The 57,671-nt window shown below is 63.2% G+C and carries 50 protein-coding genes and 1 pseudogene (1 of these 51 running past the window's edge); 24 read left to right on the top strand and 27 right to left on the bottom strand.

Annotated elements, in window-relative coordinates:
• From BMW90_RS16800 to BMW90_RS16785, 4 genes are all read right to left on the bottom strand, one after another.
• On the bottom strand, positions 1-387 hold the beginning of the coding sequence (locus BMW90_RS16800; protein WP_074837574.1) for an ABC transporter substrate-binding protein. 1,503 nt of this gene lie to the left of the window's left edge; only the first 387 of its 1,890 coding nucleotides appear in the window; the start codon lies at positions 385-387; its stop codon lies beyond the left edge, outside the window.
• A 35-nt stretch (positions 388-422) separates the two neighbouring features.
• Entirely contained in the window at positions 423-1,208 is a 786-nt protein-coding gene (locus BMW90_RS16795; RefSeq protein ID WP_074837573.1) for a sugar phosphate isomerase/epimerase family protein, read from the bottom strand.
• Positions 1,205-2,227, bottom strand: coding sequence for a hydroxyacid dehydrogenase (locus BMW90_RS16790; RefSeq protein WP_083416092.1), 1,023 nt, complete (start codon positions 2,225-2,227; stop codon positions 1,205-1,207). The genes BMW90_RS16795 and BMW90_RS16790 overlap by 4 nt, the downstream gene beginning before the upstream one ends.
• Positions 2,228-2,359: 132 nt before the next feature.
• Positions 2,360-3,391 (bottom strand): LacI family DNA-binding transcriptional regulator, encoded by a 1,032-nt coding sequence (locus BMW90_RS16785; RefSeq protein ID WP_074837572.1) that lies wholly within the window; start codon positions 3,389-3,391, stop codon positions 2,360-2,362.
• Between the two features lie 197 nt (positions 3,392-3,588).
• Between BMW90_RS16785 and BMW90_RS16780 the strand changes: the two genes are divergently transcribed.
• From BMW90_RS16780 to BMW90_RS16750, 7 genes are all read left to right on the top strand, one after another.
• A complete protein-coding gene (locus BMW90_RS16780; RefSeq protein WP_074837571.1) occupies positions 3,589-4,569 on the top strand; it encodes a LacI family DNA-binding transcriptional regulator in 981 nt (326 codons plus the stop codon).
• Positions 4,570-4,680: 111 nt separating this feature from the next.
• Positions 4,681-5,649 (top strand): TAXI family TRAP transporter solute-binding subunit, encoded by a 969-nt coding sequence (locus BMW90_RS16775; RefSeq protein WP_074837570.1) that lies wholly within the window; start codon positions 4,681-4,683, stop codon positions 5,647-5,649.
• 81 nt (positions 5,650-5,730) lie between these two features.
• Positions 5,731-7,635 (top strand): TRAP transporter permease, encoded by a 1,905-nt coding sequence (locus tag BMW90_RS16770; protein WP_074837569.1) that lies wholly within the window; start codon positions 5,731-5,733, stop codon positions 7,633-7,635.
• A 188-nt stretch (positions 7,636-7,823) separates the two neighbouring features.
• Positions 7,824-9,155 (top strand): histidinol dehydrogenase, encoded by a 1,332-nt coding sequence (hisD, locus tag BMW90_RS16765; RefSeq protein WP_048534507.1) that lies wholly within the window; start codon positions 7,824-7,826, stop codon positions 9,153-9,155.
• A gap of 94 nt (positions 9,156-9,249) precedes the next feature.
• Positions 9,250-10,014, top strand: a complete 765-nt coding sequence (locus BMW90_RS16760; protein ID WP_074837568.1) for an SDR family NAD(P)-dependent oxidoreductase — start codon at positions 9,250-9,252, stop codon at positions 10,012-10,014.
• Positions 10,015-10,202: 188 nt separating this feature from the next.
• On the top strand, positions 10,203-11,768 hold the full coding sequence (locus BMW90_RS16755) for a S8 family peptidase (RefSeq protein ID WP_074837567.1): 1,566 nt from the start codon (positions 10,203-10,205) through the stop codon (positions 11,766-11,768).
• 14 nt (positions 11,769-11,782) lie between these two features.
• Positions 11,783-12,271 (top strand): S8 family serine peptidase, encoded by a 489-nt coding sequence (locus BMW90_RS16750; RefSeq protein ID WP_074837566.1) that lies wholly within the window; start codon positions 11,783-11,785, stop codon positions 12,269-12,271.
• Positions 12,272-12,393: 122 nt separating this feature from the next.
• Here BMW90_RS16750 and BMW90_RS16745 read toward each other — a convergent pair whose 3' ends face one another.
• The 6 genes from BMW90_RS16745 to BMW90_RS16720 all read right to left on the bottom strand — a co-directional run bounded on the left by BMW90_RS16745 (position 12,394) and on the right by BMW90_RS16720 (position 20,906).
• Complete coding sequence (locus BMW90_RS16745) at positions 12,394-14,445, bottom strand: alpha-amylase family protein (RefSeq protein ID WP_074837565.1); 2,052 nt, start codon at positions 14,443-14,445, stop codon at positions 12,394-12,396.
• A 28-nt stretch (positions 14,446-14,473) separates the two neighbouring features.
• On the bottom strand, positions 14,474-16,591 hold the full coding sequence (locus tag BMW90_RS16740; RefSeq protein ID WP_074837564.1) for a beta-galactosidase: 2,118 nt from the start codon (positions 16,589-16,591) through the stop codon (positions 14,474-14,476).
• Between the two features lie 11 nt (positions 16,592-16,602).
• Positions 16,603-17,727 carry an ABC transporter ATP-binding protein gene (locus tag BMW90_RS16735; RefSeq protein ID WP_074837563.1) on the bottom strand — a complete coding sequence of 375 codons (1,125 nt, stop codon included), beginning with the start codon at positions 17,725-17,727 and terminating at the stop codon, positions 16,603-16,605.
• Between the two features lie 3 nt (positions 17,728-17,730).
• Positions 17,731-18,624 (bottom strand): carbohydrate ABC transporter permease, encoded by an 894-nt coding sequence (locus BMW90_RS16730; protein ID WP_074837562.1) that lies wholly within the window; start codon positions 18,622-18,624, stop codon positions 17,731-17,733.
• The gene (locus BMW90_RS16725; RefSeq protein ID WP_083416089.1) at positions 18,621-19,556 is read right to left on the bottom strand and encodes a carbohydrate ABC transporter permease; all 936 of its coding nucleotides are present in this window, start codon (positions 19,554-19,556) and stop codon (positions 18,621-18,623) included. Before BMW90_RS16725 ends, BMW90_RS16730 begins: the two co-directional genes overlap by 4 nt.
• Before the next feature lie 90 nt (positions 19,557-19,646).
• Complete coding sequence (locus BMW90_RS16720; RefSeq protein ID WP_074837561.1) at positions 19,647-20,906, bottom strand: ABC transporter substrate-binding protein; 1,260 nt, start codon at positions 20,904-20,906, stop codon at positions 19,647-19,649.
• 381 nt (positions 20,907-21,287) lie between these two features.
• On the opposite strand from BMW90_RS16720, the gene BMW90_RS16715 reads away from it, so the two are divergent.
• The 5 genes and pseudogenes from BMW90_RS16715 to BMW90_RS16695 all read left to right on the top strand — a co-directional run.
• On the top strand, positions 21,288-23,882 hold the full coding sequence (locus BMW90_RS16715) for a hypothetical protein (RefSeq protein WP_074837560.1): 2,595 nt from the start codon (positions 21,288-21,290) through the stop codon (positions 23,880-23,882).
• Positions 23,879-25,045 (top strand): enolase C-terminal domain-like protein, encoded by a 1,167-nt coding sequence (locus tag BMW90_RS16710; protein ID WP_074837559.1) that lies wholly within the window; start codon positions 23,879-23,881, stop codon positions 25,043-25,045. Before BMW90_RS16715 ends, BMW90_RS16710 begins: the two co-directional genes overlap by 4 nt.
• 82 nt (positions 25,046-25,127) lie before the next feature.
• A complete protein-coding gene (locus tag BMW90_RS16705) occupies positions 25,128-25,925 on the top strand; it encodes a FadR/GntR family transcriptional regulator (RefSeq protein ID WP_048534526.1) in 798 nt (265 codons plus the stop codon).
• Positions 25,922-26,914 carry a D-2-hydroxyacid dehydrogenase gene (locus BMW90_RS16700; protein WP_074837558.1) on the top strand — a complete coding sequence of 331 codons (993 nt, stop codon included), beginning with the start codon at positions 25,922-25,924 and terminating at the stop codon, positions 26,912-26,914. Before BMW90_RS16705 ends, BMW90_RS16700 begins: the two co-directional genes overlap by 4 nt.
• Positions 26,915-27,120: 206 nt before the next feature.
• Positions 27,121-28,203: pseudogene (locus BMW90_RS16695) on the top strand (acyl-CoA dehydrogenase family protein); the annotation flags it as partial.
• 21 nt (positions 28,204-28,224) lie between these two features.
• On the opposite strand, the gene BMW90_RS16690 reads toward BMW90_RS16695, so the two are convergent.
• From BMW90_RS16690 to BMW90_RS16670, 5 genes are all read right to left on the bottom strand, one after another.
• The gene (locus BMW90_RS16690; RefSeq protein ID WP_074837557.1) at positions 28,225-29,790 is read right to left on the bottom strand and encodes an acyl-CoA dehydrogenase family protein; all 1,566 of its coding nucleotides are present in this window, start codon (positions 29,788-29,790) and stop codon (positions 28,225-28,227) included.
• Positions 29,791-29,881: 91 nt separating this feature from the next.
• Positions 29,882-30,754 (bottom strand): amidohydrolase family protein, encoded by an 873-nt coding sequence (locus BMW90_RS16685; protein WP_074837556.1) that lies wholly within the window; start codon positions 30,752-30,754, stop codon positions 29,882-29,884.
• Positions 30,755-30,773: 19 nt separating this feature from the next.
• Positions 30,774-31,244: a MarR family winged helix-turn-helix transcriptional regulator gene (locus BMW90_RS16680; RefSeq protein ID WP_074837555.1), complete on the bottom strand. Its 471-nt coding sequence runs from the start codon at positions 31,242-31,244 to the stop codon at positions 30,774-30,776.
• Between the two features lie 5 nt (positions 31,245-31,249).
• On the bottom strand, positions 31,250-32,014 hold the full coding sequence (locus tag BMW90_RS16675) for a crotonase/enoyl-CoA hydratase family protein (RefSeq protein ID WP_074837554.1): 765 nt from the start codon (positions 32,012-32,014) through the stop codon (positions 31,250-31,252).
• Positions 32,015-32,025: 11 nt separating this feature from the next.
• Entirely contained in the window at positions 32,026-32,790 is a 765-nt protein-coding gene (locus tag BMW90_RS16670) for an SDR family NAD(P)-dependent oxidoreductase (protein WP_074837553.1), read from the bottom strand.
• A gap of 152 nt (positions 32,791-32,942) precedes the next feature.
• On the opposite strand from BMW90_RS16670, the gene BMW90_RS16665 reads away from it, so the two are divergent.
• The 5 genes from BMW90_RS16665 to BMW90_RS26735 are packed head-to-tail and all read left to right on the top strand — an operon-like array spanning position 32,943 to position 37,877.
• Entirely contained in the window at positions 32,943-34,739 is a 1,797-nt protein-coding gene (locus tag BMW90_RS16665; protein ID WP_244526535.1) for a feruloyl-CoA synthase, read from the top strand.
• 28 nt (positions 34,740-34,767) lie between these two features.
• Positions 34,768-35,712: a Bug family tripartite tricarboxylate transporter substrate binding protein gene (locus BMW90_RS16660; RefSeq protein ID WP_074837552.1), complete on the top strand. Its 945-nt coding sequence runs from the start codon at positions 34,768-34,770 to the stop codon at positions 35,710-35,712.
• Positions 35,713-35,766: 54 nt separating this feature from the next.
• Complete coding sequence (locus BMW90_RS16655; protein ID WP_074837551.1) at positions 35,767-36,189, top strand: tripartite tricarboxylate transporter TctB family protein; 423 nt, start codon at positions 35,767-35,769, stop codon at positions 36,187-36,189.
• Positions 36,190-36,201: 12 nt separating this feature from the next.
• The gene (locus BMW90_RS16650; RefSeq protein WP_074837550.1) at positions 36,202-37,713 is read left to right on the top strand and encodes a tripartite tricarboxylate transporter permease; all 1,512 of its coding nucleotides are present in this window, start codon (positions 36,202-36,204) and stop codon (positions 37,711-37,713) included.
• Complete coding sequence (locus BMW90_RS26735) at positions 37,710-37,877, top strand: hypothetical protein (RefSeq protein ID WP_170850571.1); 168 nt, start codon at positions 37,710-37,712, stop codon at positions 37,875-37,877. Before BMW90_RS16650 ends, BMW90_RS26735 begins: the two co-directional genes overlap by 4 nt.
• Before the next feature lie 522 nt (positions 37,878-38,399).
• Here the strand turns inward: BMW90_RS26735 and BMW90_RS16640 are convergent.
• The 8 genes from BMW90_RS16640 to BMW90_RS16605 are packed head-to-tail and all read right to left on the bottom strand — an operon-like array spanning position 38,400 to position 45,418.
• On the bottom strand, positions 38,400-38,951 hold the full coding sequence (locus tag BMW90_RS16640; RefSeq protein ID WP_074837548.1) for a maleylpyruvate isomerase N-terminal domain-containing protein: 552 nt from the start codon (positions 38,949-38,951) through the stop codon (positions 38,400-38,402).
• Positions 38,948-40,021, bottom strand: a complete 1,074-nt coding sequence (locus tag BMW90_RS16635) for a cupin domain-containing protein (RefSeq protein ID WP_211568917.1) — start codon at positions 40,019-40,021, stop codon at positions 38,948-38,950. The genes BMW90_RS16640 and BMW90_RS16635 overlap by 4 nt, the downstream gene beginning before the upstream one ends.
• A 15-nt stretch (positions 40,022-40,036) precedes the next feature.
• On the bottom strand, positions 40,037-40,684 hold the full coding sequence (gene maiA, locus BMW90_RS16630; protein WP_074837547.1) for a maleylacetoacetate isomerase: 648 nt from the start codon (positions 40,682-40,684) through the stop codon (positions 40,037-40,039).
• Positions 40,681-41,376 carry a fumarylacetoacetate hydrolase family protein gene (locus tag BMW90_RS16625; protein ID WP_074837546.1) on the bottom strand — a complete coding sequence of 232 codons (696 nt, stop codon included), beginning with the start codon at positions 41,374-41,376 and terminating at the stop codon, positions 40,681-40,683. The genes maiA and BMW90_RS16625 overlap by 4 nt, the downstream gene beginning before the upstream one ends.
• Positions 41,377-41,401: 25 nt before the next feature.
• Positions 41,402-42,613, bottom strand: coding sequence for a 3-hydroxybenzoate 6-monooxygenase (locus tag BMW90_RS16620; RefSeq protein ID WP_074837545.1), 1,212 nt, complete (start codon positions 42,611-42,613; stop codon positions 41,402-41,404).
• A 38-nt stretch (positions 42,614-42,651) separates the two neighbouring features.
• Positions 42,652-43,911, bottom strand: a complete 1,260-nt coding sequence (locus tag BMW90_RS16615; RefSeq protein ID WP_074837544.1) for a TRAP transporter large permease — start codon at positions 43,909-43,911, stop codon at positions 42,652-42,654.
• Positions 43,908-44,393 (bottom strand): TRAP transporter small permease, encoded by a 486-nt coding sequence (locus BMW90_RS16610; protein WP_074837543.1) that lies wholly within the window; start codon positions 44,391-44,393, stop codon positions 43,908-43,910. Before BMW90_RS16610 ends, BMW90_RS16615 begins: the two co-directional genes overlap by 4 nt.
• Before the next feature lie 38 nt (positions 44,394-44,431).
• Positions 44,432-45,418, bottom strand: coding sequence for a TRAP transporter substrate-binding protein (locus BMW90_RS16605; RefSeq protein ID WP_074837542.1), 987 nt, complete (start codon positions 45,416-45,418; stop codon positions 44,432-44,434).
• Between the two features lie 143 nt (positions 45,419-45,561).
• Here BMW90_RS16605 and BMW90_RS16600 point away from each other — a divergent pair, with 143 nt between their 5' ends.
• The gene (locus tag BMW90_RS16600) at positions 45,562-46,032 is read left to right on the top strand and encodes a MarR family winged helix-turn-helix transcriptional regulator (RefSeq protein WP_306456253.1); all 471 of its coding nucleotides are present in this window, start codon (positions 45,562-45,564) and stop codon (positions 46,030-46,032) included.
• A gap of 295 nt (positions 46,033-46,327) precedes the next feature.
• Here BMW90_RS16600 and BMW90_RS16595 read toward each other — a convergent pair whose 3' ends face one another.
• Entirely contained in the window at positions 46,328-47,062 is a 735-nt protein-coding gene (locus tag BMW90_RS16595; RefSeq protein ID WP_053083403.1) for a ferric reductase-like transmembrane domain-containing protein, read from the bottom strand.
• Positions 47,063-47,589: 527 nt separating this feature from the next.
• Positions 47,590-48,597, bottom strand: a complete 1,008-nt coding sequence (locus tag BMW90_RS16590) for a hypothetical protein (protein ID WP_074837540.1) — start codon at positions 48,595-48,597, stop codon at positions 47,590-47,592.
• 160 nt (positions 48,598-48,757) lie between these two features.
• Here BMW90_RS16590 and BMW90_RS16585 point away from each other — a divergent pair, with 160 nt between their 5' ends.
• The 3 genes from BMW90_RS16585 to BMW90_RS16575 are packed head-to-tail and all read left to right on the top strand — an operon-like array spanning position 48,758 to position 52,306.
• Positions 48,758-50,392 carry a Mu transposase C-terminal domain-containing protein gene (locus BMW90_RS16585; RefSeq protein WP_054540545.1) on the top strand — a complete coding sequence of 545 codons (1,635 nt, stop codon included), beginning with the start codon at positions 48,758-48,760 and terminating at the stop codon, positions 50,390-50,392.
• A 1-nt stretch (position 50,393) separates the two neighbouring features.
• Positions 50,394-51,275, top strand: a complete 882-nt coding sequence (locus BMW90_RS16580; RefSeq protein ID WP_074837539.1) for a TniB family NTP-binding protein — start codon at positions 50,394-50,396, stop codon at positions 51,273-51,275.
• Positions 51,272-52,306 (top strand): TniQ family protein, encoded by a 1,035-nt coding sequence (locus tag BMW90_RS16575; RefSeq protein ID WP_074837538.1) that lies wholly within the window; start codon positions 51,272-51,274, stop codon positions 52,304-52,306. The genes BMW90_RS16580 and BMW90_RS16575 overlap by 4 nt, the downstream gene beginning before the upstream one ends.
• Here the strand turns inward: BMW90_RS16575 and scpB are convergent.
• Complete coding sequence (scpB, locus tag BMW90_RS16570) at positions 52,290-52,889, bottom strand: SMC-Scp complex subunit ScpB (protein WP_074837537.1); 600 nt, start codon at positions 52,887-52,889, stop codon at positions 52,290-52,292. The genes BMW90_RS16575 and scpB overlap by 17 nt on opposite strands.
• A gap of 2 nt (positions 52,890-52,891) precedes the next feature.
• Complete coding sequence (locus BMW90_RS16565) at positions 52,892-53,782, bottom strand: DUF1403 family protein (protein ID WP_074837536.1); 891 nt, start codon at positions 53,780-53,782, stop codon at positions 52,892-52,894.
• A 224-nt stretch (positions 53,783-54,006) separates the two neighbouring features.
• Between BMW90_RS16565 and BMW90_RS16560 the strand changes: the two genes are divergently transcribed.
• The 3 genes from BMW90_RS16560 to BMW90_RS16550 all read left to right on the top strand — a co-directional run bounded on the left by BMW90_RS16560 (position 54,007) and on the right by BMW90_RS16550 (position 57,571).
• Positions 54,007-54,879, top strand: a complete 873-nt coding sequence (locus BMW90_RS16560; protein WP_074837535.1) for a tyrosine-type recombinase/integrase — start codon at positions 54,007-54,009, stop codon at positions 54,877-54,879.
• 13 nt (positions 54,880-54,892) lie between these two features.
• Positions 54,893-56,095 (top strand): IS91 family transposase, encoded by a 1,203-nt coding sequence (locus tag BMW90_RS16555; protein WP_074837534.1) that lies wholly within the window; start codon positions 54,893-54,895, stop codon positions 56,093-56,095.
• Between the two features lie 336 nt (positions 56,096-56,431).
• A complete protein-coding gene (locus tag BMW90_RS16550; protein ID WP_054540615.1) occupies positions 56,432-57,571 on the top strand; it encodes a tyrosine-type recombinase/integrase in 1,140 nt (379 codons plus the stop codon).
• Positions 57,572-57,671: the final 100 nt, after the last annotated feature.

Genomic DNA, 57,671 nt, shown 5'->3' with positions numbered 1-57,671 from the left:
ATCCGACCACTTGTGGCCCTCGCGCAGGTAGAAGGTAAACTCGGTCGCATCGTCGTTGACCTCGAAGCGTTCGGCCACATTGGGCACGACCTCGGTCCATTCGTAGTCATAGGCCACCAGCGGCTGATACCCCACGGTGCGACGGATCCAGCCGGTGTCATAGGTGCCCTTGAGCGCCGAACGCCAGGTGCCGCCATAGCTGCCGACCTCCTCCATCGGTGTCACCACCATCGGTTTCGCCGGCAGGCGATCCTGAACCGGCGCCAGAGTTCCGGCCTCGACCGCCGCCTTCAGGTCCGGCGCCTGGCTGTAGTCCTGGCCAAAGGCCGGACCGGCCAGCGCGACCAGCGCGGCCATCGATATTCCCGTGAAACTCGTATTCAGCATGTAACTCTCCTCCCATGGATTGCTGTAATGTCGTCTCAGCCCCCGCCGGGGCTGCAAAGCGCATGCAGGTGCCCGATGTCGTCCCGAAACTGCTCCGCCGTGTCCTCGCGCACGAATTCGAGAAAGCCGGTGCGGGGGTGCGGCCAATGCGGCGCCGGCGTCCAGGCGGCAAAAAGCGCGTGCCAGTCGGCGAGGCCCTCGGCCAGCGGCCGGCGCTGCTGGCCGGTTTCGGTCATGATCCAGTGAAAGACGTGCAGATCCCCCAGCCAAGGCTGCAACATCCGCAGCTCCTCGAGCCAGCGTGTCCGGCCCCGCCCCGGCACCGGCTGCCAGTAGCTGAACAGGTTGTCGTCATCCGCCGCCCGCATCAGGGCGCGCGCATCCTCGGCCTCTTCAGTCAGCGAGTTGCGGTGGTATTCGACGCTGACGGTGATGCCCCGGGCTTCGGCGGCGCGCGCCATCTGGCCAAGGTCTCTCGCCGTGTCGGCAAAGGCCGCCTCCCCGGCCTCGTCCCGCCGTGCGGTTCCGGCCCAGACCCGGATATTGCCGGCGCCCAGGATTTCGGCCGTGGCCAGCACCGCATCGAAATCCTTGCAACACCCCGGTGTTCCGGCCCGCACATAAGAGCCGTAAGAGGCCGGCAGCACGCCGCGTTCCGCGCAGATCGCCCGCACCCGCGCGGCCAGATCGGCATTGCCCGGCGGCACATGTGTGTCGCCGCCCCATTCGATTGCCGCGACGCCGGTGCGCGCCGCCAGATCGATCACCGCCTCGGGCGTCAACGCCCGAAAGGTGACGGAGCAGAGACCGGGGCGGATCATGCCACCCGCTCCCAGTCGGCGATGACCACCTCGTTCTGCATCGGCTCGTCGCGGGTAAACCGGCCGATATCGTCCAGCACCAGTTCGGTCATCGCGCAGACCTCGCAGCCGAAGGAGCCGGCGATATGCGGGGTGATCGTCACATTCGGCATGTCCCAGAGCGGCGAGGTGTCGGGCAGCGGCTCCGGGTCGGTCACGTCGAGCACCGCAAAAAGCCGGCCGCCCGACATCGCCGCCTCGAGCGCAGCGCTGTCGATGATCCGCCCGCGCGCGGTATTGATCAGAAGCGCGCCGTCGCGCATCCGGGCAAATTCAGCCTCGCCAAAGCTGCGTTCGGTTGTCGGCAACAACGGCTGGTGCAGGCTGACCACGTCGCTGCGCCGCAACAGCACGGCCATCTCGACCTTCTTCGCGCCGAAAGAGGCGGCGGTTTCGGCGCTGACAAAAGGATCGTGCAGCAATACCGAGACGCCGTGCCGGCGCAGGTCCTCGGCCACCCGCCGCCCGATGCGCGAGGCGCCGATGATGCCGACGGTGCGGCCGGCATTGCCCAGCGGGCCGCCGAACCGGGTGTTGCGGGTGTCGATCCGAGACCGTTTCTCGCGGTAGAGGCTGCGCCAGTCCGCCACCCGCTTCAGATGCAGCAGGATATGCGCCAGGGTGAATTCCGCCACCGGCTTGGCATTGGCCTCGGCCGCGCTGACGACGCGCAGCCCCGAGCTGGCCACGCCCTGGGTCAGCACGCCTTTCACGGTGCCGGCGAGATGCGCGATCAGCTTGAGCCGTGGCATCCGCTGGCGCAGCTCGGCGTCCACCGGGTGCGATTTCCAGCCGGTCACCAGGATATCGACCTGGGGTAACAGCGCCGCCATCTCGGGGCGGCGCAGATCCGGCACCGGATCCGCCTGCAACAGCTCGGTCAGCCGGCCCAGCCGTGTGCGCGCCTCGGTGCAGCACGGGGCGGGAAAGTGGATGTCGAACTCGGCCGGCGACAGCTGAATTAGAGATGTGAAGCGCATTCGGCTCTCCTTGCGGTTCCTGCCATTGCAAGGATATTTGCACGACTTGCATTATTGCGCAAGTTTTGCGGTCCATCTGCAAGAAATTTGCACAAAACTCGCCGAGCATTGCAACTCTTTGATTTTGTGTCGCTAATTTGCCTCGATTACGGATTCACCGCGGTGCAGCACGACCTGTGTCTGAATTTGCTGGGTCGGTCGAAGCGGCTCCAGGCTCCGCAATGCGAGTATGCGAATCGATTCCGCACCAAGAAATTCCCAGTCCACCGCAAGCGTGCTGAGCAGCGGCGAGGACAGTTCCGCCACCGGCAAACCGTTGAACCCCAGCAGCGAAACCTGCCGCGGCACCTCGATTCCGCGCATCCGCAATTCCTGCATTGCCGTCAGCGCGACATTGTCAGCCGCACAGAAGACCGCCGAATAGGCAAAATCGCCGCTCTCCAGCAGATCGTTCAGGGTGACCCTGGCAGCATGTTCAGTCACATTGGGCAATTCGATGTTGTCGCATTTCAGCCCCGCCACATCCGCGCCGTCGATGCCGGCGCGAAACCCGTCGGTCCGGGCGCTGAGGGTCCAGCGCCGCCGGGTGCCAAGGTGCAGAATGCGGCGATGGCCCATCGAAACCAGATATTGCGCCGCCAGTTGCCCGCCGAAAAAATTGTTCGGCGCAACCTGGTCATGGCGCATCGTCGGATCGAGCCCGTTGACGATAACCGTGGGATGCCCCTTGTTTTTCAGGCGTTCACTTACATTGTGACAGGGATCGACACCGGCAAAGAGCACGCCGGTTTCCGGGCCTCCGAGGATCTTTTCCGGGATCTCTCCATCGTCGCCCAGCAGCGCCAGTTCGATCGGCAGACCGGCTTTCTTCGCGGCTTTCTGAATCCCGGTAATCACGAAATGATAGATCGAGCCGGAGCCGGTGTTGATATCGACCTGATTGAGAAACAGCAGCGCCCGCTGCATCTTGTGGGCCGCAACGGCACTGCCGGGGCCGCCCGTCGGGCCGGTGACAGGCGTGCCAAGATCGGCGGCGGCGCGCATGACCTTTTCCGCCGTCGCCGGGCTGATCCCAGGTGCGCCCGACAACACCCGTGACACGGTGGAAACCGAAACACCCACCGCGCGGGCGATGTCTTCCTGTCTGACCCTGGACTGCCGCACAACCGCTCTCCTGACTGAACTCACGGCGACCCGGTCGCCCTGCCCCGTTTTCTGCCGAAACTTCGGGTGATGCAAGTTTTTTGCAAGCGGTGCAAGTGCGGCCTGCTACGGTCCTAGATGTGCTCGCCGGATGAAGACTTTCCGCCCTGGTGATGAAAATGTTTCGCTCGTCCGAAAGATGCGGTTACAAGCGCCGCATGAAAAAAGTCACCGCCAAGGATGTCGCCGCCCTCGCCGGGGTTTCCGTCTCTGCCGTGTCGCGGGCCTATCGCGCCGATGGCGCGATTGCCGATGACAAGCGCAAGGCGATCTTTGCCGCCGCCGGCAAGCTTGGCTACATCAGCAGCGTCGACAAGGTTCTGGCCACCCAGGCCACCAACACCATCGCCATGGTGGTGAGCGAGATGCACAATCCGTTTTATCCCGTTGCCATCGACGAACTGACCCGGCAGTTGCCCGAACGCGGGCTCAAGGCGATCATGCATGTGGTGCCCTCGGCCGAAGACGTCGACACGGTGATCCGGCAGGTTCTGGATTTCCGCACCGAAGGCGTGATCCTGGCCAGTTCGACCATGACCTCGCGCCTGGCCCGCGCCTGCCGCGAGAACGGCATTCCGGCGGTGCTGCTCAACCGCGTGCAATCCGACAGCAGCATGATGGCGGTCTGTTGCGACAATTACGGCGGCGCCAAGCAGGTTGCCGCGCGTTTTCTGGCCGGCGGGCGCCAGCGCATTGCCTTTATCGGCGGGCGGCGCGACACCTCTACCCATCTCGAACGGATGCGTGGATTTCGCGACCATCTGGAAGAGGCCGGCCGCGAGATCGCCCGTCAATTCGACGGCGGATACGATTATCAACAGGCCTATGCCGCCGCGCAGGACCTTCTGGCGCTGCGCCCCTTGCCTGACGCGGTGTTCTGCGCCAATGACATCATGGCCATCGCGGTGCTGGATGCCGCCCGGATCAAGGGCGTCGCGGTGCCCCAGGAACTGGCGGTGATCGGCTTTGACGACATCCCGATGGCGTCGTGGGAATCCTATCGGCTGACCACCATCCGCCAGCCAGTGAAGCGGATGCTGGGACAGGCGGTCGATATCATCCTGAGCGCCGATGTCGCCAGTGGCGCCGGCGATATCCGAATCCTGCAAGGCGAGCTGCAAAGCCGCGAAAGCGGATAGTGAAAATTTTTCATTGCACGCGGCAAGAGTTGCGAAGCCGCTGCGATCTGTGCCTTCTCCTCCCGATACGCCCGATTGGTGGGCAGATCATGAATTCTTGGGAGGATTGCAATGAATTTGCATACTTTTGTCACCGGCGCTGCCATGGCGCTTTCCGCTCTGGCCGTTGCGGCTCCGGCGCAGGCCGAAACCCGGCTGGCCTTTGGCGCCACCAACTCGCAAAGCGCGCATTACGCCTATTTTGCCTCGTTGGCGAAAATCGTGAACACCGCCTACCCCGAGACCTATCAGGCCTCGGTGGTGGAAACCGGCGCCACGGTCGACAACCTGAAACGGATGGCGCGCGACCAGCTCGATATCGGCCTGATCACCACCTCGACGCTCTATCACGCCTATAACGGCGTCAAATCCTTTGACGGCCGGCCGGTCGAATCGAAACTGCTTTGGGCCTATTCGCTGGCCCCGCAGAACGTCGTGGTGCGCCGCGATTCCGGCATCACCGAGCTGGCCGCGCTTGCCGGCCAGAAATTCGGCCCCGGCATGCGCGGGTCCTCGACCGAGGCGACGGCGCTCGAGGTCTTCGATCTGCTCGAGATCACCCCCGACTGGGTGCGCGGCACCAACGGCGAGCAGGCCAATGCCATCAAGGACGACCGCTCGGAAGGGTTTGTCAAAAGCGCCGTCGGCACCTCCTTCGACGCGCTGACCACCGACATTGCCGCCTTCACCCCGCTTCAGGTGCTGGGTGTGTCCGACGACCAGGAGGCGAAGATCCGCGAAACCCTGCCCGAGCTTTCGATTGTCGAGATGCCGGGCGGCGAAATGGAGAATTCCGGGCCCTACACTGCCTGGGGCTTCATGATCGGCGTTTCGGCCCGCCCCGGCCTCGACGACCAGACCGCCTATGATCTGACCAAGGCGGTGATGGAGAACATGCCGGAACAGGCCGCCGCCTTTCCGACGGTCAAAGGGCTGAACCTGCCGGAGCTCACACTGCAATATGCAACCAGCCCGCTGCATCCCGGCGCGATCCGCTACTACGAGGAAATCGGCCTGACCGTGCCGGACCACCTCAAGTAAGCAAGACCCCAGAGGTCGGGGCGGCTCTGGCCTTGGTGCCGGGCCGCCCCTTTTTTCGATCTTCAGCGTGAAAGTGCCGGCATGACCCGACCCCTGTTCCTGACCAACATCCGCCAGACCGCCACCGCCGTTCTTGCCGTGCTGCTGGGCGTCTTCGTTTTCTACACCTCGTTCAACGGACCGTTTGAATCGCTGGTGCAGCGCGCGCTCTTTGTGATGACCATCGCGGCGCTCGCGGTGCTGATGCACCCGCTGTTCGACGGCAGCCGCTGGCGCCCGCTGGGCATCCTGATCGACGTCGGAATCGTCGCCATGATTACCGTCTCGGGCGTCTATATCATCGGCAATTACCAGACCATCATGACCGATCTGCCCTGGGCCACGAAATGGGACATGGTGATGGGTTTCGGCACCCTGCTCTGTGTGCTCGAACTGGCGCGGCGCACCTCGAACTGGGTGTTTCCGCTGATCGTTCTGGCCGCTGTGGGCTATGCCTTTTTCGGCTACCTGATCCCCGGGCAATTCGGCCACCGCGGTTTTGACGCCGGCTATCTGACCGAAATCATCTTTCTTTCCGACCGCGGCCTCTGGGGCATGCTGGTCAATGTCGCCTCGACCACGCTGGCCGCCTTCGTGCTCTTTGGTGCAATCCTGCTGCACACCGGCGCGGGCGAGACCTTTTTCGACCTCTCGGCGCGGCTTGGCGGCGCGCGCCCAGGCGGCGCGGCCAAGATCGCGACCTTTGCCTCGGGCTTCTTCGGCGCGATCAACGGCTCGACCGTGGCCAATGTCGCCACCACCGGCAATTTCACCATCCCGCTGATGAAACGGCTGAAATACCCGCCCGCCTATGCCGGCGCGGTCGAGGCCATCGCCTCGACCGGCGGCCAACTGGCGCCGCCGATCATGGGCACCGCCGCCTTTGTCATGGCCGAACTGGTGGGCGTGAACTACTGGTCGATCGCGCTCGCGGGCGTGGTGCCGGCCCTGCTCTTCTACCTTGGCATCTATGCCACGGTGCATGTGATCGCCCGGCGCCAGAGCTTTCGCCCGGTGCGCCCCGAAGACCTGCCCGACTGGCGTGGCGCGATGAGCTTTGCGCGGCTGGCACCGATTGCCGCCGCCCTCGCCGGACTGGGCTTTGGCGTGATCAATGGCAATTCGGTCGAACTCACCGCTTGCTACGGCATGATCGCCATGCTGGTGGCGGTGCTGGTGGCGCGGATCGCCAATGGCGAAGACCCGCGGGCGGTGTTCGGCATCATCCTGCGCGCGCTCGAGGCCGGCGGCAAGGGCGTCGTCATCGTCGGCATTCTCCTGGTGGGGGCGCAGGTCTTCGTCGCGATGATCAACCTTACCGGTTTCGGCGTCGCCGTGACCTCGGCGGTGCTGGCCATCGGTCAGGGCCAGATCTGGCTCATTGCCGGGCTGATGGCGGTGGTCTGCCTGATCGCCGGCATGGGGCTGCCGACCTCGGCCGCCTATGTCATGGTCGCGGCGGTCTTTGCCCCGGCGCTGATCCAGCAGGGCATCGATCCGCTGGTGGTGCATATGTTCGTGCTCTACTACGCCGCGCTGTCGGTGATCACCCCGCCGGTCTGTCTCGGTGTCTTTGTCGCCGCCACCATTGCCCAGGCGCCCTGGATGAAGGTCGCGGGCGAAACCTTGCGGCTGGGGGCCACCGCCTATGTGCTGCCGATGCTGTTTCTGGCCTATCCCGGCATGCTCGGCGGCGGCGGGGCCGAGGCCATCGCCCGAGCGGTACTGTCGGGCGCGGTCTTTGCGCTTGGCATGGCCCATCTTCTGGGGGGCGCACGGCTGCCCTGGGGCTCTGTCTCGCGGGTGCTTTGGGCGCTGCCGGTGGGGCTGGCGCTGATGCCGCCCTGGGGCGCGGCCCTGGCGGCGGCGGCGCTGCTGGCGGCGCTGGTCATGCTTTCGCGCCGCAGCCTCGCGACCGCGCAGGCCGCCGACGCCCAGCCGGCCTGACATCGGGGGTCGAGACGCCCGGATGCTTCCCCGCAGCCGGCCCTCGTCAGGGTCGGCTGCGGGGTCGGTTCGTTCGGGCCGCGCCCCCGAGTTGAAATTTTTTCAGTTGTATCAGAAATTATTGCATGGCGTGCTGGCTGCGCTAGCAAGCCTGCAAAGTCAGCAAGCAATCGGACAGGAGACCGGTCATGACCATCGAATATCTCAAACGCGGCAAGCCGGAGGCCGACCGGGCGGAGGATGATGCCCGGACCCGTGCCGTGGTCGAGGCGACGCTGAAAGACATCGAGACGCGCGGCGATGCCGCCGTGCGCGCGCTGTCCGAGAAGTTCGACGGCTACAGCCCCGCCGCCTTCCGCCTCAGCCAGGACGAGATCGATGCGCTGATCGGCCAGCTCTCGGACCAGGAACTCGCCGATATCCGCTTTGCCCAGGACCAGGTGCGCAACTTTGCCCAGGCCCAGCGCGACACCATGCTCGACCTCGAGGTCGAGACCCTGCCCGGCGTCATCCTCGGCCACCGCAACATCCCGGTGCAATCGGTCGGCTGCTACATCCCCGGCGGCAAGTTCCCGATGGTGGCCTCGGCGCATATGTCCGTCGCCACCGCCGCCGTCGCCGGCGTGCCGCGGATCATCGCCTGCACCCCGCCATTCGAGGGCAAGCCCAACCCCGGGGTGATCGCCGCCATGCACCTGGGCGGCGCGCATGAGATCTATGTCATGGGCGGCATCCAGGCGGTCGGCGCCATGGCGCTCGGCACCGAGACCATCGACCCGGTGCATATGCTGGTCGGCCCCGGCAATGCCTTTGTCGCCGAGGCCAAGCGCCAGCTGTTCGGCCGCGTCGGCATCGACCTCTTTGCCGGCCCGACCGAAACCATGGTCATCGCCGACGAGACCGCCGCCGATGCCGAGCTTTGCGCCACCGACCTGCTGGGCCAGGCCGAACACGGCTATAATTCGCCGGCGGTGCTGGTCACCAATTCGCGCCGGCTGGCCGCGGACACCCTGGCCGAGATCGACCGCATTCTCGCCATCCTGCCGACCGCGGGCACCGCGCGGGTGAGCTGGGAGGAATATGGCGAGGTCATTGTCTGCGACAGCTATGAAGAAATGCTTAAGGTCGCCGACGAGATCGCCAGCGAGCATGTCCAGGTGATGACCGACCGCGACGACTGGTTCCTCGCCAACATGACCTGCTACGGCGCGCTGTTTCTCGGGCCGCGCACCAATGTCGCCAACGGCGACAAGGTGATCGGCACCAACCACACGCTGCCGACCAAGCAGGCGGGCCGCTACACCGGCGGGCTCTGGGTTGGCAAGTTCCTGAAAACCCACAGCTATCAGAAGGTCACCACCGACGAGGCGGCGACGATGATCGGCGAATACGGCTCGCGGCTCTGCATGCTCGAGGGCTTTGTCGGCCATGCCGAGCAATGCAACATCCGGGTCCGCCGCTATGGTGGCGTCAACGTGCCCTACGGCGCGGCCGCGCCGGCCCGCGACGCGGCAGAATGAGCCGGCCGGCCGGACGCGGGGCACATCCCCTCGCGCCCGGCCGGGAATTGGTGAACAATGGATATCAGCTTGACCCGTGAGCAGGAGACCCCCCATGCAGCTTCCCCAGACCCCGACCTTCCAGCTTGACGGCAAGCGCGCGCTGATCACCGGCGCCACCTCCGGGATCGGCCTTGGCGCCGCCACCGCGCTGGCCCGGGCCGGGGCGCATGTGACCTGCGTTGCCCGCCGCCAGGGGCCGCTGGACGCGCTTGGCGCGGCGATGGCGGGTGAAAACCTGGCCTTTGCCCCGCTGGCGCTGGACATCACCGATATCGAAGCCACCCGCGCCGCCCTCGCTGCCGCTCAGGCATTCGACATCGTGGTCAATTCTGCCGGCATGGCGCGCCACGGCCCGGCGCTGGATACCGATCCCGCGGATTTCGATGCGGTGATGTCGGTCAACCTGCGCGCCGCCTATTTCCTCTCGACCGCCGCAGCCGGCCGGATGATCGAAACCGGCCTGCGCGGGTCGATCATCCATGTCAGCAGCCAGATGGGCCATGTCGGCGGCGTCGACCGCGGTGTCTATTGCGCATCGAAACACGCGCTCGAGGGGATGGTGAAATCCATGGCGATCGAATGGGGGCCCAAGGGCGTGCGCATCAACACGCTTTGCCCGACTTTCATCCGCACCCCGCTTGGCGAACAGACCCTGGCAGATCCGGCGCGCCGGGCCTGGATAGAAGACAAGATCAAGCTCGGCCGCGTCGGCGAAATCGAGGATGTCATGGGCGCGGTGGTCTATCTCGCCTCCGAAGCGTCGGCCCTGGTCACAGGCACAGCGCTGATGGTCGATGGCGGCTGGACTGCCGATTGACCATTTGACCGGGCCAGAGCGCGCAGCCGGGACAGCGGTCGCACTCGCGCGCAAAAGGCGCCTGTGGGGGCGGCCGACGACGGGCAGGTTTTGCGCGAATAACCGCATAGGTTGTGCTATACTGCGACCATAACACAGAATTCATTTTTGAACCGCCTGAGCCGCCCCCGCCAAAGTCGGAGAAAGTCATGTCTCACAAATCATCTGTCCGCGACCGTCTTGCCCATCTCGAAGAACTCCGGGGCATCCTGCCCACCCGCGCCCAGCCATCGGAAACGCTCTCGGGCATGGCCGAGGGGCTGCGCGCCAATGACATCGGTCGCGCCGCCAGCGCCGCCCGCACGCAACTCGATTCGCTCGATCTCGATACCGGCCGCAAGGCGGTCGCGCCGGAGCTCTATGAAGACCCGGCCATGCGCGAGCAGATGGCGGGCTTTGCCGGCGCCGGGATGAACTTCTTCCACAGCGATGCCGATTTCTGGAACCTGCCCCTGGCGGAACGCGAGAACCAGGGCGGCAACGGTCTGGTCAATCGCGTCTTCGTGCACAGCCAGCGCCTGCTGCTGGAAACCTCGCGCATTGCCCTGCGCTTCGAGGCAGATGTGCCCGAGGCCGACCGCGCGGCGATTTTTGCCCGCCACAATATCACCCGTCTGAGCAGCGCCGGCCTGCCTCCCGACACCTACCGCGCCGATACCGGCGACGCCCGCGCACTCGATACCTGCCTGATGCTGATGGAGGAGGCCGAGGTCACCTTTGCCGAGCCCGATTTCATCGAACATATCGGCCAGCGGCTCACTCCGAACGACCCGGATCTGACCCGGCAATGGCATCACGCCAATATCCTGTCGCGCAACGCCTGGGATCGGACCCAGGGCGAAGGCATCAGGGTCGCGGTGATCGACAACGGCTTTGACACCACACATCCTGATCTGATTTTCGGCGCAGGGTCGGGGCATTACCGCCCGACCTTCGATTTCGTCGATGCGGATTTCATCCCCGGAACGGCCAATATTCCAGACGGCAACCATGGTACCGCCTGCGCCGGGATGATTGCCGCGATTGCCGACAACAATCTGGGAGGCTGCGGCGTGGCGCCCGGCGCCGATCTGCGGATGATCGCCTGCATGAACGATCAGGTCGGCACCCAGCTTACTCTGGCCCGGGCCATTGCCTATGCCGCCGATCCCTCCAAGGAAGGCGTTCAGGAAGAGGGCGCCGACATCATCGCCTGTTCGCTCGGCCCCAATGGCGCGGTCTGGACGATGAGCGCGGTTCTGAGCGACGCGCTGGATTTTGCCGCCGCCAGCGGCCGCGGCGACAAGGGGTGCGCGATCTTCTGGGCCTGCACCAACGGCAATCATCCCATCGGCTCGGATCAGGTCTGCTCCCATGCCGAGGTGATGGCGGTCGGCCGCGCCACCGCCAATGACACCGACAATGGCTCGGGCTTCGGCCCCAAGCTGGACTTCCTCGCCCCCGGCGTGAAGGTCTGGATCCCGGCCAGCGGCGGTACGTACCATGAAACCACCGGCACCAGCTTTGCCGCGCCCTGTGCCGCCGGTATCGGGGCCCTGGCGCTGTCGCAGAAGCCCGACATGACAGCGCATGAATTGCGCCAGGTGCTGCGCGACACATGCGACAAAGTCGGCCCGCTGCCCTATATTGGAGGGCACAACATCCGCTACGGCCATGGCCGCGCGAATGCCGAGGCCGCGGTGGCCGAGGCGCGGCGGCGTGGCACCGGACTCTGAGCAAAGCCTGTCACATGGACAAATCGTCGGCCCTTCAACGTCTGACCGGAATCAAGAAGGTCGAACGCCTGCGCGCCCTGCCCCCCGGCGCTGACGCCGCCCCTTCGGCCCCCGACATCGCGCAGCGCGAGCTGGGTACGGCCTCGCAGGAAGCGCAGGCCGATCTGCAAACGCTCCAGGCGGCCGGCTGGACCTTCGGGCCGCCGGAAAGCGCCCCGGACGACCGCGCTTTCGAGGTGGTGATGGACACCGACGGGCATCTCAAGCTGGCCGGCCGTGCCCTGACCGTCAAGATCAACCCCGATCTCTCCGCCGAGCGGGTTGCGGAGCTTCTGGCCGAGCTTGGCTTCAAGGTCCGGCGCGAGCTTGGGTTTGCCCCCAACACCTTTCTGATCGAGGCCGAAGGCCAATCCGGGCTCGAGGCCGCCAAGAGCCTCAACGAGCGCCCGGAGGTACTTTACGCCGAGCCCAACCTCGTCGAGGCGATGCAGACCCGGCGCTGAGCCCCTGCCGCAGGCACTACAACGAGGACAGCCCCCGCAGCGCGATCGGATACAACATCCCGATTGCTCTACATTGTTCCGATGGTGTCACCAGCCCGTCATCGGGACCGATAGACCCCGGTTTATGGGCGTTCGCCGTCCACGCAATGAAAGATCAGGGTTTCGAAACGATCCAACCTCGGGACAGTCACGCTGGCGCCGGATTCCGTAGGGTTTAGGGGCAGGTCCAGCCCTGCCTTCAACGCGGAGACCCGCGCCACCGGCCTGCCTGCTTTCAGTTTTAACATTATGTCGTGCATCGGCACCGGGGCATGAAAGGCATGACCGTTCTGGCCCGATTGATTGACCAGCGTGACAACCATCCAGCGCCCGTCCCTTCGGGCCTGGACGTGAACCTCGACCAATGCCGGGGCATCCGTGCTCAGGCAGATCGGTGGGGCGAATGTGGCCAGAACGCGATTCATCAGGATGGCATGCGCATGATTGCCATGGGTTTGGTAATGGCTGCCGACAGCCCAGGGGATCGTGACGCAGCAGCCCGCGCCGTGGCGGTTGACGATTAGACCCGGATCATCGGCTTCCACCTCATGATAGCATTTCTCAGGCGGCCCGTGCATATGCGGTGGCAGGTGGCTCAATATCGCCTCGGCGCCCGCTTTCAATTCACAGTCCATGTATTCGCCATAGAGAAAGACCACATCGAGTGCGTCCTGCCAATCCAGCCGCGCCTTGTCTTGATCGCGCAAGGAGAAGTAGGCGCTGTTGGCGCGGGGTCGGATGTCGCGCACCGCGTTAATTCCGCTGGCGACAAGGCCACAGCCCCCCGTGGCCCGGCCATTTTGGTCAAGCGTCGCGGTCTGGCCCGTGGTGATCAGCACGCCACCGGATGCGACATAGGCATCCAGCGCCGCCGCGATGTCCGGTCGCAGGCAACGCGCCTCGCCAACGATCACCGTCTTGTAGCGCGACAGGATTTCCAAGGTCGGGGCGATTTCCAGCGCGTCCTCTGGCCAGACGTCATATAGGATGTGATTTTCCGACAAGATGCGCAAAATTCCGTAGTATTCGTCTTTGGCGCCGTAGATGAAATTTGCCTCGGGCTTGATCAGGCAGACCTCGGCCAGAGGTTCTACATCCTGATACCAATGGGCATTCTGCGCGTGATAGTGGAACAGGTCGCGCACCCCGTCGTAGCTGACCCGGTCCTTCTGATTGCCCAGCGTGCCGATTACAAAGAAATCGAGCGGAGCGGCGCAGGCGATATTCTGAACAAGCCGCAACCTGGACAATTCCGGCGCGACACCGGAATAGCGAAACCGGCGCGACACGAAATGCACCGCAGCATTGGCCACTGCCTTGTCAGGGTAGGCGGGCATGACACTTTTCACATTATCGGCGGATTCGTATTCCCATTCGAGGTTGCGCTCAAAGGTCGTCGCGGCTTCCTTGCGCCAGATATCGACCCCGCGGCTGGTGTAGGTACAGATCGCGATATTCGGGTCCAGCGCTTTGACGTGCCGGTTGATCTGGTCATATTGCTCGTTCGTGCGCTCCAGCGAAAACCGTTCCAGCGCCAGAAACGCCGGGTTGGCCGTGTCGGCCGTCGGGGGCAAGTCCATGCCCGTGCGCGCATGAAAACTTGTCTGGCAGGCGTCGCATTGGCAGATGCCCAGATAGTTGCGGTCGTAATCGTCGCGTTGATACCCCGTCATGTTGAAGAACACGGCATCAAGGCGATAGCGTGCGATCGTCTCTGACAGGATTTTCAGGCAATATTCCTGCTGATAGCCACCGCTGACGCAGGTCTGTACCTGACCGTTGTAGTTGTTGTGTTTTCCCGCCTCGCTGACATAAAGCCATTCCGGCCGCCGCGCGGCCAGGCTTTCGTGCACCTTGGAAAAGTCGAACCGCGCCATGAATCGGATGCCGGCCTCGTGACACCGATCGATCACTTCGCCCAGAATGTCGCCCCGCCCGATAGGCAGATGCGGGTTGGGGTAATGATACTCCAGTTCCGTCGGGTAATTGGCGACAATGCCGCCGACGTTGAACAGAACGACATTGGCAGAGAAATCCACCAGTTCGGCGACAAAGCCCGCCGGATCCAGGTCGATGTCGATTTCGCGCAGGTTGGTCTGAACCAGCCGGATCGGTTCTGTCAGCCACCATGACATGGCGTGTTCCTTTCTCGGATCAGTGCGGTCATTTCGCGGGGGGCAGTTCGACGACCAACGCGTCCTGCGCGGGCACACGGTATAGCCCTTGGGAAAACTGGCTGTCTGCGCCGCCCCAGGCTTGTTCCGGCTGTGCGCCGCCAACATCGGCAATCAGGCTGGACACGCGCCCCTCTTGCGCCACGCGTTCGGGATTGACGAGCCAGAGCCAAAAGCGGTCGCCGTCGGCGTGCAGCCGCGCCTGAACGCGGGGATTGCTGTTGCTCACCGCGGGTTCATGCCCGGCCCAGGTCAGCAGGTTGCCAAAGAACGTCCGCAGGCCGTCATTGGGATGGTAGTGATAGCTTGCCGACAGGTGCGAGCCGATCAACATCGTGCGCCCCGCGCCAAAGCGGTTTTCGACAATCGCGGTTTGACCGGTATCGAAATTGGCCAGCGCCGTGCCGCTGGTGGCACGATACGCCTGCCGGAAACCCGCGCAGGTCAGTTCGTCCCCCCGATGGAAAATACTGTTGCGGTCGGCGATGTCGGGCATGAATTCGACGTCCTCCTCTTCAACCCCGAAAAGCGTATCGAGGCCGAGGTTCGGCTGCTTCGTGCCAGCGCGTCCGCCCGGTCCGAAGTATCCCGGACAGGCTTCGCAAATCAGCACTCCGCCAGCCCGGACCCAATTGGTGATCTTCTCGACCTGATCCGGCAAGAGCATGATCGGATAGGGGAAATAGAGGATGTTCCGCCCTTCGATATCGTCGATATGAACCCAGTCGGCTTGGATGTTGTTGTCAAAGAACCCGCGATAGGCCCCCCACATCGCCGCCGAATAGGTGTCGAACTTGCCGTTGTAGTTTAGCAGGAATGCAAATTCCTGAGCTTCCGGTGCCATGATAATGCCGATGTCACCGGTGACCGGCGCGGCCTTCATCAGATCGGCCTGCTTTTGCGCATTGGCCCAGCGTGCGATGCTGGCGGCCATGTCGGATCTGGGCGTGCGCTGCCCGGCCATGTCGTAAGACCCGAAAGCGCCGAACAGCGGACCGTCCAGAAGCGGCCGGAACCGCAGGTTCATCATGCCCCGCGCGCCCCCGGCAAAGGACGACAGTGACCACAGGCGGATATCCTCGGGCGTGGCGACGCGCCCGTCATCCTTGTCGCGGCCCAGAACCTGCGGCTGCATCCACAACGGCCCGCCCTGCCGCTCGGCGTGCCAAAAGGATTTGCCCCGTGCAGCCCCCCGCACCAGATCGGCGGCAAAGAAGTTTTTCCACGGCTCCGTGCCCTTGCGCGCGCTGACCCATGTATAGCCGTAGGTTTCCACCTTGGATGCGGCGCGCCAATCGTCCGAACCGCGTTGGGCCAGCTGCGTGACAGAACCCGCGGTGCCATGCGCGACGATCATCGCATCGGGGTCCGCCGCCCGGATCGCATCGATGCGGAATTGCATTTGCTCGTAGTGATTGTCCTGCTTGAAACGCAGCCAGTCGAGGCATTCGCAATAAGGCATGAACTGCGTCGGCGGCTCGATGTCTTCCCAGTCCGCATAGCTGTAGCGGTGCCACGCCCGGGCCAGATCATCGAGCGTGCCGTATTTCCGCTTCAGCCAGTCGCGGAACGCGGCAACCGTATAGGGGCCGTAATCGGTGTAGGGCGAATAATTGCATTCGTTCCACACGTCATAACCCAGCAGCGCGGGGTGGCCCTTGTACCTCCGGGCCATGGTGGTGAGGAAGTTATGCGCCGCCCCGCGAACCTCTGGCGCGTTCAGCGTCAGGGTGCCGGTGCCGCCGCCGGAATGGCTGAACCCGCCGGTAGCGGACGAAGGGCTCTGGATCGAAGGATGCTCCCGCCCGTCATAGAGCACCTGCCGTGCATCCGCGAATTTTCGCACCGCCCAATCCGGCGTGGTCTGGGACAGTTCGGCAATGATGGTGACGATCCCGTGCTTGGCGGCAAGATCGAGCTGGCGATCATAATCGTCCCAGTCGAACTTGCCCGGCGCACGCTCGATCGCGCTCCACATGAACCAGTGGCGAAAGACGTTCAGCCCGTCTTCTGCGGCTGTCTTGTAATCCCTTTCCCAATCCTGTTGCGGTGGGTTGGACTTGCGAAAATAGACGGCACCAAAAGGCACCTGAGGTAACTTTGCCATTTTTCAGCACCTTATGCCGCTATCTGCCGCGCGGCCACGATCCGATCACCGGATGAAAGCGAAAAGAACTTGGTCTTTTCCAGATCGAAGGCGGCGGTCACAATGTCCCCGCTGGACCATTGGCCGGCATCGCGCATCTTGCACTGGACCGTCCGCTCTCCGAAGGACAGGGTCACCAGATCCTCGGCCCCCGTCGGTTCGATCACCTCGATCCGCAGCGGCAGCGCGAACTCGCCCCGGCGCTTCGGGTCTGAGGCGGTCACCAGCCGCACATCCTCGGGCCGGATGCCCAGCATCACGCCGTCGCCGGGGACGGCGTCGGCCAGTGCGCCCATGGTATCGACGGTTTCAGACAATGGGCCCTCGGTTTGCAGCGTCACCCCCTGCGCGGAAGAGATGACATCGCAGGGAATGAAGTTGATCTCGGGCGAGCCGATGAACGAGGCGACAAACATGTTGGCGGGTTCATCGTAGATCACGCGCGGCACGTCCAACTGCTGGATTTCGCCGTCTTTCATGACGGCGATCCGGGTGGCCAAGGTCATCGCCTCGATCTGATCATGGGTGACATAGATCATCGTCTTGCCAAGCCGTTCATGCAGCTTCTTGATCTCGGTCCGCATCTCGACACGCAGTTTTGCATCAAGGTTCGAGAGCGGCTCATCCAGCAGGAACACCTTGGGGTCGCGCACCAGCGCGCGGCCCATGGCGACGCGCTGGCGTTGGCCGCCCGACAGTTGCGACGGCTTGCGGTCCAGCAGATGCGTGATCTGAAGAAGCGCCGCCACATCCTCGACCGCGCGGGTGCGCTCTGCCTTTGGCACGCGGCGCATTTCCAGCCCGAAGCTGATGTTCTGCCGCACTGTCATTGTCGGATAAAGCGCATAGGTCTGGAACACCATCGCAATGTCACGGTCCCTGGGGTGGCTGCGGGTCACGTCGTCCCCGTCAATCAGCAGGTTGCCCTTTGACACGTCGCTCAGCCCGGCAATCATCGACAGAAGCGTGGATTTGCCACAGCCCGAGGGGCCGACAAGCACCAGCAGTTCGCCATCCTGAACATGAATGTCGAGGCTCTTCAGAACCTTCAGCGCGCCAAAGGATTTTTCGACGGATTTGATGTCAATGGTGGCCATTCTTCAACCTTTCAGAGAGCCGGCGGTCAGGCCGCGGACAAAGTATTTCCCGGCCGCGACATAAACCAGCAACGTTGGCAGAGCGGCGATGATTACAGCGGCGGCCTCCACGCCGTAGTCGCGGATCCCCCCCTTGGGGCCGGTCACCGCATAAAGCGCCGCGGTGATCGGCAGATCGGTTCCGGTGGTGAACGTCGCGCCATAGAGGAATTCATTCCAGATGTGGGTGAACTGCCAGATCACGACGACCACGATGATCGGCGGCGACAGCGGCAGGACAATCCGCCGGAAGATGGCAAAGAACCCGGCCCCGTCGATCCGCGCAGCCGCCACGATTTCATCGGGGATCTGCACGTAATAGTTGCGGAAAAACAGCGTGGTGAAGGCCAGACCATAGAGGTTGTGAATGATCACCAGACCCCAGATATTCGTGGCCCCTAGCCAGCCCAGCATCTGCGCCGTCGGCAGCAGGAACAATTGCGCCGGAAGGAAGATGCCAAAGATCGTTGCGGCGAAAAAGAACTCGGACCCGGGAAACTTGAACTTGGTCAGCGCATATCCGGTGATCGCGCCCAGAATGGTCGAGGTGGCGGTGGCGGGCACGACCATCTTGACCGAATTCCAGAAATACGGCGCCATGCCGCGACAGTCGGTGCCGACGCAGCTGTTGAACATCGCCTCGCGCCAGGCACGGGCCGAGACTTCTTCGGGCCAGGACAGCACGCCATTGCGCAGGATTTCGCCCTGTTCGCGCAGCGACGTGATGACCACGATGGCGAGCGGCAGGATGAAATAGACCCCGAGCAGGACCAGCAGCGCATAAAGCACGAGCCGCCCCATCACTTCGCCAAGGGTGCCATCTGAGACGGCGGCGGTTGCCGCGGATGAATCGCTCATTGCTTGGTCCTCCGGCGGGCGATGACCTGATAGGATTTGTAGATTGCCATCAATGTGAACAGCAGCAGCAGCATGTAGACCGAGGCCACGCTGGCCAGAGCGATTTCACCACGGTTGAACATCATGTCGCGGACAAAGATCGACGGCACATCTGTGGCAATGCCCGGCCCGCCCCCCGTCAGGGCAAGGATGATGTCATAGGTCTTGAGCGCCCATTGCGAGAGGATGAAGAAGACGGCGACGAAAATCGGCGCGATCGATGGCAGGATGACCCGGCGATAGATCGTATGTGTGGGTGCGCCGTCGATCATCGCCGCATTGATGATGTCGCGGTTCACAGTCCGCAGCCCGGCCAGTACCAGCGCCATGACGAACCCGGCATGCTGCCACACCTGGGCGATGATGACCGTATATATCGCCCGGTCCTTGCGGGTGATCCAGTCGAACACGAAGCTTTCGAACCCCATGCCCTGCACCAGCGCCTCGACGCCGGTGCCGGGATTGAGAATCCAGCGCCAGATCGTCCCGGCCACGACAAAGGACACCGCCATCGGATAGAGATAGATGGCGCGAAAGATGTTTTCGCCGCGCACGTTCTGATCAATCGCAATGGCCATGCCGATGCCGATGACTCCGCAGACCAGCATATAGATCGGCCCGAAGGTGAACAGGTTGCCGGCGGCGACCTGCCAGCGCGGATATTTCCAGATTTGCCAGTATCCTTCGAGCCCGACGAAATCGGTTGAGGGAAACAGCGTGCTGTCGGTCATCGACATGAGAACCGTCCATCCCAGAAAGATGAAGGTGCCGATCAGCGTGATGATGAAAGCTGGGGTCAGCGACAGGCCGATGACCAGCCTCTCCGTCACCCGGCTGTCAAGGCGGGGCCTGCGGCGCGGCGCGGCGGCCTGCTCGGACGTTGAAAATGTCATTTTTGTACCTTCGTCACCGCGGCAATGCGCCCGGTGCAGTGCATTATGGAGCCTGCCGACAGATGCGCTGTCGGCAGGCCCCGCATTGTATCAGCGCGTGATCTCGATCGCTGTGCGGATCGCTTCGGCGCCGTCATCGGGCGACATGTCGGTGTTCATGTATTCGCTGACCGCATCCATGATCGCCCCGCGCACATTGCCCGGCACCGCCATGGAATGGCCCATGCTCAGCACCACGTTGCCTGCGTCGCTGGCCGCCACCAGATCTTCTGCCGATTTCTGCTGGCACGTGTGGAAATCCGCAAGGTCGATGTCACTGCGCGGCGGGATCGATCCCTTGACCTTGTTGAACGCGGTCTGGAACGTCTCTGACATGCCGATCCGTGCAAAGCTTTCTTGCCCGGCCAGTTCGTTGGCGTCCTCGGTGTTGAACAGGGCGATGGAATCCGCGTTCAGCAGGAATGCCGGATCACCCTGATTGTTCGGCGTCACCAGACACAGGAAATCGACTCCCACTTCGGCATCCTGTTGGGCCAGGGCGCCAAGTTCCCAATCGCCCATGAACTGAAAACCAGCCTCACCGGCCAGCATCATCGCTGCCGTCTGTTCATAGTCGCGTCCCGGCGAGGCTGAATCGACCCAGCCCATCATGGTGCGCAGTTGCTCCAGCGTCGCCTGCATCTCGGGCGCATTCAGGGCCGTGTCGTCGAGATTGACAAAGGCATCGCGATACCAATCGACCCCCATGCCAAGGCCGACCGCCTCGAACAAGGTGATCTCTTGCCACTTCTGCCCGCCAAGCGCGACGGGGATGATGCCCGCGTCCTGCATCTTCGTGGCGACGGCGTTGAATTCCTCCCAAGTGGTTGGCGGCTCTGCCCCCACGGCATCCAGCGCCTTGACGCTTGTGTACATCCAGTTGTTGCGGTGGACCGTGACCGGAAAGGCGACATAAGCGCCATCGTACTGCATCGCGCCTTGGATCGTCGGGGCCAGCAGATCGTTCCAGCCCTCTGTCTCTGCAATCGCGTTGATGTCACGCAGAAAGCCATGCGAGCCCCATTCCTGGATGTCGGGCCCCTTCAGAACGACGGCGCCCGGTGGATTCCCGGCCAGCGCCCGTGCCCGCAAGGTCGCCATCGCCGATGCGCCCTCGCCCGAGACTGTCGTGTCTTTCCAGGTGCCGCCCTTCTCTTCGAAAAGGCCGCGCATGGTTTGCACGGCTTCCCCCGAAGCCCCGTCCCACCAGTGAAGAAGTTCAATGGACGGCGCGTCCTGTGCCATCGTCGTGGTTGTCGCAACGGCCAAGGCAGCGGCGCCATAGAGACCTAGTCGAATATGTGTTGTCATAATTTCCTCCCATGAAGTCCTGCCCCACCGCCCGCGGGAATCCTCCCTCCACGGCGTCCGGCATGTGCACGATCCCCGCGAATCCGCCAAAAGTCAACAACTCTGTACCGATTTAGACCCAAATCGAGAAATTGGGCTAGCCACTCAGGCGACATCGAGCGCCCAGCCCTGCTTGCGGATGTTCTTTTTTTACTTTAAACACAACACATTATGCAAATTCCAGGAAGCCGTGTCGAATTTTCTGAAAATTGAGTGGGTCACAATCCGCGAAAACTCACAACGCATTCAGCCAATTGACACGGTGATATGTACCAATATATGCAAAGTGGGCCGTACCAATTTCGGGCGGTTGCCAAGGAAATAATCTGGAGGTCGCCCCCGATGGACAGGCCGCATTTCGTGAACCTCGACGCAGCGCCCGGCGACGTCGCAATCCAATGGGCCGCGGGCAAGCTGGCACAGGCCCACGCGGAATCCGGCGCGACAGAGCACGGCCCGCGGATTGTTGTCGGATTGACCACGTCGCCCAAGCCCGGCATCTGGCACGGCTTGGATGACGTCCACCTGCCGGAAGGCGACGACAGCTTCGTCATTGCATGCCACAAGGACGCGCCAGAGCTGCTGGTCTGGGGCACCACGACCCGCGGCGTGGTGTATGGCCTGCTTGAACTTGCCGACCGGCTTGCCCATGGCGCGGCAGTGACGGCGAAAGACTTTGTCACCCCGATGGTCCGCAGCCCAAAGGCCCGACTGCGCAGCGTGTCGCGGTGTTTTTCAAGCGAGATCGAGGACAAGGGCTGGTTTCACGATCGCGAAGGCTGGCGGCGGTATCTCGACATGTTGGCCACCAACCGTTTCAACCGTGTCGCGCTGACCTTTGGGATGCCATACAATTATCCGTATCAAAACGGGTACCTGACGGACGTCTACCTGCATTTCGCCTATCCCTTCCTCGTCGCGCCGGAGGGCCACGATGTCCGCGTCCGCGAGCTGTCAGATGACGAACGCGCGGACAACCTTGAAACGCTGCAATTCATTGGCCGTGAAGCAGAGCGGCGCGGGCTGGAATTTCACCTCGGCCTCTGGACCCACGGTTATGATTTTGATGACACGCCGAGGGCCAATTACACCATCAACGGCATCACACCCGACAACCACGCCGCCTATTGCCGCGACGCGCTGCATGCTCTGCTGGTGGCGGTTCCCCAGATCCGCGGTGTCACGCTTCGGGTGCACATCGAAGGCGGGGTGCCTGAGGCGTCCTATGACTTCTGGTCGGTGGTGTTTCAGGGCATCGCCAGAACCGGTCGGCCGATCGAGGTTGATCTGCATGCCAAGGGCGTGGAACCGAAATTGATCGACACCGCGATCCGCAGCGGATTGCCGGTGAACATTTCGCCCAAGTATCTGGCCGAACATATGGGCCTGCCCTACCATCAAGCGGCGATCCGCCGCGAGGAAAGCCCACCCGCAGGCGACGTGCCGAGCGCGATGAGTTTCAGCGAAGGCAGTCGCCGGTTCCTGCGTTACAGCTATGGCGATCTTCTGTCGCGAGCGCGTGATTATTCGGTGTCGTTCCGCATCTGGCCGGGCACACAGCGCATCCTGCTCTGGGGCGATCCTGACATCGCCGGGGGCTATGGCCAGCTGTCGACAATCGCCGGTGCCACCGGCGTCGAGATTTGCGAACCGCTGTCTTACAAGGGGCGGATGGGTAGCGGCCAGCCCGGCGGGCGTTTCAATTATACCGATGGGGCGCTGATACCGAAATTTGACTGGCAAAAACACGAGATTTTCTATCGCATCTGGGGGCGCCAGTTGCATGACGCGGCGGCGGAAGGGCCGGAACTTCTGCGCCTGCTCGACTCCCGCTGCGGTGACGCCGCTGACGATGTGGCCAAGGCCCTGACCGGGATTGGCGGTGTGCTGAACATCGTGACCCAGGCCTATGGGCCCTCGGCCTGCAATCACTATTACTGGCCCGAGATTTACGACAATCTTTCGCTGATCAACCCTCCCGGCCAATTGCCCTACGGCGATGACTTCGACCAACCGGGCCGGTTCGGCAATGCGCCGACCTTTGACCCGCAACTCTTTGCCAATCCGGCACAATACGCCACTGAGGCGCTGGCAGACCGGCAAAGCCACCGCTACACCCCGCTGGACGTGGCCGGATGGCTTGACGCGCGGGCCGAAACAGGGCTGGCGGCCGCAAAGGCCGCCGAAGCCCGGAATGGTGCAGACCTCCCCGAAACGCGCCGGATTCTGGCGGATGTGCGCATCCTTGCCGGCATTGCCCGGTTCTTTGCTGCCAAGTTTCGCGCCGGTTGTTCGTGGGAAATCTACCTCAAGACCGGCGACCCAGAGCTTTTCAGAGCCGCCAAGCGCCAATATGCGGCGGCCATCGAACATTGGAAATCCGCCGCAGACACCGGCACGAAAATCTACCAGAGAAATCTGTCTTGCGGGCCGTTCACCTGGCTTCAGGGCAATTGGGCCGACCGCGTGCAGGCGATGGTGCGCGACCTTAACGACATCGAAGCTTGGCACGTCGACACCCGCCTGCCGCTGTCTGCGGATGCCGACACGCTTGCGCGGGTCAAGGCCCTGATCGCGCAGGGCGGCAGGATGCAAACCGCAGCGGCGGGCCACGCTCCGCCGTCGGCCTTCGTGCCCGGTGCCCCCGTGAAATTGCGACTGGCCCGGCGTGCAGACTGGTTCGCCGCGCCGGTGTTGCACTATCGCCGACTGAACCAGGCTGAAAGCTGGCTGCAATCCGAGATGACGCCGGACGGGGCCGACTACATGGCCACAATCCCTGGCCTCTACACGGAGTCGGATTTCGAGCTTCAGTATTACTTCTCTGTTGAGACGCCTGCGGGGCCTTGCCTAATGCCGGGCTTGACGGCGGACCTCTCCAATCAGCCCTATTTCGTGCTCTGCGCGGAGAACACACCAAAAGGGGACGACCGATGACCCAGGCGACGATCGCGGCGGTCCATGTGACCGCGTTCCGTTATCCGATCCAGAATTGCGCGACCGAGCGCGCCTCGGGTCACACTTTCGACTGTACCGGGGCCACATCGTCGCGTGCGCGACTGCACGTGACAGTACGCGCCACCGATGGCTCTTGCGGCACCTATGTCGGCGGTACCGACGTGATGCTGCCTCAGGTGGAAAAGGCCGCTCAATTGCTGATCGGAATGCCCTGGCACGCCCGCGAACCTTTCTACGCCACTGCGCGCAGGCTGCTGCAAAAACACGATCGCATGGGCGTCGGGCTGCTCGATTCCGCATTGTGGGATCTTGCCGGAAAGCGGGCCGGCATGTCGGTCGCGGAAATGCTGGGCGGCGCGCGCGCCACGCTGCCGGCCTATGCCTCCACGTGGATGGGCGGCCCCGGCGGCGGGTTGCAGGTGCCACAAGATTACGTCGATTTCGCGCTGGAATGTCGCGAACTGGGTTATCGGGGCTTCAAGATGCACGGCTGGGGCGTCGATGACGTGGACCGCGAGATCGCAACCGTGCTGGCCCTGGGCAAGGCCATTGGGCATTCGATGGCACTGATGAGCGATCCGATGTGTTCGATCAACGGGTTTGGCGACACGCTGCGGCTGGCCAAGGCGTGCGACGCGGCAGGCTTTTACTGGCTGGAGGACCCGATGAGCGACGGCGGGCAGGCGGCGACGGCCTATCGCGCCATACGCGAAAAGTGTGCGACCCCACTGATGATCGGGGAATGCGTGCGAGGGCTGGAGGCGAACGCTTCGGTTGTGCTGGCGGGCGCCAGCGATTTTGTCCGCGCCGATCCCGATTTCGACATGGGGATCACGGGTACCATGAAACTGGCCCATTTCGCCGAAGCCATCGGACTGGATGTCGAGCTACATGCGCCCGGCCCGGCGCAACGGGCCTGCATGGCTGCACTGCGCAATTCCAAGTTCTACGAAGTGTCGATGGTTGGCCCGGGCCGAGGGCTGTTCGCGGGCGGTTATTATGCCTGTGGCTACAGCGATGCGCTGGATGACGTGTCGGCGGACGGCACCGTGCCTGTGCCCGTCGAAGCCGGGCTTGGCGTTCAGTACGACATGGATTTCATACGCGGATATGCCTTTGCCGACCTGAAGGTCGCAGCCTAGGCCGGCGTGACCGACATGCGGGCGGGCCTCCGCACCTTGCAAAAGGCCCCAAATTGCTGAAGCTTTCAGGATCAATGTGCAAATGAGCGTCCAGACCATGCAGGAAACGAAAAATCCGGGTCGGCCGACGGCCGATCCCGACCCCAACGCGACCGACGTGCAGGGGCTCGGCGAAGGTCCGACCGACCGAATCTACAACGCGATGCTGGAAGCGATTTCTCATCTCAGTCCCGGCACGAAACTGCCCAGCGAACGCGAGATGATGGAGCGCAACAACATCACCCGGCAAACAGCTCGGGTGGTGCTTAACCGGCTGATGCGGGAGGGCGTTGTCGAGCGCAAGATCGGCAGTGGCACATTTGTCAGCGAACGCTATCACACAGCCCAAGACGACACGGATCGCGACGATGTCGACGCCGGCCTGAGCGATGTGCTCGAGGCGCGGCGCGGGCTTGACCCGCTGGTGGTGGAGCTGGCAACGGAACGGGCATCGCCGCGCGACATCGACAGGTGCGAGACCATCCTCAACCAGTTGACCGCGTCCCACGATCTGGGTGAGATCAAGCGCCTTTGTTACGACTTCCAGCTGGCGCTGGCGGCGGCCACCCGAAACCCCATCCTTCTGGCCAATTACAAGGTTCTCTATACCTCGCGAAAGAACCTCGGCTGGGACCGGCTGAAGTGGCAGCACAAGAACGGCAATTCGCGGCAGGAACTTATCAAGCGGCAGACCGACATCTTTCAGGCCATCAAGCAACGTGACCGCTTTCGGGCGGTATCGCTGGTATTGCGCGATCTCGATCGGTTGCAGACCCTGACCATGGGACCGCGCGTCCTGCGCTATCCGAAAGAGGACGACGACGGGACGGAAATGCTTTGACCGTCGCCGGGCCGCGCAGGGTGGTCAGCGACCTGCCCCTGTCCCGGGCTCAGCAGGACAGGATCATTGCCGCATTCGGCGGTTGCGACCTGTGCATTCTGGGGGGCAGTGCCGATCTGCCGCGCGCGCTGGATCAGGCCGACATCGCCTTTCTCAGCCCGCAAGTGAAGGTCGAGACCCTGATTGCCCGGCCGCATCTGGCATGGGTCCACATCGACATCAGCGGAATGGAACGGTTTTCTCATCCGAAGATTTTGAATGGCAGCACTGTGGTAACCGGTTCCGCGGGCCGGTCGGCGCCGGTCCTTGCGGAACATGTCCTGATGTTCATGCTGGCACATGTCTATCGGCTGCACAGGCTGATGACCGCCCAGAACAACTGCGAATGGGCGACGGAGGGGTTCGCGCATCGGCGTGGTCTTTTCGGGCAAAGCGTCGGCATCATCGGGTTGGGCCAGACCGGGCGTGAGATCGCCCGCATGGCCAAGGCGCTGAACATGCAGGTTCTGGGCTTCAACCGCTCCGCTCTCGAGGTCGCGCATGTCGACACCCTGTTTTGTGACGCAAAGGGCGATGGGCTTGCTCCGCTCCTGGAACAATCCGATTTTGTCGTGCTGTGCCTTGCGCTCACCGATGAGACACAAGACCTGATCGGGGCGCCTGAGCTCGAAAGGATGAAACCCGGCGCCTGTCTGATCAACATCGGCCGGGGCGCGTTGATTCAGGAGGAGGCGTTGATCGAAGCACTGGAAAACGGCCAGCTGGCCGGCGCGGGGCTTGACGTTTTTCGTCAGGAACCCCTGCCTCCGGACAGTCCGCTTTGGCATGCGCGCAACATCCTGATCACACCGCACGTTACGCCGGGAATGCCGGACAAGACCGCCCGGGCGGTGGATATCATCCTCGACAATATTGCCCGGTTCCGACGGGGCCAGCCACTTCGAAATGCGGTTCGTCCGACCAATCGCCTGACCCAAGCGACCATGTGAAAGCGGCGGAGATGTGGGGCACCACGATGCCGCACGACCGCATCAAGCGCCATCAGGAGCTTGACAGAGGGAAGGAAACGTCGCTGCCGCATGTCATTCAATCTCTACATGTTTATGTGCAGAAATACCGATTTTCGTCTGATCCTTCAGGCATATTCTCGCTGAAACGGAAATTTCTTGCGTCTGCGAGCTGAAGGAGACCCGCATTGTCCGCAACATCCCTGAAAGGCGGCCCGTTCAACTGGGCAGACCCGTTCCTGCTGGATGACCAGCTCTCCGAAGAAGACCGCATGATCTCCGACACGGCACATCAGTTTGCCCAGGACAGCCAGCTGCCGCGCGTCGAAAAGGCCTATCTCAACGAACACACCGATCCCGAGATTCTCCGCGAAGTGGGCGCGCTCGGCCTGCTGGGCGTGACCATCCCCGAGGCATACGGCGGGGTCGGCGCGTCCTATGTCTCTTACGGGCTGGTGGTACGCGCCGTCGAGCGGGTGGACAGCGGCTATCGCTCGATGATGTCGGTGCAAAGCTCGCTGGTCATGTTCCCGATCTACGCGTAAGTCTCGGAACAACAGAAACAGAAATACCTGCCCAAGCTTGCCAGTGGCGATACATTGGCTGTTTCGGCCTGACCGAGCCGGACGCCGGCTCCGATCCTTCGGGCATGAAGACCCGCGCGGTCAAGACCGACGGCGGCTATCGCCTGATCGGCTCGAAGATGTGGATTTCCGACAGCCCGATTGCCGATGTCTTCGTGGTCTGGGCCAACTCCGAGGCGCATGACGGCAAGGTGCTCGGCTTCATCTTTGAAAAGGGCATGACGGGGCTGTCGGCACCGAAGATCGGCGGAAAACTGTCCTTGCGTGCCTCGATCACCGGCGAGATCGTGATGGACAATGTCGAGGTCGGCGAAGATGCGCTGCTGCCCGATGCCCAGGGCATGGGCGGGCCCTTCGGCTGCCTGAACCGGGCCCGATTTGGCAGGCGTGATGGGCGCCGCCGAAGACTGTCTCCACCGCACCCGGCAATACGGCCCCGGCGGCAAGCAGTTCGACTGCCCGCTGGCCGCCACGCAGCTCTACCAGAAGAAACTGGCCGACATGCAAACCGCGATCGCGCTGGGGCTTCAGGCCTCGCTGCGCGTTGGGCGGCTGTTCGACGAAGGCCGGTTTGCGCCCGAGATGGTCTCGCTCATCAAGCGCAACAACTGCGGCAAGGCGCCGGATATTGCACGCCACGCCCGCGACATGCACGGCGGCAACGGCATCCAGATCGAATACCACGTGGCAATCACCACTCCTGCCGCGTCAACCATTGCCCGAGAACGGGAAATTGACCGGAAGGGGCCTTCGCATCACGAACTCCCTGAGGCGTATCATTTCCGGATCCTCGCTGTCTGCGATGCGTGCCCAGACCGCGCGAAGGAAGAGCTCACAAGTCAGCTGTGTGAAGTCATGCGCCAGCGCGGCGGGGTCACGCGCAGCGAGAACGGTTTCCCGCGTCTCCCGCCACTGGCTGCAAATCGACAGCACATCCGCATCATCCGTCAGGTTGCCGATCATGGCCAGAAACGCGTCGGCGCCCGCGCCGCCGTGCAGCTTCAGCCCGCGGGTCGTGGTGGCCAGCTCGTGAATGCCATTGGCCCCTTCGTAGATTGAGGTGATCCGCGCGTCGCGCCAGGTCTGCGACACGCGGTATTCGGGCAGGTAGCCATAGCCGCCAAGAATCTGGATGCCGAGGTCTGCCGCGCGGATGCCGGCCTCGGAGCAGAAGACCTTGCAGAGCGGTGTCAGGAAATCGACCAGCGCCGGATTGTCACCGCGCTCAAGCGCGACAAGCGTGAGATGCGCCATGCCGCGCGCGCCCAACGTCAAGGCGCGCTGTTCATCGAGCATCCGGCGCACGTCGGCGTGATCCGACAGCACCGCCTCAGAGCCGTCGGGCCGGCGGCCCTGAACCCGTTGGTCGGCATAGCTTCTGGCGATGTCATGGGCGCGGCTGGCGTGGACCACGCCTTGCAGCGCCACGTCGATGCGGGCGTGGTTCATCACCGTGAACATGGCGGCCAGCCCCGCGCCCTCTTCGCCCACCAATTGCGCCGGGGTGCCGTCAAAGGCCATCTGGCAGGTCGGCGAGGCATGCAGGCCCAACTTTTCCTCAATCCGGGTGATCGAAATCGTGCGACCCGCCTCCTTCTTGCCGGTCAGGAACAGCGACAGTCCCTTGATGCCTTCTTCGCGCGTGCCGGTGCGGGCAAGGACAAGGTGCAGGATGTCGTCCGACATGTCCTGATCGCCACCGGAAATGAAGATCTTCTCGCCGGTGATTGCCCAGCCATTGCCGACCTTTTCAGCCTTGCAGCGCAGGCGCGACAGGTCCGAGCCGGCGCCGGGTTCGGTCAGACACATGGTCGACAGGGCCTCGCCCGCGGCAAGGCGCGGGATCCACGTCTGCTGCTGCGCCTCGGTCCCGAAGCGCAGAAGCGTCGCGACCGCGCCGGGAACAAGGTTGCAGACCATCTGCATGGCGTGGTTGGCGCCGGAGAAGATCTCGGACACGGCGGCGGCGACAAGTTGGTTCTGTGCCATGCCGCCGAAGGTCTCGGGTGCGGTCAGCCCCTGCCAGCCGCCTTCGGCCAGCTCCGCATAGGCCGCCGCGAAGCCGTCGGGCATCTTCACGGCGCCGTTTTCCAATCGGCACCCCTGGGCATCGCCCGGCTCGTCAAGCGGCGCAATGACGCCTTCGGCGAAGGCGGCGAAATGGCCGAGGATTTCACCCGCCAACGCGCCGTCCCAGTCCGCAAGCGCGCCGGCCCCCGCCACGTGGTCGAGCGAAAACAGGATGTCGTCGAGAGGCGCTTCGAACGGTTTCATGTTCAGGGTCCTTATGGGGAGCGGGCAAAAGGGGGCTGTCCGCGCCCCCGATGGGGGACGCGGGCGCGACCTGTGTCGGCGGCGGTTGGGGTCAGCCCATCAGGCCCAGCAGCCGGGCGGCATTGTTCTTTATGATGTCCTCGCGCAGGTGATCCTTGATCGCGATCTGCTCGAAATCGCTGAGCCAGCGCTCTGGCGTAATCATCGGCCAGTCGGACCCGAACAGCACCTTCTTCTTCAGGATCGAGTTGCAGTAGCGCACGAGGATCTCGGGGAAATACTTCGGCGACCAGCCCGAGAGGTCGATGTAGACATTGGGCTTGTGCTGCGCCACGGCCAGCGCCTCTTCCTGCCAGGGGAAGGAGGGGTGCGCCATGACGATCTTCATGTCTGGAAAGTCCACCGACACGTCATCGAGGTACATCGGGTGGGAATATTTCAGCCGCATCCCGTTGCCGCCGGGCATACCCGATCCGACGCCGGTCTGACCGGTGTGGAAGAGCCCGATGCACCCGTGCTCGGCGAGGAGTTCGTAGAACGGATAGGCCATCCGGTCATTGGGATAGAAGCCCTGCATGGTCGGGTGGAACTTGAAGCCCTTGATGCCGTGTTCCTCGATCAGGCGCCGCGCCTCGCGCACCGCCATCTTGCCCTTCCACGGGTCGATCGAGGCAAAGGGGATCAGGATATCGCTGTTGCGCGCAACCTGTTCCAGCACCTCGTCGTTGGAAAACCGGCGATAGCCGGTCTCGCGTTCGGCATCGACCGGAAAGATCACCGCGGCGACGTTCTGTTCGCGAAAATGCGCGGCAGTCTGGTCGATCGTGGGCTGCACGATCTTGGCGTTGAAGTATTGGGCCATCTTCGCCTGAAGATCGTCATAGCCATCGTCGGAATGGCAGCCGCAGGGTTCTTCGGCATGGGTATGGATGTCGATCGCGCGGACCTTCGAGATATCTACCATCTGTCCTGTTCCTTCTCGCTCAAGTCTTTTCCTGCTTGCGGATCCGTGACAGCGCGTCGGTCAACGTGGCGCGGGTTGCATCGTCCATATCGGCGAACAACCGGTTTTCGTGGGCAATGACCGCGGCGTTGGCCTTGCCGAAGAGGCGCCGGCCGGCCAAGGTCGCTGTCAGCGCATAGGCGCGCCGGTCGGTGGGCACTTTGTCGCGCACGATCAGCTCGCGCCGTTCCAGCTCGTCGACGATGACCACCAGGTTGGGGCGTTCGATGCCCATCGCCTGGGCCAGTTGCGCCTGGCTGAGACCGGGGTTGCCGACGATCAGGGCGAGCGCGGTATAGGTCAGCATCCGCAATTCGAACGGTTTCAATGTCAGTGTCAGATCGGCCTGCACGATGTTGAAGGCGCGCTTCATGTGATAGCCGACGTGCGCCCGCAACGTCTCGTCATTGACCTTCTCGGGCGGGGTGATGGATTTCGCAGCTTTTGCCATGGTGATTACCTGAAGACGGGGGCGCGTTTTTCGAGAAAGGCTGTCAGCCCCTCTTCCGCGTCCGGTGTGGTCTGCGACAGGGCGGCGGCCAGCGACTCGGTGAAGAGGCCATCCGTCCGGGACATGTCGTTGATGCGGGCGATGGACTGGACCATCAGATAATTCGACAGCGGCGCATTGCGCGCGATCTTGCCGGCCAGCTCCCGCGCCAGCGCCAGCGCCTCTCCTTCGCCCACGGCATAGTGGGCAAGACCCAGGGCCAAGCCCTCTTCGGCACCATATTTGCGCCCGGTCAGCATCATTTCGGTCATCCGGTCGGCGCCGAGCAGACGTCCGACGCGGGCAGTGGCCCCGCCGCCCACGAAGATGCCGCGGCGCCCCTCGGGCAGCTGGAAGATGGTCGAGGCCTCGGCAATCCGCACATGGGTGGCGGCCGCCAGCTCCATCCCGCCGCCGATCACGGCCCCGAACATGGCAGACACGGTAATCAGTCCGCCCAGCTGGATGCGTTCCATCACCGCGTGCCAGTGGCGCGAATGATAGAGCCCCTGTTCGGCCGAACGGCGCACATGTTCCGACAGATCGAGACCGGAACAATAGTGACCGTCCGTCCCAGTCAGGATCACGACGCGCACGCCCTCGGGCGGTTTCGAATAGAAGGCATCCAGCGCATCGACCAGTTCATCGCACATGGCGTTGCGCTTGTCCGGGCGGCTCATCGTCAGGGTGGCGATGGGCCCTTCGACGGCCACTTTCAAAAAGTCCGACATGGGGTGGCTCCTTATCGCGGCGGCAGACGGGCTGCGCCGTCCAGCCGGATGGTTGTTCCGTTCAGGAACGGATTGGAAATGATCTGCTCCGCCATCATGGCGAATTCGCCCGGCGCGCCGAGGCGGGCGGGAAAGGGAATGTTGGCGGTGATCTTGGCGGCGACCTCTTCCGGCAGGCCCGCCATCATCGGTGTCTTGAAAAGACCCGGGGCGATTGCCATCACCCGGATACCGCTCTGCGCCAGTTCCCGCGCCGCAGGCAGGCACATGGATGCCACCCCGCCCTTGGACGCAGCATAGGCCGCCTGGCCCAGTTGGCCGTCCTGCCAGGCCACGGACGACGTGTTGACGATCACGCCGCGCTCTCCGTCCGCCAATGGCTCGAGCGTCGCCATGCGCTTCGCCGCATGGCTCATCACGATGTAGGTGCCGATCAGGTTCACGCGGATTGTCCGCTCGAACACGTCGATCGAAAGCGCGCCGTCGCGGGCGAGGATGCGAGCGGCGGTGCCAATGCCGGCGCAATTGACAACCGCACGCGGCGCCTCGCCGAGCTTGCTCACGGCCTCATCGAAGGCGAAACTCACCGCCCCGGCGTCACTGACATCCGCTCGAATGGCGATGCCGCCAATTTCTGCGGCCACGGCCTCGGCACGCCCGCCGTCGAAATCGACAATCGCGATTCTGGCGCCAAGCCCGGCCAGATGGCGCGCGGTCGCCTCCCCCAGCCCGCTTCCGCCACCTGTGACCAGCGCGGTATTTCCCATGACATCCATCTTGCCACCCTTCGTTAACTTTCATCATGATTGTATCGCATAACTACTTTCGTCAACGTCTGATGTCCCGGATCTCAAAAAAGAGATGGACAATAACAGATATGCCTTATAACTATTATGCCAATCGGCAAACGCTTCGATGGGAGGATCTCGTGGTAACTTTGCGGCAAGATGGAAGAGACCGCCGGTATTGGACCCCCGAATTCACGTATGACAAACGCGACGACGGCACCGTCTACATGCGCCATGTCGAGGATCTGCCCGAACATCCGCAGCTTCTGGCCGACTATCTTGACCGCTGGGCGAATGAGGCGCCCGACCGGACCTGGATCGCCCGTCGCGGGGCGGACGGAGACTGGATCGAGGTGAGCTACGGCAGGGCCCGCAATCAGGCGCGGGCCGCAGGGGCCGCCTTGCTGAACATGGGGCTGGGGCCAGACCGCCCGCTGCTGATCCTGTCGGAAAACAGCCTCGAGCATGCAATCCTCGGGATCGCCTGTGCCTATGTGGGCATCCCCTATGCGCCTATCTCGCCCGCCTATTCGCTGGTGTCCGAAGGCGCCGCAAAGGCGAAGGGCAGTGTCGAGACGCTTAATCCCGGGGCGATCTTCGCCGATGACGGGGCCACCTTTGCCGAAGCTTTGCAAGTGCTGGTGAAGGGCGACTGCAAGGCGATCACCGCGCGCAACCATGTCGCGGGTGCGGCGCGCTACGACGACCTCCTCGCGCATGACCCTGCCGAGGCCGAGGCCGCGGCCGCGCGGGCGATACTGACCCCCGACACGGTGGTCAAATATCTGTTCACCTCCGGCTCAACCGGGTCGCCCAAGGCGGTGATCAACACCAACCGGATGATCTGTGCCATGCAGGCCATGGTGCGCGATTGCTACTCCTTCCTGGAGAACGAGCCGCCGGTGGTGCTGAACTGGGCGCCCTGGAACCATACGGCGGCCGGCAACAAGATCGCCTACCTCGTGCTGACCAATGGCGGCACCTATTACATCGACGATGGCCGCCCGGTGCCCGGCAAGTTCGACGAGACCCTGCGCAACCTGCGCGAAATCGCCTGCACCTGGTATTTCAACGTGCCCATCGGATACGACATGCTCGCCCGCGAGCTGGCCCGCGACAAGGTGCTGGCCGAGACCTTCTATTCCCGGCTGAACATGATGTTCTACGCCGGCGCCGGCATGGCCCAGCACACCTGGGACAAGCTGATGAAGATCGGGCGAGAGACGACGGGCCACGACGTACTGCTGGCGACGGGCCTGGGCTCAACCGAAACGGCGCCCTTTGCCCTGGCCTGGACCGACTTGGAAGAGACCGCCGGAAACGTCGGCGTACCGTCGCGGGGGTTGACGCTCAAGCTGGTGCCGACCGACGGCAAGCTCGAGCTGCGGCTCAAGGGGCCGTCGATCACGCCGGGCTATTACGGCGCGCCGGAGAAGACCGCCGAGGTCTTCGACGACGAGGGCTTCTATTGCATGGGCGACGCGCTGCGTCCGGCGGACCCCGAGGATTTTTCGCGCGGCTTCTACTTCGATGGCCGCGTGGCCGAGAACTTCAAGCTGTCGACCGGCACATGGGTCGCCGTCGGCGCAGTGCGCGCCAAGCTGGTGGACGATCTTTCCGGGCTTGTGCGCGACGCGGTGATCGTGGGCGAGAACGAAAGTCAGCTCGGTGCCTTGCTCTGGCTGTCGGACGTCGCGAGACAGATGCCGCCCGACGAATTGAAGGCGACGCTTTCCGAACGGCTGACCGCTGCCGCCAAGGCCGCGACCGGGTCGGCCAGCCGGGTAAGGCGGGCCAGGATACTGGCGCAGGAGCCGACGCTTGACCGCGGCGAAGTCACTGAAAAAGGCAGCCTGAACCAGCGCGCTCTGCGTGCGGGCAATGCCGGCGAAATCGACCGGCTCTATCGGTCGGACGAGGGCGTAATCATCGCCTGACACTCGGAAGTCTTGAGGAGGAGACCCCATGAAATTGACAGCCAGATTGCTCGCGCTCGGCCTGAGCGCGCTGATTTCGACCGCCCCGGCGATGGCCCAGGACTGGGCGCCGAAGGGCCCGCTGACCATCAATATCGGCTTCGGCGCCGGTGGCTCCACCGACACCATGGGCCGGGTGCTGGCCAAGGTGATGCAGGACAACACCGGCTGGCCCACCGTGGTCGAGAACAAGCCGGGCGGCGGCGGTGTCGCCATGTTCACCGGCATTTCCCAGCGCCCGGCCGATGGCCGGACCGTGGGCATAGGCGTCAGCATCCCGGTGCTGGTGCAGCTTGTGCAGCGCGGCGATCAGCTGCCCTTCGATACCGACAGCTTCGACTATCTTGGCACCGTGGCCCGCACCGAACTGGCCGTGGTGGCCGGCAAGGATGCGCCGTTCGACGATCTCGCGGGCATGGTGGCCCATGCCAAGGAGCAGGGCAACCTGCCCGTCACCGCGATGGCCCCGCCGCAGGTGCTTCTGCTCAAAGAGACGATGGCCAAGACCGGAGCCGAGCTCAATATCGTCAACGCCGATGGCGCGGCCGAGGTGCTCAAGCTGATCCTGGGCGGCCAGGTCATGGTGGGCTTCGCCGCCGGCGAGCAGTTTCCCTATCTCGAATCCGGCGACATGAAGGTGATAGGCAGCGCCGGCCCCGAAGCGCTGAGCTATGCGCCCGAGGCCAAGAACTTCAGCGAAATCGGTGTCGAGGCCTATGTCGACCCGGTCTATTTCCTCGCCATGCGCGCCGGCACCGCTCCGGCTGCGGTGGAGGCCATTGCCGCGGCCATCGACGAGGCGGTGAAATCGCCGGAGGTGGCCGAGATCGTCAAGAACGCGACGCAGAGCCAGTCGCTGAACCTGGGCCCGGAGGGCACGCACAAGATGATGACCGACGGGCCTGCCGCTTCGAAGGTGCTGTTCGGCAAATAAGTCCTGGCCCCGCCGCAGATCGTGGCGGGGCATCCATTCACGCGGGAGGATAGAATGACTGCTGCTGATCGTGCCTCGGGTGTCTTTTTCGTGCTGTTCGGCCTGGCGATGTATTTCCGCGTCAACCCGACCTACATCGAGACGGTCGATGGCGGAAACCTGGCGCCGGACACCCTTCCCAATGTCATGGCGCTTGTCATTGCCGCCTGCGGGGCGCTGCTGGTGGTCAAGCCCAGCACGCACATGATGCGCAGCCCGCGGCTGATCGCCCGCGCCGGGCTGTATTCCGCTGTGCTGGCGGCGGGCACCTTCGCCATGTCGCACTTCGGGTTCGAGATCGCGGGCCCTGTGCTGGCGCTGGCCATCATGTGGCTGATCGGAGAACGACGTCCGCTCTGGCTGGCAGGCGGCGTGTTCGTCATGCCCGCCGCAACGTGGTTTCTCGTGGCCCAGGTGCTTGGGCGCGCATTGCCGTAAGGAGGCGGAACGATGGTTGACCTTGCGACGATCCTGGCCGGTTTCGGGGATGCCTTCACGCTCTACAACCTGGCCTTCGTGCTGCTCGGCGTCACCCTGGGCCAGATGGTGGGCGCGGTGCCCGGCATCGGGCCGATCATGGCGATGGCGATTGCCATTCCCTTCACCTTCGGGCTGGACTCCCTGCCCGCCATCGCCTTCCTCGTGGGGGTGAACAAGGGCGGGCTTGTGGGCGGTGCGGTGCCAGCAGTGTTGATGAACACGCCCGGCACGCCGGACGCCGCCGCGACCGCGCTGGACGGTCATCCGCTGGCGAAACAGGGCAAGCCGCTGAAGGCCACCAAGATGGCGCTGTTCTCCTCGATCACCGGCGATACCTTCAGCGACATCGTCTTGATCACCGTCTCGGCGCCGCTCGCCATCCTGGCGCTGAAGATGGGGCCGATCGAGGTGGCCGCGCTGATGATCTTCGCCTTCTCGATCCTTGCAGGGCTGATCGGCAATTCGTTGACCAAGGGCGTCATCGCCGCCGCCTTCGGCGTGCTGGTCGCCTCGGTCGGGCAGGACCCCGAGCACTACACGCCACGGCTGATCTTCGGCTACTGGGACGTGTTCGACGGGCTGCCCCTGCCCGCAGTGGCCATCGGGATGCTGGCGATGTCCGAGATCCTGCACCGCATGCCGCTGGCCCACGGCGGCGTGCAGTCGGCCATCGAGACAAATGACACCGGCAACCCCGATGATCGCCGCGTGACCTGGGCCGAATACTGGTCCTGCCGCTTCACCCTGCTGCGCGGCGCCACAATCGGCACCATCCTGGGCGCCATGCCGGGGATCGGATCGACGGCGGCGGCCTTCATGTCCTACGCGATGACAAAGGCGTCGTCGAAAGAGCCCGAGACATTCGGCAAGGGCAATATTCAAGGGATCGCGGCGTCAGAATCGGCCAATTCCGCCGTCGTCGGATCGAACCTGATCCCGCTCTTGACCCTCGGCATTCCCGGCTCGGTCGGAGCGGCGCTGATCATCAGCGCCTTCATGATCCACGGCATGCAGCCCGGCCCGCTGCTGTTCGAAAGCCAGGGACGGCTGGTCTATGGATTGTTCGGCGCGATGATCATGGCCAACTTTGTCAACCTCTGGGTCGGCCAGGTGGGCCTGCGCATCTGGGTCAAGGTCGTCTCGGCACCGGAATCGATCATCTTCGCCTCGGCCATCCTGCTCTGTGTGGTCGGCGTGTCGATGGCGACGAGCGGGCTGTTCGGGGTGGCGATCATGCTGATCTTCGCGGTGCTGGGCTACCTGATGACGAGCTTCGGCTATTCTCTGGTGATCTTCATCATCGCATTCTTCCTCGGTCCGCGGTTCGAGAAATCCATCGCCCAGGCCCTGGCGCTGACCAACAACGATCTGACGCAAGTGATCTATAGCCCGGTGGCTCTGGCGCTGCTGATCCTGTCGGCCGTCTCGGTCGTCTGGTTCCTGCGCAAGAATGCCGAGGCCGCCCGCGCCGAGACGGCATGACGGTCCGCCCCCGGCGGTCCGAGTTTGTCGATCTCGATGCCGGCGCGGGGCTGTCCCTGTCGGAATACGCGCGGACATTCGACCTTGTGGTGAAGGGAGTGCATTCCCGACGCGAGAACGAGGCGCATATGTCCGCCGATCCCGATCTGATCGCGTTGCGCTAGGGCCGGCCGGTGACAGTGGTCCCGGACGGGTATTCGGCGGACCGGCTGGCCGAAAACGCGCTGGTGGCCTGGGATGGCAAACGCTCCTCGGCCCGCGCCGTCGGCGATGCCATGGCCGCGCTCGAACAGAAGGCAAAGGTGACGATGCTGACCGTCGGGACAGAAGAAGTGCCGGGCACGCGGACGCTCTTGCGCAACCTCCGCCGGCACGGGATCGACGCCGAGTTGGTGCTGACACCGCGCAGGGGTCGATTGCCCGCACCTTCGTGTCCTTCCCGGACCCGCATTACCCGTTCAATCCGCCGGGCAAATACTGGGACATGTACTCTCCGGACAAGTTCGACTTGCCGTTGCCATTCGAGGCGCACCAGAACCCGACGCCGCCGATGCAGCACCTGACGCGACAATGGCAGGAGGGCGGCGAGGATTGGGACGGCCCTGTCCTTACGGCTGATCGCGCAGCTCACGGCGCAGATGGACGAAAGCCCCCTGGCCGAAAAGCTGGCATAGGACGGGCCGCCCTCAGGCGTCCCGCAAGGGCTTCGGCACATCCTCCCGCCGCCCGCCGCTGCCGAGTTCCATAGCGGCGCGCCAGATGTCCCGCGCGCGCAGGTCCGGCGTGTCGCGCGGGCTGATCTCCTCCCCGGCCAGCATGATCGGCGGCCCGTCCCAGGCGGCGGCGGGCAGGTCGCGCCATTCCACGTCGAGATGTTTCACGGCGTGGTCGAAGAGATGCCGCAGGGCGCGCGCGGGCAGCGTCGCCGCCAGCGCGAGGTCGGGTTGCCACTCGGCCTCCTCCGCCATCAGCGGCTCGCGCAGCACCTTCAGCGCCAGCGCCATCGCCCGCGCCTGAAGGCTGACATGGGCGATCAGCTGCCGCCTGCTCCAACCGTCGCGAAGCGAGGGCGCGGCCAAGTCCTCGTCGCGCAATTCGTTGAGTTTACGCGCGAAATATGCGGTGCCGCGGCGCGCCAGCAGCAGGTCGCCCTGCGGCGCGGTCTCGGCGTCATAGCGCGCTCCCGCCCCTTGCCGCGCGCGCAGGGCGTCGCGCGCGGCGTTGGCCTTGCCGGTCATTGACCTGTGACCTGCGTGCGCATGAAGTCGAGCCGCTCCATGATCGGCGCGTCGGAGAAGCGGAACAGGTCGAACTGCGTCTCGGCCTGAAGCGACCAGGACACCCAGGAGGGCACGACGAAGATGTCGCCCTTCTCCAGCTTGCGGGTCTCGCCGCCCAGCACCACAGCACCCGCGCCTTCGAAAACCTGAAAGACCGAAGAGCCGACCTCCTGCCGCGCCGGCGTTTCAATGCCGGCCCGGACCCGGTGAAACTCGCAGCGGATGGTCGGCATCACGTCGCCGCCGGTGGTCGGATTGACGTAGCGGATTGCGGCATGGCCCAGCTCCACCGTCGCCGGATTGCCCTCATCCTCGAGCAAAAGCTGCTCGGTCAGCGCGGCGTCGGTGTGCTCCCAGCGGTATGCGCCAATGGGGGAGGCGACGGTGTTCTGAAGCCCCGAAAGCGGCCGCAGGCCGGGGTGGCACCAGAGCCGCTCGCCCTGGCTGTAGTTGGGCGTGGCATTGTCGGTGACGCGCTCGGCGCCGAATTCGAAGAAGCCCACGTCCATCTGCTGGCTGAACGGGATGTCCAGCCCGTCGATCCAGGCCATCGGCTCTGTCGCGACATTGTGATGGCCGTGGAAGTTCCAGCCGGGCGTCAGCAGCAGGTCGCCGCGCGACATGCGCACCGGGTCGCCATTGACCACGGTCCAGACGCCTTCGCCCTCGACCACGAAGCGGAAGGCGTTCTGTGAATGCCGGTGTTCGGGCGCGTTCTCGCCGGGCAGCAGGTACTGGATCGCGCACCAGAGCGTCGGCGTGATATAGGCATTGCCGCCCAGCCCGGGGTTGGCGAGACCGATGGCGCGGCGTTCCCCGCCACGACCCACCGGCACCAGCTTGCCGGATTCTTCCGCCAGTGGCAGCAGGTCGGCCCATTTCCAGACATGCGGCACCGCCTTCGGCTTGGGGTGCACCGGCATCAGGTCGCCCAGCTGGGTCCAGAGCGGCATCATGTGCTTGTCGTCGAACCCCTTGTAGAGCGCGCGAAGTTCGGGAGTGTCATCGGGTTGCATGGCATTGTCCATGGCTCTCTCCTTGTCTCAGGCGGCGTCGGGCTGGTTGGGTGGCGCGGCGTCGTTGAAGGCGGGCAGGCTGTCCAGCGCCGCGAAGATGCGGGCGATGGTGGGCCATTTGTCCAGCGCGATGTCGAAGCGTTTGTTGTTCCAGACCTGTGCATAGAGGCAGAGGTCGGCCAGCGTCGGCGTATCGCCGTGGCAGTATGTGCCGGTCTCGGGGCTATCCGCCAGCGTGGCCTCCAGCGCGTCGAAGGTGAGCGTCACCCAATGGGTGAACCATTGCTTCTGCGCGGCCTCGTCGGCGGCGAATTCATCGCGCAGGTAGAACAGCACGCGCAGGTTGTTGAGCGGATGGATCTCGAGCGCCACCATGTGCGCCAGCGCCCGCACCCGCGCCCGACCGTCTGCATCCTTTGGCAGAAGCGCCGGTTCGGGATGGGTCTCCTCCAGCCACTCGATAATGGCGAGCGACTGGGTGAGATGGCTGCCGTCCTCGCGCTCCAGCGTCGGGACGAGGCCCTGCGGATTGCGCCGCAGGTACTCTGGTGTCCGGGTCTGGCCGTCGCGCAGCGCGTAAGGGACGTAATCGTAGTCCAGCCCCTTGAGGTTCAGCGCGGCGCGCAGCCGGGTCGAGGTCGACGACCGGAAGAAGTTGTGCAGCTTCAGGGTCATTCCTTGGGCCCGATCTTCGTGGTCAACTCGCCCAGCCCCTCGACCGAGACGACGCAGGTGTCGCCGGGGGCGAGCGGGCCGACGCCGGCAGGAGTGCCGGTCATGATCACGTCGCCGGGGCGCAGTTCCATCGAGTGCGACAGGATCGAGATCATCTCGGGCACCGACCAGATGAGTTCCGCGAGGTCGGCCTCCTGCCTGGTCTCGCCGTTCACAGTCAGGCGGATGAAGCCCTTCGACGGGTGGCCGACCTTGGACACGGAATGCACCGGCGCGATGGGGGCGGAGCGGTCGAAACCTTTGCCCAGGTCCCAAGGCCGGCCCTGCTCGCGCGCCTTCAGTTGCAGGTCGCGGCGGGTCAGGTCATTGCCCACCGCATAGCCCCAGACGTGGTCCAGCGCGTCTTCCTCAGCGATGTTCTTGCCCCCGGCTCCGATCACCGCGACCAGTTCGGCCTCGTAGTGGAAGTGCTCGGTCTCGGGCGGGTAAGGCACGGTCGCGCCGTCCTCGACCACCGCGTCATTGGGCTTGAGGAAGAAGAACGGCGGGTCGCGGTCCGGGTCCTTGCCCATCTCGACCGCGTGGGCGGCGTAGTTGCGGCCGATACAGAAAATGCGGCGCACCGGGATGCGGTCTTGGCTATCAGCAACGGCAAGGGTCGGGACGGGAGCGGGATCGAAGATATAGCTCATGAGGGTACTCCTTGTTTGGGGATGTTCACGCGGCCGCGTCGGTCGCGGCGGCGGCGTCGAGGCCGTTCGAGCCGTAGAGCCAGTTCAACTGGCGATACCAGTCGTCGGCGCCCATCGAGCGCATGACGTGATTGCGGACGGCGGCCTTGGCGTCGTCGGGGTGGTAGATGTATTCGCCGATCAGTCTCGAGTTCATCTGCACGCGGGCGGTGCGCACCATGCGCATCTGCTGGTAGCGTTGCAGGGCGCCCTCGATGTCCTGCCCATGGTTCTCGATGCAATGCGACAACGCGACGGCATCCTCCATCGCCATGCAGGCGCCCTGGGCGAAGTATTGCAGCATCGGATGCGCACTGTCGCCCAGAAGCGCCACGCGGCCGTCGACCCAGTTCGAGATCGGGTCACGGTCGCAGAGCACCCATTGCTTCCAGTCGGTGCCATGCTCGATGATCTGGCGGGCGCGCGGGTGGATGTGCTCGAAGCCCTGCGCCACGTCTTCCTTGCTGACCGGCTTGCCGGCGATCGCCTCTTTCTCGTCGCGGTGATAGGTGACGACGAGGTTGTAGACCTTGCCGCCCTTCAGCGGATAGTGGACGATATGGCACTTCGGGCCGGCCCAGAGGGTGGCGGCGTTCCAGCGCAGATCCTCGGGCATCTGCTCGGTGGGGATCACCGAGCGATAGGTGGCATGGCCGGAAATCCGCGGCTCACCGTCGCCGATCATCTGGCCGCGAATGGGCGAGCGCAGGCCTTCGGCGCCGATCAGGAAGCGGCCCTTGAGGGGCTCGCGGTCCTTCAGTAGCAGCGTGGCGGAGGTGCCGTCCTGCTCGTATCCCGTGACCACGTGGTTGGTGCGGATGTCGACCAGCGGGCTGGTCTCGCAGAACTTCAGCAACACGCCATGCAAGTCGGCGCGGTGCACCACTGCGTAGGGGTTGCCGTAGAACTTGCGGAACGGATCGTCGAGCGGGATCGAGGTGATGTCCTCAGCGGTCTGTGCATCCATCAGGCGCAGGTGGTCGATATAGACCGCGACGCTGCGCGCCTCGTCGCCGACGCCGAGATAATCGAAGCAGTGGAAGGCGTTGGGGCCGATCTGGATGCCGGCGCCGATCTCGCCCAGCTGGGGCGCCTGTTCGACGACGATGGAACGTTGGCCTTTGCGGGCCAGGCCGCAGGCTGCCGCGAGGCCGCCGATGCCGCCGCCCGCGATGATGATGGGAAGCTCTTGGGTCATGACTTCTACCTTTCGGATGAGGGGGAGAGGGGCGGGGTTCAGAAGGGCCGGACAACCCAGGGGAAAAGGATCACGATGAAGATCACCAGGACCGAGGCCAGCACGTAGGGCGCCACCAGCTTCGACAGCCGGGTGATCGGCACCTCGGAGATGGCCGCCGCGATGTAGAGCCCGGCACCCACCGGGGGCGTCAGCAGGCCCAGCACCAGCGTCATCGAGACCATGATGCCGAATTGCACCGGGTCGATGCCATAGGTCGCGGTGGCGACCGGCAACAGGATCGGCACCATGATGATCAGCGCCGCGATGCCGTCGAGGAACATGCCCACCGCGACCAGCGACAGCATGACGAGGATCATGAAGATCGTCGGGTCCTGGGTCAGCGAGGCGATGAAGGCGGCGACGGCCTGCGGGATCTGGTTGAAGGTCAGCACCCAGCCGAACACCTTGGCGGCCATGATCAGGAACAGCACGATGGCCGAGTTCTGCACCGTCCGGTCGAGGATCGCCGGCAGGCTCTTCCACGTGAGATCACGAAACACCGGTCCCCCGAGGATCAGCGCCACGACGATGGCGACGGCGGCGGATTCGGTGGGGGTGAAGACGCCGAAGCTGATACCGCCGACGATCACGAAGGGAATGAGCATGGTGGCGAGCCCGGGCAGGCTGGCCTTGATGCGGCTGGTCTCGACCGGACGGGTCGCGGCGCCATGGGTCTGGTTGCGCGATGCCTGCCACAGGGTCAAGCCCAGCATCAGGGCAAAGAGGATCAGGCCGGGCACGATGCCCGCACGGAACATGTCGGCGATCGAGACCTGCGCGATCACGCCGAAGATGATCAGGATCATCGAGGGCGGGATGATCGGGCCAAGCAGTCCGGCGGCGGCGGTGATGGCGGTGGAATAGCCGCGGCCGTAACCCGCCTTCTCCATTTCCGGCACCACGGTGCGGCTCATCACCGCGATCTGCGCGGTGGCCGAGCCCATGATGGCGGCCAGTGCCAGGTTGGCAATCAGATTGACCAAAGGCAGGTCGTGGCGCACCCGGGTCAGCCAGGCGCGGGCGGCGCGGAAGATGCGCCGGGTCAGCCCGCCTTCGTTCATGATCTCGCCCAGCATCACGAAGAGCGGGATGGCCAGCAAGTCGAAGGTCTCGACGCTGCCGAAGGCGATCTGCGGCACCGCGTCGAGCACCGGCAGACGGTCGGCCATGTAGAGAAAGACGAAGGTGGTGGCGATCAGCACGAATGCGATGGGCATGCCGGTGCCGAGCAGGACAAGAAAGCTGAGGCCGGTCACAGGGTCACCTCATGATGTTCGCCGGTCGGGCGCAGGATATGCGCGACCACGTGAATGAAGGCGGTGATGCAGAAGAGCGGAACCACCAAAAAGAACGGCCATTTCTTCCACCCCGTGGTGATCACCTGTTCGAAGGCCACCATGGGCGAGTTCACCCAGACCACCGATTTCCACAGCAGCACCGCAAGGATGGCCGCAATGATCAGGTTGACCGCCACCTCCATCGCCCGCCTGGCGAAGCCCGGCAGCTTGTCGACCAGCAGGGTGACGCCGATCTGGGCGCGGTCATGCAGCGAGATCGAGATTGCCACGAAGGCCAGCCAGACCAGCATGATTGCCGCCAGTTCCTCGGCAAAGACGATCGGACGGCCGGCGAGGTAGCGCATGCCGACATTGACGGTGATCAGGCCGACGAAGCCCACCACCATCACCCGGCTCACGACCCGCTCGACGGCGACGAGCCGGTCCGAGAGGCGGAGCATGATTTGCTCCGCCGTGCCAGTGGTCCGGGTTGCGGCTGTCATTGGGCGGCCTCGCGGGCCTGCTCCTGAAAGCGGCTGATGATGTCGTTGGAACCGTAAGCCTCCTGGAAGGCGGCATTGGCGGTGCCGAAGACCTCGTTGCCGTTCTCGACGCGGCCGATCTCGATCTGGCCATCGAGCGAGGCGATATTGGCGCTCTCCGCCGCCACCTGCTGTTCGGTGCCCCAGGCCAGCGCCTCTTCCGCCGCGGCGGTGAAGGCGGCGCGTTCTTCTTCGCTCATTCCGCTCCAGGTGGCCTGCGACACCACCAGCACCGCCGGAAAGGCCATGTGGTTGGTCAGGGTGAGGCCGCCCGCAACTTCCTGAAAGTTCAGGCCGACCAGTGCGTCAAGGTCAATGTCGATGCCGTCGAGCAAGCCGCTCTGAAGCCCGGAATAGACGTCGCCGAGATTGACCGGCGTCGGCACGGCGCCCACCGCCTGCCACCAGGTCTGCATCGCCGGGAAGGGCACGATGCGGATCTTCTCGTTGACGAGGTCGTCGGGGGTTTCAATCAGGCCCTCGCGCATCAGGATATGGCGCATCCCGGCGAAGGTATAGCCCAGTCCCTGGACCCCTGCGCGTTGCAGCTCGTCCAGCATCTCCTGCGCGGCCGGGGTTTCGGCGGCGGCGGCGGCGGCGCTGACATCCTCGAAAAGATACGGCGTGAACCAGCCGGCCAGCGACGGCGCCCGCAGGCTGCTGATCGCGCCGGTCATCAGCGCGGCGTCAAGCAGACCGGTACCCAGCTGCTGAAACATTTCCTGCTCGGAGCCGAGCTGTCCGGCGGGAAAGACGGCCAGCGAAAGCGCGTCGCCCGATTCGTCCGGCAGCGAGTCTGCCATGCGATTGGCCACTTGCGTCCAGACATGCGGCGGCGGCGTGATCAGGCCGATGCGCAGCTCTTTCTCGGCCAGCGCGGCGGAGGTCATCAGGGCCAGGGCTGCGGTCGAGGCGGCAAGGCGAGCGGTCAGAAAATGCTTCATGGGGTCCTCCCGTTGCGTGATCCCGGGGAATCACTTCGCTAAGTATGCTTATGGTAAGTATACTATGTATTGCGCTGCGTCAAGATAGTGAGTAAGCATACTATTGACGAAGGCGGCCTGCGCCGACGAAGCGGAGACAGACGGTGACCTCATCCCAAAACCTTGAAATCCACAATATGGCGGGTCACCTGATCCGACGCCTCAACCAGATCTCGACCTCGGTCTTCCAGGACCGCATGAAGAATGCGGGATACGATCTGACCCCGATCCAGTTCGCTGCCCTGAACGCGATCTGCGCCAATCCGGGCATCGATCAGGCCAGCCTCGCCGGCCTCATCGCACATGATCGCGCGACGATCGGCGGTGTTGTGGACCGGCTCGAGGCAAAGGGGTTCATCCTGCGCAAGGTCAGCCCCCGCGACCGGCGCGCACGCGAACTTTCCCTGACCGACCTCGGTGACGCCACGCTCGCTGGCGCGAGACCCGTGGTGCGCGCGATGCAGGACGACATGCTGACCGGCCTGACGGATGCAGAGCGTCTGGAGTTTCTCCGGCTCGCCAGGAAAGCGGCCGACGGCGGAAACGACCTCAGTCGGGCACCTCTCGCAAAATAGCTTGAAGGCGCACTTCGTGCCGTGGCTGTGTGGCCGGGTCGTTTCGAGATCACCGAACGCACCCGCAAATCGATCCTGCGTCAGGTGGAAAGGCCGCTGATCGCCGGATCTGAATAGCTCCGCCCGGGCCGGTTTCGCGAACGGCTGCAAATCGCCAGACGCCAATACAGCCGGCACAAAAGTCGCGCGACAGACGAAAAGTCACGTCATCTGGCTGCCTTGCACAGCGCCAAACGGAATTCGATTTCCGGCAGCGACCGGTCGGGTCACTCTCAAAAGGCCCGGGCGACGGATCCTAAGATGCCGCGGAACCGCGTCGGCGTACTTTGTACAGGGTGGCGGACGACGCGACGATCTGAAGGGCCAGGACGGTACCGACCAAACCGGCAAAAGGCCATTGAACCCAGTTCGGTTCGGGCGTCGCCCGATGAAAATCGAGGAAGTGAAGGTACAGAAAGTAGCCGGTATGTACAACTGACAGCCACCACAGCACGTAGGTTCCCCGCTGTACAAATTTCCAAACCGAACTTCCCATCCACCGGAGGCTTCGGTCGTTCGACGTACCGGCCAAAATCAGACCGTAAAGCAATGCAAGGACACCAATCAGATTGGCAATCGCAAATCCGTGCTGCACCATGACGTATCTTTGCAGTCCCGGGTGAAATTCAAAGCCGACAAGACGCATGAGATCCAGGTTCACCCAGCCGATCAAGATGATCGTGGCGTGTATGAATGCCAGCAACACCGCATATATGCCCAATTCGCGCCGGTAGGGTAACAATACCGCCGTACTGCGCCACAGACGCGACACGGGACCAAGCGACATGGCGGCTGCCACCAGAACAATCGACATATCACCAACGGCCCTGTTCCAGCGGTGCATCGGCGACCACTCGATGCGGCTGTACAAGAACAGCCATGTCCCGGCCGCACCGATCAAAATCACGATCAGGTGGCGCGCCCACCATGATGAAAGCAGATAAGATTTCAGATTGAACCCGGCCACATTCCTGCGAGGCGATACTGTCATTCGCATACTTCTCCCAATTAACGGGACATCTAGATGCGCTGGAAAGCAAAGACCGCGCCAATCCCGACAAGAGCATATAACACGATCATGGGATCCGACCCCAGTTGCATCTTCGTGAAGGCCACCGGAACAACCACGTCAGAGGCCGGTGCAACAGAGTGATGGCCTTTGCACCGATCGCATGTCGCATGTAGTGAAACGCACCCCAATGCACCGGCATGGCCATGACAAGATAAGAAAATGCGCCAAGCGACGCGATCCGGATGAGGTCAGAAAACACTGCCAGAACCGAGGCAGGAACCACGGTGTAGACCGGCGTGTGGCTGCGGACCGGGCTGATATGATCCCCGGGAAAGCCCTCGTTTCTGGATCGAGTTTTCCGCATCGAGGCCTTGGCTGGGAGAGGAGCGGAAACGCATCAAAGCATCGAAATTCCCGGACGCACAAATGGCGTTTGTCTACAGGCAGGCGGTGGGCAGAACGTCTGTTGCGGAGGTCTGTCGGAAGACAGATTGGCGCGGATTCCTTCAACTCACCTGGATATCGATACGCCACATCCTGTAGCGCCCGTGCCCGGTTACTTCTTGAATTAGGCCCCGGTCTTCCATCCAGGCCAGATTGCGCTGCACAGCCGCGCGGCTTGCGCCGGTCAAGGCTTCCGCCATTGGGGCCGACACCAAAGGCCATTCGGTCAATACAGAGCGGAGACCGGCCGGTGTGCGCCCGGAGAGCCGAGCCATCGCAGCTTCTGCCCGTGCATCCCAGGCTTCGATGTCGTCCAGATGGCGCATCGCCGTCAGAATGGTGTTGTTCATCCCATCCAGCCAGTGGGTCAACCGCTCGAACGGCAGGCCGGAGGCACGCAGCCCCCCTGCCCCACCCTTGGCGATTGGTGCGAAGATGGCACCGCGTCCGTCACCGGCCGCGATCCGGGCTGCTGTGACGGTTGCCTCGATCTGGTCGCCGTGTTGGCCGAGGCCCGCCAGGCTCCAGAGATGAAAGCCCATGCAGGCGCGCGTGATCGGGTGCAGATCGGCCGCTGCCGTCATCACGTCTATCCATCCGCTCGCGCGATCTTCGAACCGTTCGGCTGTCTCCTCGATGGTCTCGGGATCACGGCGGTCAAGGAAGGCCGCCAGATCGGTCATCGGGCCCGGGCCACCGGTCAGGCGACGAACAGCCCACCCAATCCGGGCCAAGGCATTTGAATCATCCTGAACACCTGACAGCCGCATGGAGGTCCACAGTGCCAGACGATCTGGGCTCACCCGATCACCAGCGTACCAGCTGAGGTCCGCCGCCTCGATCAGAGCCAGTCTGTGCCGCCAGCCTTTCGAGCCGCGCTCCAGCCGGTCATCCAGCGCCCCCATGCGCCCGGCCACCCTTGCCAGAAGCGCAGCCTGGGCGCCTTCCGCCTTTGCCCAGTCGTCGATGACGGACGTTTCGGGCGGTTGTGCGCGTGGCCCGGGAGGCAAATCATCCGGGTCTTCTTCGAGCGGCCCCGGCAGAAACCAGATATCTTCTTCTGTCGCAATTGCTTTGCCGTTTCATCAAAAAGTTCTTACAGGATTCCAGTAGGATGAAGCGTAATCCGACGTGGTATTTTACGTTTCGATTTCAATTTTTAGCTCGCGTTTCAACAAGCGAGAACATGGGGCAGAAGATGGGGTTTAGAAACCGTGGAGCGGCGGGTTCATGACGCTGCGCGAAAACGAAGCGTCTGACGAGGCTTGGGCCAAGGCAACGCGTATCGCGCGAGAGCTGGATCGCATTTTGGACGGGCAAGAGCCTATGCGCACCGCAGTTTCTCGGGCCGCATCCGAATTGCGTCTCTCGACGCGCCAAGTCTACAACCACCTGCGCCGATATCGTACCGAACATCGGGTGTCTTCGCTGTTGCCAAAGACAGGTGGAGCTAGGCGCGCGAGGATCAGCCCGGCTGTTGAGGAAATCATTTTGGCAACCCTTCGGGAGATGTGGCTTCAGCCCGAGCAACCGGACCTTGCGCCGATTGTCGATGAAATCCGCACCCGTTGTGACAGCGAGGGTCTTGATCCGCCTGCCTATGTCACCGTTTCCAAGCGTATCCCACGACTGTTCACGCCCGAGGAGATTGCACGACGGCGACATTCAGGAGGAAAAAACCTACGGCGCCTGAAACCCCGCCCAGGTTATATCCGGGCCAACCACGCACTCGATGTCGTCCAGATAGACCATACCCCCGCCGACATCCAGTTTGTGGAAGTCATCGATGGTCAGGGCATCTATGTTGGACGCCCCTATCTCACCATCGCAGCTGATGTTGCAACAAGCGCGATTATCGGCTTCTGCCTGACCCTTGAGCAGCCCTCACGCTTGTCGGTCGCCCTCTGTCTGGCGCAGGCGATGTGCCGCAAGGAGGACTGGCTGGCAGCGCGCGACATCAATCATTCCTGGCCGATGTTTGGCCGCCCGAAGATGGTCGTCGTGGATTCCGCCATGGAATTCAGAAGCACCAGTTTCATCCTGGGTTGTGCCGAGTACGGGATTGCAATTCAAAGCCGGAACAAGGGGACCGTCCATCGTGGCGGGGTTGTCGAACGACTTCTAGGCAAGGTGAATACGGTGCTGCGCTCCCTGCCTGGCAAGACCGGGCGTTCCATCGCGGATCGGGGTGAGTATCTGTCCGAAGACCGTGCGAGGCTCAACTTTGCAGACCTCGAACGCTGTATCGCGCTGGCGATTATCGATCACAATCTTAGCCAGAATGAACGCAAGCTGACAGTCCCGACCAATGAATGGGAACGAAAATGCCGTCAGCCGGACGGCCCGGAAGACAACCCTTTCGACGTTCTGCTCAGCTTTCTCCCGAACAAGACACGCAGGATTTCACCTCAAGGTGTCAGCCTGTTTGCCAACGACTATTTCGATCCATGGTTGGGCCCGTTGGTCGCCCGCCGTGATCGATTGGGTGCTCTCGATGTTCGTTATGATCCTCGGGACATTAGTCACATCTACATCAAGGATCCCGATACAGGAGCCTGGCGCCCTGTGGAGCGGCGGGATGGACTGCTTGAGGCGGTCACCCTCTGGCAGCACAGGGCCGAGAGAAGCCGAGCGCGCGAAACCGGCCGACGCCCGATCGAGGAGAAGACCGCGATCCGCCGCGAAATCGCGGCGACGGTAGATGCCTCGGCATCGAAGAAGCAAAGGCTGAAGGAAGTCGCACGGGCCAGGCATGCGGCTCATGCGCCGAAACCCTACCAGAGCCTCACTTCTTCCCCGACACCAATCCGCGAAACACCTGACCCTGAGCGCCCGCGCCGCGTCTTTCCGGTTGAGGATTGGTGAAATGATTGATCACCTCCTAGACTCCGCCGCATCACTTCTCGATGCTGGTGACGCGTGCCGCATCGCCCATATCCGGTCGGCCCGTTGGATCAGCCATCCGGTTGCAAGTCGCGCCCATAACGCCATGAGTCTGCTGCTTGATCGGCCAGTAACCTTGCGTCCCAGAGGGCTCTTGCTGACAGGCCCCTATCACAATGGCAAGACGATGATCGCCGAACGCTTTGCGATTGAACATTTGCGGCAGTCAGAACGTCAAAGGATCTGGGTGATCCAGACCCGAGAAGGTGCCGGACTGTCTCACTTCTATGCCAGCATTCTTGCCGGGTTGCGCGCGCCTCAGGCATCTGGTTGGCGGAGCCTGTCGCGCGCGGGCGAGCAGGTGGATCATTTGCTGGACAGCTTGAAACCCCGCCTGCTCATCTTCGATGAGTTTCACAGCGCCCTTCGAGGGCGCCGACAGGACGTGAAATCTATCTTTTCGTTCCTGCGCCGTATCGCACGTGTCCACGACATTTCGCCCGTACTGGTTGGCGAGGTTGCGGTCTATGACGCGGTACACGACACCGAGGAAATGGGATCGCGGTTCGATACGATCCCTATTCCCAGATGGGCGTATGACGAGGATTTCGCGACGCTCCTCGATAGTCTTGAAACCAGCATCCCTCTCGCCCGCGCCTCGAACCTGTCGCGACCGTCACTGGCTGAGATCATCCATGAATTGTCAGAGGGCTTGATCGGAGAGGTCGTCGATATCGTGAGCAGCGCGGCCATCAAGGCGATAAGGAACGGCGAGGAACACATTTCTGAGGCGACCATTACCTCGCTTGGTTACACGCCCCTGTCGAAACGCCGAAATGCGCCTTTGCGCCGCGAAATGATGTGAACCAGTCTGCGTCCGAGATCACGGTCACACCTGCGCGCGACTACGGCAACGAGGTGGGGCAAGGCTGGCCCGTCGTTGTTGCACCGGTACCCGGAGAGCTGCTGTCGAGCTGGTTGCATCGGCTGGCCATGGCCAATGGAATTCCACCTCAATATTTTGGGCGGGTTCTGGATGTCGCAGTTGGAGATTGGTCTGCGAAGCTTGACCGAGACCTTCCCGGGCGAATCCTCAATTTGCTGGTCGAGCGAACGCGGTTACCTACCGAGGATATTGATGGCTTGGCTTTGAACCGCGACCCGCTAGCCCGGTTGCGTTTGCGGCACAACAGTGGATCTGGAGATCCTGGCACATCGACCGCTCAGTTCAATCGCCTGCAATACTGTCCAGTGTGCCTGAAAGAGGATCTCGCACCGTACTTCCGACGCGGCTGGACTTTGGCAACGCGCGTTTCCTGCTTTCGGCATGGATGCCGCTTGCGCGACCACTGCCCTACCTGCCGTGGCGGCATCGCGCCTGTTCGACAAAACCGGCTTCTGCCGCAACATTTCTGTGTCTGGTGCGACGCAGATCTCCGAAAACCCACGCTGCCCGCCGAGTATAATGTGCATCGTCTCGAGCGGCTGCTCGACGATCTGCTTCGAATGCATGTTGCGGGACATGGACTGCACGGGAGGACCTCCCTGCCCGCCATGCTTGGGACCGTTTGCTTCACGTTCGATGGGGAACCCAAATCGATTTCACGTCTTCCAATTCGCGACCGATATCTTTTCTTCCGCCAGTTGACCGAAGGAATGATGCCCCTCCAAAAATATTCCGAGCATCCCGCAATTGAGCTCTGGACCCGCATTGCACTGGCAGCGTCCAAGCATTCCGACCTGGTGGCGTCATTGAGTGCAGAGATATTGTCACAGATAACACCGGGAACAAAGAAACGCTCCGGACATCCTGATTTGACAGCCTTACAGCGAGCCATCATCCGCCTTCATTCAAACCGTCGAACATCATTGGCAACGACTACGCCTGGGAATTGATGACACCTGCATCCTCCATCTGCTCCCGATCGGGCAGGTCCTGCAGCGACTCCAGATCGAACGCGACCAGGAACTGCTCCGTCGTCACATAGGTATAGGGTGCCCCGCGCCGCGGCGACCGTGGGCCGGTGCCGATCAGGCCACGGGCATGTAGCCGACCGATCAGATCTCGGCTGATCTCCTTGCCGAAGATGTCCTTCAGCCCGTCTCTTGTGATCGGCTGGTGGTAGGCGATGGCGGCCAGGACCGCGACATCGTATTCGCGCAGATCGAGATCCTGATCGCCGACATCCGCGGCCGTCCTGATCGCCGCCGCATAGGCCGGTCTCGTCCGCAGCATCCAGCCGCCGGCCACCTGCGCCACTTCGAAGGATCGTCCTTCGAGATCGGCGGCCAGGTCTTCGACCAACAGATCGACCGAAGCCCCCTGCCCCACCACGCGCGCGAGGTCCTCGCGCGGCACCGGCGATGCGCTGGCGAAGAGAACGGCTTCAATCCGCCGCCTCCATTCTCGCCAGCGCAATTCGGTTGGCAGATCGTCCAATTCCCGGTCGAGGTCGGTTTCGGCGTGATCTTTGACCATGCCTAGACCCCGTAAAGGCGGAACGTGTCACGCCCGGTGAGCTCTCGGGCGACCCCTAACGCCACCAGCCGGTCGCAAAAGCGGCGCGCTGCCCGGTCGGACCGCAGTGAGGTAAGCGCGGTAGGGGCGATGGCATCCCGGGCCAGAAAGTCGGCCACTGCCTTGTCAGAACCCCTGGCTCGCAGTTTCGGCGCGGCCTCTTTGAGCCGGGCTGCGCGTCGTGTCAGATCGATGGCCTGGTGCGTTGTCTCAACTGCTGCCGTCCCAATTGCCTGATGACAGATCAGCCGCAACTCCTCGCCGGTTTTTCGAAGATCACCGCGCTTGAGGCCGAGTGCCAGAAGCGGCAGGACATGGCTCCACCCGAGCGCCTGCGCCAAAGTTGCATCCGCGAGAATCAGTGCGGAGGTGAGGTCGCGGGGTCGATCTCCAAGAACGGCCTCCAGGACGGTGGCCGCTTGAGTCACCGGAGCCGCCTTCACTACTTCGAGCCAGGTTGCGATCTGTTCCGGTTCCAAAGTCGGCAGCGCCCGGTTCAATGCCTTGGCCGCCACCGGTCGTTCCACCGCGCGCCGCCAAGAAAGATAACTCTCGCCCGCTGGCCCCGGGCTGTCACCCGGCTGCAGAAACGCCAACGCGTCCCGCAAGTCTGCCGCCCTTTCCGGCCGCCCCGAATGTACCACACAAGCCTCCGCCGCGCGCAGCGCCAAACTTTCCCGCAACAAGGCTTGGGGAACGTCATCGCGCCCGACCACCAGATGCAGATGCGCCAGCGCCGCGCCCGACAAAAACGCCATATCTTCATGGGTTTCGGGGCGTGCGGAAGTGACCCAGGGCGGCATCCGAGGTAGGGTATCAGGGTCGTCAATGAAGGTCGCTCGAGCATATGCCATGCCACAACACTATCCGATGGCGGCGCTTTGTTCTACCACATACTGGGAAAACCGCCCCGCTTTGCCGTATCCGTTTATGTCCAATAAGCTTGCCTTGGACGAAACCGCTCACGCGGTATTGGCGCTCGTTACCGCCGAACTACGCCGGGTCGACTGTGGTCTTTGCGGATAGGTGTGACCGTCGTTTGATTGGGACCTTCTCAATCGAACGACAGGAGGTTCCTTTGTCCAGCGAACATGTTCCAGCCCTACGGCAACGGTTTTTAGACGACATGCGCATCAAGGGCCTGCGGCCAATCACCCAGAAGATGTATTTGCGGTCAGTGCGCGAGTTTGCCAGATTTCTGGGGCGGTCGCCCGATTTGGCCACGCCCGAGGACTTGCGCGCGTTTCAGCTCGATATGACGAACAAGGGCACCGGCGCGCCGACCTTCAACCACCGGCTGACTGCGCTCAGCTTTTTCTTTTCGGTGACCTGCGACCGGTCCGAAATGAAACGTTACCTTCGTTACCAGCGGATCGCCAAGCAGATCCCGGTCGTACTGAGCGCCGCAGAAGTCGCGCGAATTCTGGCCGCGGCGCCGGGTCCGGGCTTGAAGTATGGGGCCGCTCTCAGTGTCGCGTATGGTTGCGGATTGCGGGCGAATGAAGTCACGCATCTGAAAGTGTCCGATATCGACAGCGATCGCATGCTGATCCGCGTCGAGCAAGGCAAGGGCCGCAAGGATCGGCAGGTGATGTTGTCGCCCACCCTTCTCGAGCTTTTGCGCGCCTACTATCGGGAAACGCGTCCTGCGGGCTGGCTATTCCCCGGCCGCGACCCGGCCAACCCGATTTCAAACCGCCAGCTGAGCCGCGCGTTCCACGCCGCGTGCGACTTTGCAGATATCAAGAAAAACGTCTCGCCCCACACGTTGAGGCACTGTTTCGCCACGCACCTGCTGGAAAACGGAACAGACATCCGAGTGATCCAGGTGCTGCTTGGTCACACGACGCTGGAGACCACGACCGTCTACACAAAGGTTGCAATCAAGATGATCCGGGACGTGACGAGCCCTCTGGATCTGCTGAACCTCGAGAAAGGCGGAAGCGGCTGACGGCGGGTCCCCAATGTCCCGACCAGCACTCGAAGTCGCGGACATCTTCCGAGCCCACGGACCTGCCTGGCGTCGTGCCAATGCTGGTCACCTGAGCCAGGCGCAACTCAAGGTCATGTCGGCAATTGAAACCTGCCGGACGGCTGTTCTGGGCGGACACGTCGCGGCTTGCACCAAATGCGGACACCAGCACGTCTCCTACAATTCATGCCGCAACCGGCATTGCCCGAAATGCCAGGGGGCCACCGCCCACCACTGGATGCAGGCCCGGGTCTCCGACCTCTTGCCAGTGGAATATTTCCACGTTGTCTTCACCCTGCCCGCAACGATCGCCAAGATCGCCTTGCAGAACAAGGCGGCTGTCTACGATCTTCTGTTCAAGGCGTCTTCAAGAACGCTTCTGACGATTGCCGCCGATCCCAAGCATCTGGGCGCGACGATTGGAATGACGAGTGTGCTGCACTCCTGGGGATCGGCGCTGACGCATCACCCGCATGTGCACATCATCGTGCCTGGCGGCGGCTTGTCGCCCTGCGGCAAGCACTGGATTGCTTGCCGTCCGGGGTTCTTCCTGCCCGTGAGGGTCGTGTCCCGTCTGTTCCGGCGTTTGTTCCTGGAAGGACTGATGGCTCTTCATCGGTCCGGAAATCTGGCCTTCTCCGGGCAATTGGCGCATCTGACGAGCCCGGACATCTTCAAGACCCACCTCGCACCGCTCAGAAAGACCGCATGGGTGGTATACGCCAAACCGCCCTTCGGAGGACCCGGGGCAGTTCTCGCCTATCTCAGCCGGTACACGCACAGGGTGGCGATTCCGAATTCGCGCCTCGTCAGCGCCGATGCCGAGACGGTTGCGTTCCGATGGAAGGACTACAGGATTAGAAACCGCAATCGCCAGAAGGTCATGCGTCTCGAAACGGGGGAGTTCATTCGCCGGTTCCTGACCCACGTTCTGCCTCCGGGGTTTCACCGGATCCGCCATACCGGTTTCCTTGCCAACGGCATCCGCCGCGCAAGGCTTGAAACCATCAGATTACTGTTGGCCGCAGAGGCGCAAGACGACCAGGAAGCATCAGACGACAAGACCGGCCCTCCGGACGAACAGTCCTCGAGTCTGACGTGCCCGGAATGCGGCGGCAGCATGGTCGTCATCGATGCATTCGAGCGCGGCAAGACCCCGAAATCTCGCTCGCCACCTTGGAGAACCGCCGCATGAAACAAGGGCAGAACCTTTGTCTTGACCTGCGGCGCCCCGGCACCGCACGGGTCCGTGTGGCTCAAATTCGAAAGCACGACAAATGCTCAGGAACCGCGCGCGCAAAGGCCCTCGTTTTGCAAGAACGACAGGTGTTTCTTGTCGAACTCGGCATCCACCCCACCCCAAAATCTGCAACACAGACAGCCACCGAGCTCAGTCGTTCAGAGCAATTCCCATAGGCCCAAATTCTGCCCGCGCTTTCGTCCAAGGCAGATTTATCGCCGCTGGATAACGCGCATCCAGCGGCCACAAACCTTTTTCATTATCGGACGGAAAAATGATATGCTCGGAAACATGAGCAGTATCACGAATAGCGGCACCAAAATCGAGGATTCTGACGCGTCTGACGCAGAGATTTCGAGCTCAGCACCCCATACCGCGCCGAACAGTGACGAGCGCGACGAGAGAACCTCTCGGGACGGAGCCTCAATCGCTCTGCCCGCCCATGTGGCCGGCTCCGGCGCGCTCGACCGGCTGATCGATACCGCCCGGGACTATGCCGAGGCCTCGACGGCTGGGAACACGAACAAGGCCTACGCCGCCGACTGGAAACACTTCACCCGCTGGTGCCGGTTGAAAGGCACGGAGCCTCTGCCCCCCTCGCCGGAGATGGTTGGACTTTATCTGGCTGATCTGGCCGCCGCGACCGGGAAGGCCCCTGCTCTCTCGGTCTCCACCATTGAGCGGCGCCTCTCCGGCATCGCTTGGAATTACAGGCAGCGAGGGTTCACTCTTGATCGCAAGGACCGCCATGTCGCCACCGTTCTGGCCGGGATTAGGCGCAAACACGCGCGTCCGCCGGTTCAGAAGGAAGCGATCCTGCCCGAGGACATCCAGGCCATGGTGGGCACCCTTCCCTATGATCTCCGCGGGCTTCGAGACCGGGCGATCTTACTTCTGGGCTATGCTGGAGGTCTCCGTCGCTCCGAGATCGTGAGCCTTGACGTGCACAAGGATGATACACCGGGCTCCGGCGGTTGGATCGAGATTTTCGAAGATGGCGCTCTGCTGACACTGAACGCCAAGACCGGGTGGCGCGAGGTCGAGGTTGGGCGCGGCTCAAGCGACCAGACCTGTCCTGTCCACGCACTTGAGCAATGGCTACACTTTGCGAAGATCGACTTTGGGCCGGTCTTCGTGCGCACCTCGCGGGACGGCAAACGTGCCCTCGAGGCCCGCCTCTCCGACAAGCACGTCGCTCGGCTGATCAAGGCAACCGTTCTGAAGAGCGGCGTCAGATCCGATCTGCCGGAAGCCAAAAGGCTGGCAATGTTCTCTGGACATTCCTTGCGCGCCGGGCTCGCCTCGTCGGCAGAGGTTGATGAGCGCTATGTTCAAAAGCACCTGGGACATGCGTCGGCCGAGATGACCCGGCGTTACCAGCGCAGGCGCGACAGGTTCAGGGTGAACCTGACCAAAGCCGCAGGGCTGTGAAGCTCAGGAATCTTGACGCGTTGGTGAAGCGCTAAGATGAAATTCCAGCGCTTCAGTTTCAGCTTTCTGCTTCAATTGAAATCGGGAATTAAACGCGACA

Source organism: Marinovum algicola, from assembly GCF_900109145.1.
Taxonomy (GTDB): domain Bacteria; phylum Pseudomonadota; class Alphaproteobacteria; order Rhodobacterales; family Rhodobacteraceae; genus Marinovum; species Marinovum algicola.
Note: the sequence above shows the minus strand (reverse complement) of the source record. Positions and strands in the feature narration are given on the sequence as shown.

Coding starts and splice junctions, on each gene's coding strand:
- BMW90_RS16580 (WP_074837539.1), top strand. CDS start 50,394: ATGATTGATCACCTCCTAGACTCCGCCGCATCACTTCTCGATGCTGGT.
- BMW90_RS16675 (WP_074837554.1), bottom strand. CDS start 32,014: ATGTCGGACTTTTTGAAAGTGGCCGTCGAAGGGCCCATCGCCACCCTG.
- BMW90_RS16635 (WP_211568917.1), bottom strand. CDS start 40,021: ATGGACAATGCCATGCAACCCGATGACACTCCCGAACTTCGCGCGCTC.
- BMW90_RS16735 (WP_074837563.1), bottom strand. CDS start 17,727: ATGGCCACCATTGACATCAAATCCGTCGAAAAATCCTTTGGCGCGCTG.
- BMW90_RS16775 (WP_074837570.1), top strand. CDS start 4,681: ATGAATTTGCATACTTTTGTCACCGGCGCTGCCATGGCGCTTTCCGCT.
- BMW90_RS26735 (WP_170850571.1), top strand. CDS start 37,710: ATGACGGTCCGCCCCCGGCGGTCCGAGTTTGTCGATCTCGATGCCGGC.
- scpB (WP_074837537.1), bottom strand. CDS start 52,889: ATGGTCAAAGATCACGCCGAAACCGACCTCGACCGGGAATTGGACGAT.
- BMW90_RS16685 (WP_074837556.1), bottom strand. CDS start 30,754: ATGGTAGATATCTCGAAGGTCCGCGCGATCGACATCCATACCCATGCC.
- BMW90_RS16660 (WP_074837552.1), top strand. CDS start 34,768: ATGAAATTGACAGCCAGATTGCTCGCGCTCGGCCTGAGCGCGCTGATT.
- BMW90_RS16595 (WP_053083403.1), bottom strand. CDS start 47,062: ATGACAGTATCGCCTCGCAGGAATGTGGCCGGGTTCAATCTGAAATCT.
- BMW90_RS16710 (WP_074837559.1), top strand. CDS start 23,879: ATGACCCAGGCGACGATCGCGGCGGTCCATGTGACCGCGTTCCGTTAT.
- BMW90_RS16750 (WP_074837566.1), top strand. CDS start 11,783: ATGGACAAATCGTCGGCCCTTCAACGTCTGACCGGAATCAAGAAGGTC.
- BMW90_RS16640 (WP_074837548.1), bottom strand. CDS start 38,951: ATGACCGGCAAGGCCAACGCCGCGCGCGACGCCCTGCGCGCGCGGCAA.
- BMW90_RS16740 (WP_074837564.1), bottom strand. CDS start 16,591: ATGGCAAAGTTACCTCAGGTGCCTTTTGGTGCCGTCTATTTTCGCAAG.
- BMW90_RS16745 (WP_074837565.1), bottom strand. CDS start 14,445: ATGTCATGGTGGCTGACAGAACCGATCCGGCTGGTTCAGACCAACCTG.
- BMW90_RS16670 (WP_074837553.1), bottom strand. CDS start 32,790: ATGGATGTCATGGGAAATACCGCGCTGGTCACAGGTGGCGGAAGCGGG.
- BMW90_RS16690 (WP_074837557.1), bottom strand. CDS start 29,790: ATGAAACCGTTCGAAGCGCCTCTCGACGACATCCTGTTTTCGCTCGAC.
- BMW90_RS16650 (WP_074837550.1), top strand. CDS start 36,202: ATGGTTGACCTTGCGACGATCCTGGCCGGTTTCGGGGATGCCTTCACG.
- BMW90_RS16715 (WP_074837560.1), top strand. CDS start 21,288: ATGGACAGGCCGCATTTCGTGAACCTCGACGCAGCGCCCGGCGACGTC.
- BMW90_RS16655 (WP_074837551.1), top strand. CDS start 35,767: ATGACTGCTGCTGATCGTGCCTCGGGTGTCTTTTTCGTGCTGTTCGGC.
- BMW90_RS16720 (WP_074837561.1), bottom strand. CDS start 20,906: ATGACAACACATATTCGACTAGGTCTCTATGGCGCCGCTGCCTTGGCC.
- BMW90_RS16755 (WP_074837567.1), top strand. CDS start 10,203: ATGTCTCACAAATCATCTGTCCGCGACCGTCTTGCCCATCTCGAAGAA.
- BMW90_RS16565 (WP_074837536.1), bottom strand. CDS start 53,782: ATGGCATATGCTCGAGCGACCTTCATTGACGACCCTGATACCCTACCT.
- BMW90_RS16585 (WP_054540545.1), top strand. CDS start 48,758: ATGACGCTGCGCGAAAACGAAGCGTCTGACGAGGCTTGGGCCAAGGCA.
- BMW90_RS16625 (WP_074837546.1), bottom strand. CDS start 41,376: ATGAGCTATATCTTCGATCCCGCTCCCGTCCCGACCCTTGCCGTTGCT.
- BMW90_RS16760 (WP_074837568.1), top strand. CDS start 9,250: ATGCAGCTTCCCCAGACCCCGACCTTCCAGCTTGACGGCAAGCGCGCG.
- BMW90_RS16555 (WP_074837534.1), top strand. CDS start 54,893: ATGTCCCGACCAGCACTCGAAGTCGCGGACATCTTCCGAGCCCACGGA.
- BMW90_RS16780 (WP_074837571.1), top strand. CDS start 3,589: ATGAAAAAAGTCACCGCCAAGGATGTCGCCGCCCTCGCCGGGGTTTCC.
- BMW90_RS16620 (WP_074837545.1), bottom strand. CDS start 42,613: ATGACCCAAGAGCTTCCCATCATCATCGCGGGCGGCGGCATCGGCGGC.
- BMW90_RS16705 (WP_048534526.1), top strand. CDS start 25,128: ATGAGCGTCCAGACCATGCAGGAAACGAAAAATCCGGGTCGGCCGACG.
- BMW90_RS16610 (WP_074837543.1), bottom strand. CDS start 44,393: ATGCTCCGCCTCTCGGACCGGCTCGTCGCCGTCGAGCGGGTCGTGAGC.
- BMW90_RS16550 (WP_054540615.1), top strand. CDS start 56,432: ATGAGCAGTATCACGAATAGCGGCACCAAAATCGAGGATTCTGACGCG.
- BMW90_RS16605 (WP_074837542.1), bottom strand. CDS start 45,418: ATGAAGCATTTTCTGACCGCTCGCCTTGCCGCCTCGACCGCAGCCCTG.
- maiA (WP_074837547.1), bottom strand. CDS start 40,684: ATGACCCTGAAGCTGCACAACTTCTTCCGGTCGTCGACCTCGACCCGG.
- BMW90_RS16790 (WP_083416092.1), bottom strand. CDS start 2,227: ATGCGCTTCACATCTCTAATTCAGCTGTCGCCGGCCGAGTTCGACATC.
- BMW90_RS16795 (WP_074837573.1), bottom strand. CDS start 1,208: ATGATCCGCCCCGGTCTCTGCTCCGTCACCTTTCGGGCGTTGACGCCC.
- BMW90_RS16680 (WP_074837555.1), bottom strand. CDS start 31,244: ATGGCAAAAGCTGCGAAATCCATCACCCCGCCCGAGAAGGTCAATGAC.
- hisD (WP_048534507.1), top strand. CDS start 7,824: ATGACCATCGAATATCTCAAACGCGGCAAGCCGGAGGCCGACCGGGCG.
- BMW90_RS16730 (WP_074837562.1), bottom strand. CDS start 18,624: ATGAGCGATTCATCCGCGGCAACCGCCGCCGTCTCAGATGGCACCCTT.
- BMW90_RS16725 (WP_083416089.1), bottom strand. CDS start 19,556: ATGACATTTTCAACGTCCGAGCAGGCCGCCGCGCCGCGCCGCAGGCCC.
- BMW90_RS16770 (WP_074837569.1), top strand. CDS start 5,731: ATGACCCGACCCCTGTTCCTGACCAACATCCGCCAGACCGCCACCGCC.